General features: G+C 38.6%; 40 protein-coding genes and 1 pseudogene. 30 read left to right on the top strand and 11 right to left on the bottom strand.

The genetic code is table 11. The features are described from left to right. Window positions 1-251: 251 nt before the first annotated feature. Both ACFQZJ_RS18755 and ACFQZJ_RS18760 read right to left on the bottom strand, forming a co-directional pair. Entirely contained in the window at window positions 252-1196 is a 945-nt protein-coding gene (locus ACFQZJ_RS18755; protein ID WP_379936510.1) for a phosphoribosylaminoimidazolesuccinocarboxamide synthase, read from the bottom strand. 57 nt (window positions 1197-1253) lie between these two features. Then, window positions 1254-2210: a PhoH family protein gene (locus ACFQZJ_RS18760; protein ID WP_379936511.1), complete on the bottom strand. Its 957-nt coding sequence runs from the start codon at window positions 2208-2210 to the stop codon at window positions 1254-1256. A gap of 130 nt (window positions 2211-2340) precedes the next feature. Here ACFQZJ_RS18760 and ACFQZJ_RS18765 point away from each other — a divergent pair, with 130 nt between their 5' ends. Beyond that, window positions 2341-3174, top strand: a complete 834-nt coding sequence (locus ACFQZJ_RS18765) for an SAM hydrolase/SAM-dependent halogenase family protein (protein WP_379936512.1) — start codon at window positions 2341-2343, stop codon at window positions 3172-3174. A 313-nt stretch (window positions 3175-3487) separates the two neighbouring features. Next, window positions 3488-4606, top strand: coding sequence for a DNA polymerase III subunit beta (dnaN, locus tag ACFQZJ_RS18770; RefSeq protein WP_379936513.1), 1119 nt, complete (start codon window positions 3488-3490; stop codon window positions 4604-4606). A 72-nt stretch (window positions 4607-4678) separates the two neighbouring features. Here dnaN and ACFQZJ_RS18775 read toward each other — a convergent pair whose 3' ends face one another. Next, window positions 4679-5044 (bottom strand): DUF4870 domain-containing protein, encoded by a 366-nt coding sequence (locus ACFQZJ_RS18775; RefSeq protein WP_379936514.1) that lies wholly within the window; start codon window positions 5042-5044, stop codon window positions 4679-4681. Window positions 5045-5129: 85 nt separating this feature from the next. Then, the gene (locus ACFQZJ_RS18780) at window positions 5130-5588 is read right to left on the bottom strand and encodes a hypothetical protein (protein WP_379936515.1); all 459 of its coding nucleotides are present in this window, start codon (window positions 5586-5588) and stop codon (window positions 5130-5132) included. Window positions 5589-5703: 115 nt separating this feature from the next. Here ACFQZJ_RS18780 and mnmE point away from each other — a divergent pair, with 115 nt between their 5' ends. From mnmE to ACFQZJ_RS18795, 3 genes are all read left to right on the top strand, one after another. Then, a complete protein-coding gene (gene mnmE, locus ACFQZJ_RS18785; protein ID WP_379936516.1) occupies window positions 5704-7074 on the top strand; it encodes a tRNA uridine-5-carboxymethylaminomethyl(34) synthesis GTPase MnmE in 1371 nt (456 codons plus the stop codon). A gap of 70 nt (window positions 7075-7144) precedes the next feature. Then, window positions 7145-8101, top strand: coding sequence for an ornithine cyclodeaminase family protein (locus tag ACFQZJ_RS18790; RefSeq protein ID WP_379936517.1), 957 nt, complete (start codon window positions 7145-7147; stop codon window positions 8099-8101). Beyond that, window positions 8094-9158 carry a proline racemase family protein gene (locus ACFQZJ_RS18795; protein WP_379936518.1) on the top strand — a complete coding sequence of 355 codons (1065 nt, stop codon included), beginning with the start codon at window positions 8094-8096 and terminating at the stop codon, window positions 9156-9158. Before ACFQZJ_RS18790 ends, ACFQZJ_RS18795 begins: the two co-directional genes overlap by 8 nt. 273 nt (window positions 9159-9431) lie before the next feature. Here the strand turns inward: ACFQZJ_RS18795 and ACFQZJ_RS18800 are convergent, their stop codons facing one another. Further along, a complete protein-coding gene (locus tag ACFQZJ_RS18800; RefSeq protein WP_379936519.1) occupies window positions 9432-9671 on the bottom strand; it encodes an aldose epimerase family protein in 240 nt (79 codons plus the stop codon). A gap of 153 nt (window positions 9672-9824) precedes the next feature. On the opposite strand from ACFQZJ_RS18800, the gene ACFQZJ_RS18805 reads away from it, so the two are divergent. After that, window positions 9825-10565, top strand: coding sequence for a tyrosine-protein phosphatase (locus tag ACFQZJ_RS18805; protein ID WP_379936520.1), 741 nt, complete (start codon window positions 9825-9827; stop codon window positions 10563-10565). Here ACFQZJ_RS18805 and ACFQZJ_RS18810 read toward each other — a convergent pair. From ACFQZJ_RS18810 to ACFQZJ_RS18825, 4 genes are read right to left on the bottom strand one after another with little or no spacing between them, the layout of a single operon-like run. Then, a complete protein-coding gene (locus ACFQZJ_RS18810) occupies window positions 10562-12928 on the bottom strand; it encodes a GumC family protein (RefSeq protein WP_379936521.1) in 2367 nt (788 codons plus the stop codon). The genes ACFQZJ_RS18805 and ACFQZJ_RS18810 overlap by 4 nt on opposite strands. Window positions 12929-12969: 41 nt before the next feature. Next, window positions 12970-13755: a polysaccharide biosynthesis/export family protein gene (locus ACFQZJ_RS18815; RefSeq protein WP_379936522.1), complete on the bottom strand. Its 786-nt coding sequence runs from the start codon at window positions 13753-13755 to the stop codon at window positions 12970-12972. Window positions 13756-13797: 42 nt separating this feature from the next. Further along, window positions 13798-15729: a nucleoside-diphosphate sugar epimerase/dehydratase gene (locus ACFQZJ_RS18820; RefSeq protein WP_379936523.1), complete on the bottom strand. Its 1932-nt coding sequence runs from the start codon at window positions 15727-15729 to the stop codon at window positions 13798-13800. Next, window positions 15726-16814, bottom strand: coding sequence for a DegT/DnrJ/EryC1/StrS family aminotransferase (locus ACFQZJ_RS18825; RefSeq protein ID WP_379936548.1), 1089 nt, complete (start codon window positions 16812-16814; stop codon window positions 15726-15728). The genes ACFQZJ_RS18820 and ACFQZJ_RS18825 overlap by 4 nt, the downstream gene beginning before the upstream one ends. Window positions 16815-17737: 923 nt before the next feature. Between ACFQZJ_RS18825 and ACFQZJ_RS18830 the strand changes: the two genes are divergently transcribed. The 7 genes from ACFQZJ_RS18830 (at window position 17738) to ACFQZJ_RS18860 (ending at window position 28758) form a co-directional block, all read left to right on the top strand. After that, the gene (locus tag ACFQZJ_RS18830) at window positions 17738-19135 is read left to right on the top strand and encodes a nucleotide sugar dehydrogenase (protein WP_379936524.1); all 1398 of its coding nucleotides are present in this window, start codon (window positions 17738-17740) and stop codon (window positions 19133-19135) included. Further along, the gene (locus ACFQZJ_RS18835) at window positions 19132-20160 is read left to right on the top strand and encodes an NAD-dependent epimerase (protein WP_379936525.1); all 1029 of its coding nucleotides are present in this window, start codon (window positions 19132-19134) and stop codon (window positions 20158-20160) included. The genes ACFQZJ_RS18830 and ACFQZJ_RS18835 overlap by 4 nt, the downstream gene beginning before the upstream one ends. Before the next feature lie 500 nt (window positions 20161-20660). Beyond that, window positions 20661-22094 carry an MBOAT family O-acyltransferase gene (locus ACFQZJ_RS18840; protein ID WP_379936526.1) on the top strand — a complete coding sequence of 478 codons (1434 nt, stop codon included), beginning with the start codon at window positions 20661-20663 and terminating at the stop codon, window positions 22092-22094. A gap of 4 nt (window positions 22095-22098) precedes the next feature. Next, on the top strand, window positions 22099-23031 hold the full coding sequence (locus ACFQZJ_RS18845) for a hypothetical protein (RefSeq protein ID WP_379936527.1): 933 nt from the start codon (window positions 22099-22101) through the stop codon (window positions 23029-23031). 149 nt (window positions 23032-23180) lie between these two features. Beyond that, window positions 23181-24182 carry an SDR family oxidoreductase gene (locus ACFQZJ_RS18850; RefSeq protein WP_379936528.1) on the top strand — a complete coding sequence of 334 codons (1002 nt, stop codon included), beginning with the start codon at window positions 23181-23183 and terminating at the stop codon, window positions 24180-24182. 693 nt (window positions 24183-24875) lie between these two features. Then, window positions 24876-26156, top strand: a complete 1281-nt coding sequence (locus tag ACFQZJ_RS18855; protein ID WP_379936529.1) for a nucleotide sugar dehydrogenase — start codon at window positions 24876-24878, stop codon at window positions 26154-26156. A gap of 751 nt (window positions 26157-26907) precedes the next feature. Beyond that, complete coding sequence (locus ACFQZJ_RS18860; protein ID WP_379936530.1) at window positions 26908-28758, top strand: Ig-like domain-containing protein; 1851 nt, start codon at window positions 26908-26910, stop codon at window positions 28756-28758. 270 nt (window positions 28759-29028) lie between these two features. Here ACFQZJ_RS18860 and ACFQZJ_RS18865 read toward each other — a convergent pair. Further along, window positions 29029-29361, bottom strand: a pseudogene (locus tag ACFQZJ_RS18865) (transposase); the annotation flags it as partial. A gap of 651 nt (window positions 29362-30012) precedes the next feature. Between ACFQZJ_RS18865 and ACFQZJ_RS18870 the strand changes: the two are divergent. The 16 genes from ACFQZJ_RS18870 to ACFQZJ_RS18945 all read left to right on the top strand — a co-directional run bounded on the left by ACFQZJ_RS18870 (window position 30013) and on the right by ACFQZJ_RS18945 (window position 48370). Continuing rightward, window positions 30013-31194 carry a hypothetical protein gene (locus ACFQZJ_RS18870; protein WP_379936531.1) on the top strand — a complete coding sequence of 394 codons (1182 nt, stop codon included), beginning with the start codon at window positions 30013-30015 and terminating at the stop codon, window positions 31192-31194. Continuing rightward, window positions 31187-32401: a lipopolysaccharide biosynthesis protein gene (locus ACFQZJ_RS18875; protein WP_379936532.1), complete on the top strand. Its 1215-nt coding sequence runs from the start codon at window positions 31187-31189 to the stop codon at window positions 32399-32401. The genes ACFQZJ_RS18870 and ACFQZJ_RS18875 overlap by 8 nt, the downstream gene beginning before the upstream one ends. A gap of 3 nt (window positions 32402-32404) precedes the next feature. Then, window positions 32405-33409 (top strand): polysaccharide biosynthesis protein, encoded by a 1005-nt coding sequence (locus ACFQZJ_RS18880; RefSeq protein ID WP_379936533.1) that lies wholly within the window; start codon window positions 32405-32407, stop codon window positions 33407-33409. Further along, a complete protein-coding gene (locus tag ACFQZJ_RS18885) occupies window positions 33410-33841 on the top strand; it encodes a WxcM-like domain-containing protein (RefSeq protein WP_379936534.1) in 432 nt (143 codons plus the stop codon). Between the two features lie 28 nt (window positions 33842-33869). Continuing rightward, complete coding sequence (locus ACFQZJ_RS18890) at window positions 33870-35006, top strand: polysaccharide biosynthesis C-terminal domain-containing protein (protein ID WP_379936535.1); 1137 nt, start codon at window positions 33870-33872, stop codon at window positions 35004-35006. 128 nt (window positions 35007-35134) lie between these two features. After that, entirely contained in the window at window positions 35135-36268 is a 1134-nt protein-coding gene (wecB, locus tag ACFQZJ_RS18895) for a non-hydrolyzing UDP-N-acetylglucosamine 2-epimerase (RefSeq protein WP_379936536.1), read from the top strand. 54 nt (window positions 36269-36322) lie between these two features. Continuing rightward, complete coding sequence (locus tag ACFQZJ_RS18900; RefSeq protein WP_379936537.1) at window positions 36323-37510, top strand: glycosyltransferase; 1188 nt, start codon at window positions 36323-36325, stop codon at window positions 37508-37510. A gap of 681 nt (window positions 37511-38191) precedes the next feature. Further along, window positions 38192-40093 carry an asparagine synthase (glutamine-hydrolyzing) gene (asnB, locus tag ACFQZJ_RS18905; RefSeq protein ID WP_379936538.1) on the top strand — a complete coding sequence of 634 codons (1902 nt, stop codon included), beginning with the start codon at window positions 38192-38194 and terminating at the stop codon, window positions 40091-40093. Between the two features lie 89 nt (window positions 40094-40182). Then, on the top strand, window positions 40183-41364 hold the full coding sequence (locus ACFQZJ_RS18910) for a glycosyltransferase family 4 protein (protein ID WP_379936539.1): 1182 nt from the start codon (window positions 40183-40185) through the stop codon (window positions 41362-41364). Window positions 41365-41774: 410 nt separating this feature from the next. Beyond that, complete coding sequence (locus ACFQZJ_RS18915) at window positions 41775-42914, top strand: glycosyltransferase (RefSeq protein ID WP_379936540.1); 1140 nt, start codon at window positions 41775-41777, stop codon at window positions 42912-42914. 7 nt (window positions 42915-42921) lie between these two features. Then, a complete protein-coding gene (locus ACFQZJ_RS18920; RefSeq protein ID WP_379936541.1) occupies window positions 42922-44106 on the top strand; it encodes a glycosyltransferase family 4 protein in 1185 nt (394 codons plus the stop codon). 76 nt (window positions 44107-44182) lie between these two features. Then, the gene (gene tnpA, locus ACFQZJ_RS18925; protein ID WP_379936542.1) at window positions 44183-44620 is read left to right on the top strand and encodes an IS200/IS605 family transposase; all 438 of its coding nucleotides are present in this window, start codon (window positions 44183-44185) and stop codon (window positions 44618-44620) included. Window positions 44621-44987: 367 nt separating this feature from the next. Next, on the top strand, window positions 44988-46100 hold the full coding sequence (locus ACFQZJ_RS18930; protein ID WP_379936543.1) for a hypothetical protein: 1113 nt from the start codon (window positions 44988-44990) through the stop codon (window positions 46098-46100). A 91-nt stretch (window positions 46101-46191) separates the two neighbouring features. Then, entirely contained in the window at window positions 46192-46845 is a 654-nt protein-coding gene (locus ACFQZJ_RS18935; protein ID WP_379936549.1) for a sugar transferase, read from the top strand. Further along, window positions 46842-47975, top strand: a complete 1134-nt coding sequence (locus ACFQZJ_RS18940) for a glycosyltransferase family 4 protein (RefSeq protein ID WP_379936544.1) — start codon at window positions 46842-46844, stop codon at window positions 47973-47975. The genes ACFQZJ_RS18935 and ACFQZJ_RS18940 overlap by 4 nt, the downstream gene beginning before the upstream one ends. A 239-nt stretch (window positions 47976-48214) precedes the next feature. Continuing rightward, window positions 48215-48370: a hypothetical protein gene (locus ACFQZJ_RS18945; RefSeq protein WP_379936545.1), complete on the top strand. Its 156-nt coding sequence runs from the start codon at window positions 48215-48217 to the stop codon at window positions 48368-48370. A gap of 740 nt (window positions 48371-49110) precedes the next feature. Here ACFQZJ_RS18945 and ACFQZJ_RS18950 read toward each other — a convergent pair. Continuing rightward, window positions 49111-50211, bottom strand: coding sequence for a GNAT family N-acetyltransferase (locus ACFQZJ_RS18950; protein WP_379936546.1), 1101 nt, complete (start codon window positions 50209-50211; stop codon window positions 49111-49113). A 925-nt stretch (window positions 50212-51136) separates the two neighbouring features. Between ACFQZJ_RS18950 and ACFQZJ_RS18955 the strand changes: the two genes are divergently transcribed. Then, the coding region (locus ACFQZJ_RS18955; protein ID WP_379936547.1) for a PQQ-dependent sugar dehydrogenase at window positions 51137-54335 on the top strand (3199 nt) is incomplete at its 3' end.

Raw genomic sequence — 54335 nt, forward strand, 5'->3', positions numbered from 1 at the left:
AACGACGATAGAAATTGTTCTTTGGTATACGTTCGCTCAGTTGAAATTGTGCGAACAGCTTTTCCTGATACTCCTTTTTTTCCCCCCATACCTAAAGGTACGATCAATCGCCCCATAGGCAAAATCGAAAAGCAACTTTTTTGCCTATCTTGTGCAACAGGCACACGGGCTATAATTCATTGTGGCTAATTTCCCAAACGTAAATCCATATCTTTAGCCTAAGGTTAACAAAGGAGCCAATCTATACTTACTCAACTCAAATGCTCCAAAACATTTTTTTCTATACGGGCTTGAATATCATCGGTATCGGCTTTAACAAATGTTTCTCCGGTAATCTTTTCATAGAGTTCTATATACCTATCGGATACGGACGCGATATAGTCGTCCGTCATTTCGGGAACCGTTTGTCCTTCCAAACCTTGAAATCCGTTCGAAATTAACCATTGCCGCACAAACTCTTTGGACAACTGTTTCTGCATCTCACCCCTTTCTTGGCGTTCTTCATAACCATCGGCATAAAAGTACCGAGAAGAATCCGGGGTGTGAATTTCGTCTATCAATACAATTTTTCCATCCTTGGTTTTACCGAACTCGTATTTGGTATCTACCAATATCAAACCTCTTTTCGCCGCAATTTCGGTTCCCCTTTTAAAAAGCGCGTAGGTATATTTTTCCAATACCTCATAATCGGCTTCGGAAACAATACCGTGTTTTAAAATATCTGCTTTTGATATGTCCTCGTCATGATCGCCCATTTCCGCTTTGGTGGCAGGCGTTATGATCGGCCTGGGGAATTTATCGTTCTCTTTCATCCCGTCTGGCATGGGCACACCGCAGAGCATTCGTTTGCCCGCTTTGTACTCGCGTGCGGCATGTCCGCTCATATACCCTCTTATCACCATTTCTACTTTAAACGGTTCACATGCATGGCCAATGGCCACGTTTGGATCGGGAGCGGCAGTTAGCCAATTGGGAACGATATCTGCGGTATCGGCCATCATTTTAGTAGCTATCTGATTAAGGATCTGGCCTTTGTAAGGTATTCCTTTGGGCATTACCACATCAAAGGCAGAAAGCCTATCCGTAGCCACCATGACCATGACATTATTTTCCAGTTCATAGACTTCGCGTACTTTACCTTTATAAACGCTTAATTGTCCCGGGAAATTAAAATTGATATCTGTAATGGTATTCATAATGAACTTAAAATTAGTTTTAAACGTAGCTTTCGCCCAGCACTGTTCCGCAAGTGCCTAGTTATGGTGTTCTATGGTTTTATAGGCATCTATGACCTTTTTGACCAGCTTATGCCTTATTACGTCCTTATCGTCCAAATAGATAATCTCTATTCCTTCTACATTTTGCAGTATTAACAAGGCTTCCTTTAGACCAGAAATGGTCCTGCGCGGTAAATCTATTTGCCCGGGGTCTCCGGTAATCAAAAATTTGGCATGTTTTCCCATTCTGGTAAGAAACATCTTCATCTGCGCGTGGGTGGTGTTCTGTGCCTCATCCAAGATTACGAAAGCATTGTCCAACGTGCGTCCGCGCATGAAGGCCATGGGGGCCACTTGTATGATTCCTGTCTCAATATAATGTGTTAATTTTTCCGGACTGATCATGTCGCGCAATGCATCATAAAGCGGTTGCATGTAAGGGTCTAGCTTTTCCTTTAGATCGCCTGGCAAAAAACCTAAGTTCTCACCGGCTTCCACTGCAGGCCTCGTTAGTATAATTTTACGCACTTGTTTCTCCTTTAAGGCCTTTACGGCCAAGGCTACGCCAGTATAGGTCTTACCCGTTCCTGCAGGACCTATGGCAAATACCATATCGTTCTTTTTTGAAGCATCTACCAGTCTCCTCTGATTCGGCGTCTGGGCTTTTATGAGTCGGCCGCTTACACCATGTACCAGGGTTTCACCGCTTTTAACGGATGATGGACTTTTACCGGCTTCCTCTGTATCCATCAAAATACGCTCAATACTGTTCTCGTCCAATCTATTGTACTTCACAAAATGAGCGGTAAGCATTTCAAAACGCTTTTCAAATTCTTCTAGTAGTATATCGTCTCCGTATACTTTAATCTTATTCCCCCTAGCGACTATTTTCAATTTTGGAAAATACTTTTTTAAAAGGTCTATGTGTTCGTTTTGCTGTCCAAAAAAATCCCTTGGACTTATCTCGGTAAGTTCTAAAATCAGTTCGTTCAAATAGTTATTTTTAGTAAGGTGTAAACTAAGCACAGTTTAATTTCGCCCAGCTGTTTTTTTGTGTAATTTTGCTAATCAAATTTAGGTAAAAATAAAGTTTACCTTATGAAAAACATATCAACATTACGGTATGGCGATAATTACCTTAACGACCGATTTTGGACTTAAAGACCACTTTGTTGGGGTACTTAAGGGTTCTATTTATACAGAATTACCAGAAGCTACCATTGTTGATATTTCCCATGGCATTTCTCCCTTCAACATACAAGAGTGTGCCTATATCCTGCAAAACTCCTATCACAACTTTCCCAAAGGCAGCATACACATCGTTGGGGTAGATTCTGAAGCTACGCCGGAGAACAAGCATATAGCCGTTTTGGTAGATGGCCATTATTTTGTGAGCGCCAATACGGGTGTCATTGGTCTTATCACCTCTGAAATGAAGCCCGAAAAAGTAGTTGAGCTTAACCTTCCGGAGCGCATACAGGGTTCTTTTCCCGTAATGAGCGTCTTTATTCGAGTAGCTTGCCACATTGCACGTGGAGGGACTTTGGAGGTCGTTGGAAAATCGTTTACAGACCTTAAAACCTTGCGTGAATTTTCGCCAAGAATGGCAGAAGATGGTACAAAGATAACCGGTAGCGTTATTTATATAGACAATTACGGAAACGTGGTAACCAATATTAGGAAATCCTTTTTTGATAGCTACGGTAAGGATAGGGAGTTTGAACTGCATGCCAGAAGTAAAAAGATAAAAAAAATACATAGTAGCTATAGCGGTATCGTAGATTTTAACGGAGCAGCGGACAAACAAAAAAATGATGGTGACCTACTGGCCCTTTTCAATTCATCCGGTTATTTGGAACTGGCCATATACCGAAGTAATCTTGATACGGTGGGCGGAGCGTCTACATTACTGGGATTGGAATACCGGGACACCATTATAATCGATTTTTTCAATTGAATCCATTAGGACAAAAAGCAATACTCCGCAATTGCTTAAAAACACCAATTTTATGCGATCAATGCCCTTAATCGTATGCGGGGCAATTCTAGCAATGGTTAATAACTCCTCGGAACAAAAACCTACGGGAACAGAGTAAGTTGGTATTGCGGTGCTTGAGTGCCTAAAACAGGTTTAGATTACTGTTAATAAGTTTGTTTCCTATAAAACCTCAATTCAAATATCTTTGTTTTAAAGGATCGTTGTAACATTGGAACCCTCAACTGATTAGTAAAACAGGTATTTTAAAAGATATAATTCAAAGTAGACCATAATGAAATTTATAGTATCCAGCACATATTTGTTAAAACAGCTTCAGATTTTGGGTGGTGTCATCAATAATAGCAACACCCTACCAATTTTGGATAATTTTCTTTTCGACCTTAAAAAGGACAAACTAACGGTTTCAGCTTCGGATTTGGAAACTACGATGAGTTCGCGACTTCAAGTAGATTCCGATACCGAAGGCGTTATTGCAGTTCCGGCCCGGTTACTGTTGGAGACCTTAAAAACGTTTCCGGAGCAGCCCCTTACCTTTATGGTAACGGACAACAACACGGTTGAAATAAGCAGCAACCACGGCAAATATGCGCTAGCCTATGCAGACGGGGCGGAATTCCCAAAAGCGGTGGAATTAGAAAATCCTAGCTCCACAACCTTGTTGGGCGACATTTTGGCCACCGCTATAACCAAAACAATTTTTGCTACGGGCAACGATGACCTAAGACCTGTGATGAGTGGTGTGTTCTTTCAATTTTCACCAGAGAACCTAACGTTTGTCGCAACAGATGCCCACAAACTGGTTAAATATAGAAGGGAAGATGTTAACGCATCGGAAGTAGCGGAATTCATAATGCCCAAGAAACCACTTACCTTACTCAAAGGGATTTTGGCCGGAAGCGAAGCTGACGTGCTAATAGAATACAATGAAAGTAACGCCAAATTCACATTTGACGAAACGGAGCTTATATGCCGACTCATAGATGGAAAATATCCGAATTACGAAGCCGTAATTCCAAAAGAAAATCCAAACAAACTTACGATAGCGCGGAATCAATTCTTAAGTTCCGTAAGGAGGGTATCTATATTCTCCAACAAAACAACCCATCAGATACGCTTAAAAATCGCAGGGGCGGAACTTAATATTTCGGCAGAAGATCTAGATTATTCAAACAAAGCGGAAGAACGCTTAACATGTTCCTACCAAGGTGATGATATGCAAATAGGATTCAATTCCAGGTTTTTGACAGAAATGTTAAATAATCTTGGTTGTGATGAAGTGTCCCTTGAAATGAGCTTGCCGAATAGGGCAGGTATCTTAACCCCCATAGATGGTTTGGATGAAGGAGAAAGCGTAACCATGCTCGTTATGCCGGTAATGCTGAACGGATAACTACGAAAAAAATAGACCTAGTTGAATTATAAAAGGGAGCTCATTTGCTCCCTTTTTTATTTTCTAACTCCTTTAAGATATAAATCGGATCGTTCCAAAATAGCTTGGAGCCTCCCCGTTACTGGCGCGAACGGCATTTACTACGGGCATCACCAAAGAAAGAATACCCGTCAACACCAATAGAATAATCCCTAATCCAAACAACAAAATACCCGGTATTCCTATAATGACATACAAAATAAGACTCAGTTGAAAGTTGATTATGGACTTACCATGCTCGTCCATACCTATTACCTTTTCTTTAAGGCTAAGCCAAAGTACCAAGGGTACGATCAACCCTCCAAAACCTGTGATGTAGTCCAAATATTGACTTAAGTGAGCGATTACCAATACATTTCGATCCTCCCTAACAACGCTGTTCTGATTAATAATTTCCATTTTTTGATTGATTTTAAGATGAATAACTACTTATTTGACTCAAAAAATAGAAAAATGTTACAATGCTGGTCTTTAAAAGTGCCCGTTATTTCTTTAGTAGCTTTTCTAGCTTAACCTGGCTTTTTGCAATCTTTACATTCAGCTTTCTTATTTTTTCTTCTATCTTATCAATGGCTACAGGTGCCAAGGTACCTTTTGCCTTACCCTTTTCCAGTTTGGATTCCAGTTTGGCTATTTGTTTTTTATCCTTTGCAATGGATTTGGACACAGCATCCTTCTGCTTTTTTAATTTTTCTTTGGCCGCTTTCTCTTTTTCTGCTTTTTTCTCCTGTTTGGCCTGTTTTTTCTCCTTTTTAACCTGTTTTTTCTCCTTTTTAGCCTGCTTTTCCGCATCGTCCACTTTTTCCTTTACATCTTGTAACATCTCCTTTTCGGACGTTACCCGAACAACAGGTTCTTCTGTGGGAGCTGTGGTTTGCGCATAAGAAGAAGTCGTTATTGCAAACATAATTAGGGTAATCAATGTAAATTTAATGTATTTCATATCCTTATAATTTTTATAATTTCCGCACGAATGTACTTCATTTCATTACGCGAACAACATGGCAATGCCTACGTATCAAAAAGTTTTCTATGGTTATATTATTTACTTTTGCACTATGATTCAAAACGACACGATTATAGCCTTGGCAACGCCATCTGGAGCAGGTGCCATTGCCGTTATACGTATTTCCGGAAGCTTGGCGATCAGCTTAGTTTCCGAACATTTCAAATCCGTTACTAATAAGAAACTAAAAGAACAAAAAAGTCACACCATACATTTAGGGCATCTTATGGATGGCGAAATGGTATTGGATGAAGTCCTTGTTTCCATTTTTAAAAACCCACATTCCTATACAGGGGAAGATGTTATTGAAATATCCTGTCATGGATCTCCCTACATCCAACAGCAAATTATACAGTTGTTTTTAAGAAAAGGCTGTAGAATGGCGTCGGCAGGAGAATTTACCATGCGTGCTTTTTTAAACGGGAAGATGGATCTGAGCCAGGCCGAAGCCGTAGCGGACCTTATTGCCAGTGATAGTGCCGCGGCACACCAAATTGCCATGCAACAAATGCGCGGTGGATTTAGCACCACCATAAACGACCTTAGGCAGGAGCTACTGAATTTTGCCTCCTTGATAGAATTGGAGCTCGACTTTTCCGGTGAAGATGTGGAGTTTGCGGATCGAAGACAATTTAACCTGTTACTACAGAAAATTACCAAAGTCCTTAAAGACCTTATAGACTCCTTCGCTCTAGGAAACGTAATCAAGAACGGTATACCCATAGCCATAGTGGGCGAACCCAATGTGGGCAAGTCTACCTTACTAAATGCCATTTTAAACGAGGAGCGGGCCATAGTGAGCGATATTCCGGGCACTACAAGAGATACCGTAGAAGACCAAATAGCTATTGGCGGGGTTAACTTTAGGTTTATAGATACCGCTGGGCTCAGGGACACCAGTGATAAAGTAGAGCAAATAGGCATTGCACGGGCATTTGAAAAAATAGAGCAAGCACAGCTCGTTATCTATCTGTTCGAAGCTGCAAAGAACAAAGACGCCGAAATCAATACGTTGAGGGAAAAATACAAAGACAAAAATATTCTGCTAATTGCGAATAAGATAGATGAAGTAGACGAAGAACATATAGCAAGTTTACAGAACAAATATGCTAAAATACAATTTATCTCGGCCAAGACCGGTTTAGGTATAGAAGACTTAAAGCAAACGTTATTGTCACTATCCAATGCAGGAAGCTTAGGTAAAAATGATACTATTGTAACGAATAACAGACACTACGATGCTTTATTAAAAGCCTTGGAAGCTATACAAAAAGTGAAAGAAGGCATGGACATGGAGTTATCCAGCGACCTTATGGCCATAGATATTCGTGAAGCACTTTTTCATTTAGGCGAAATTACAGGAAGTGTTTCAACAGATGACTTGCTGGGCAATATCTTTTCTAATTTTTGTATTGGCAAATAGTTATCACAAAAAAATGCAACCATAAATCGTTTACAAACCAAGAAAAAATACAATCCCATATTTTTGAGCTATGGAAAAAGCAATATATATTTCAGATGATTTTATTAATGAAAACACCCATTTTCCAGCGCTTTTGGCGGCTTTAAAGGAAGGCTTTTCCAGCCCGGACATTCTAGTACCTCAACGCCATCATCATGATTTTCCAAATCCGGAAACGGGTTCGGACTCCACCCTGCTCTTAATGCCTGCGTGGCATCCGGCCAAAATTGCAGGAGTAAAAATAGCAACGGTAAGTCCGGAAAACGGTCGTTATGACCTACCTTCCATACAGGCCATTTATGTCTTGATCAATGCGATAACGGGCACTATGATCGCAACCATGCAAGCAAAAAGTCTTACCGCTAAACGCACGGCCGCAGCCTCTGCCCTCGCCTCTTCGTTTTTATCCAGAAAAGATGCCTCTTCTTTATTAATGATAGGCACCGGGGCGCTATCGGCCAATCTTATTCGTGCCCACGCGAGCGTACGCCCCATTAAAGAGGTCTTTGTATGGGGAAGAAATGCAGAAAAGGCGAAAGCCATCTGTAGCGAATTAAAAGAGGAAAACTTCAGTTGTACCGCCATCATGCAAATTGATGATAAAATTGGCGATATGGACATTATCTCCTGTGCTACCCTTTCCAAAACACCTTTGGTTTTAGGAAAATACCTTAAACCGGGACAACACATAGACCTGGTAGGCGCCTACAAAAAAGATATGCGGGAAGCAGATGACGCCGTAATCCAAAAAGCTAGCGTTTATGTCGATACCCCTGCCGGACTCCATGAAAGTGGTGATACTTCTATTCCTTTACATTCCGGAATCCTCACAGAAGATACCATAAAAGGAAATTTGTTCACCCTTTGCTCCGGCGAGGTCAGTGGTCGTAAAAGTGAGAAAGAAGTAACAGTTTTTAAATCCGTAGGGCATGCTTTGGAAGATCTAATGGCTGCCAATTACTATTATAACCAATTCACAAATGAATAACACCTACCGAAACATTCTTAAAAAGACTGATTTTAAGCCACCCAACGACTGGCTAAAAATAAAGACCATAGACATGCATACCGGGGGCGAACCCCTACGGGTCATTGTTTCCGGATTTCCAAATTTAGAAGGAAATTCCGTATTGGACTACCGCAGGTATTGTAAGGAACATTACGACCATTTGCGGACCGTATTGATGTTTGAGCCACGCGGGCATGCGGATATGTACGGATGTATTTTAACCCCACCAAACGACAGTGAAGGTGATTTCGGAATTATCTTTTTGCATAATGAAGGCTACAGTACCATGTGTGGCCACGCCATTATTGCTATTTCTACCCTAGCTGTTCACTTAAATTGGATCAATGTAACCGAGGGGGAGAATATGTTAAAGATTGATGCCCCCTGTGGCAGGATAACAGCCTTTGCACATGTAAGGAATGGAGAAGTAACCGGAGTTCGTTTTCATTGCGTTCCTAGCTTTGTTGTGGGCTTGGATAGTACCGTTGACCTAGAGGGCTTTGGAGAAGTAAGGTATGATTTGGCATACGGCGGTGCGTTTTATGCGTATGTAGATATGAAAAAAAATAACCTCGATTTCGATTTGAGCCCGACTTCCTATCGGAAGTTGATAGCAGCGGGAATGGCTATCAAACATGCGGTGATGGCAAGCAATAGTGGGATAAAACACCCTTTTGAGTCCGACCTAAGCTTTCTCTACGGAACCATTTTTATTGATGCATCCAATACGCCAAACATACATAGTAAAAACGTGTGTATTTTTGCAGAAGGCGAAGTAGACCGCTGCCCAACAGGCTCTGGGGTATCGGGGAGAATGGCCATCCATAAAGCCAGAAAAGAAATAGATTTTGGCGAAGCCATGCAGATTGAAAGCATCACAGGTTCTATTTTTAAAGGTTCTGTAATCCGTGAGGAAACCTATGGGCCTTTCAACGCCGTTATCCCACAAGTGGAAGGCACGGCTTATATTACAGGCCAGCATACCTTTTTCATAGATCCCTACGATCCTATGAAAAACGGATTTATCTTACGGTAGATTTTCCATGCTAAGCAAAGCGACGAAAGTGATTTATTTGTGCGGCCATCTTTTTATGGGAACAAAAAATAATGCCAAATAGATTACCCAAAATAGCTCTGTAACTCCTTTTTAGGTAAGAGTTCATAAGAAAACCATATTTAAGAGCTTTGTTATCTTTAGATTTGGTGATAGCAAATGGAGTGGGCTAGTAAAACACTCATATAACGGTAAGGCACCATTGTTCGCATCAGGATACTATTCGATCAAAAAACAATATTCCGTTGTTGTCTCCTAGATATCATTTGGGTAAAGTAGAATAGAAGGAAAATTAGAATGATTTGGAGCATCGGGAAAATGTTGTGTTTCTAAACAGAACGCTGTTCGAAAAGCATCTTTAGCCCCTGATTTCAAAAGATTTTTGCCTGCCATAAAATTTCCGCAATAGCATTGTACGCTTGGTTCCGTAGTGTACACACTCCTGATAATGCCAGAAATATCTCCTATCACTTTTGCCACATGGTTTGTGAACAATTGATAGTATCCCTTACTGTACCTACCACTTTAAAATGGTCGGATGTTAATTCCCAAATACTGGATGTACGTGCCATGTTACTTACACAATAGAAAAAGTGAAAATTCGTTGTAATACAGTAACTTTGATTGTTGTTAAAAACACTGCGATACATGTTTGATTTCTTTGTTAAAAAAAAGTTTCTTGTCGATTATCTCGATGGTTTTACGGATATCCACAATCATATTCTTCCCGGAATAGATGATGGGGCAAAGACGGTTGAAGAATCGATAGTTTTGATAAAAGGTATGGGGGAAATTGGAATAAGCAATTTTATTTGTACCCCGCATATCATGGAAAACTATTACCCTAACAACAAGGGGTCCATACAAGGAGCATTAACCTTGGTTGAAAATGCGCTTAAAACAAATGATTTATCGCACGTAAATGTAAAAGCGGCCGCAGAACACATGATAGATTCCGGTTTTGAAGCCTTGGTAGAATCAGATTCGCTTATGCAAATATCGGACAACTATATTTTGGTAGAAATGTCATACCTGCAAGCATCTCTTAACTTTGAAGAATCGATTGAAAAACTTAAGGACAAAGATTTATATCCAATTTTCGCTCACCCAGAGCGCTATGCCTATTTACATCACGAAAGAAATGACTATACGCGTATGAAAGACCTTGGTATGTTATTTCAACTGAACCTATTATCGCTAAGCGGTTATTATGGAAAAGATGTTCACAAAAAAGCTTTAAACCTGCTTGATCACAATCTGATTGATTTCGTGGCATCCGACCTTCATAACAAAAATCATTTAAAACACCTTAAAAATATTCAAATCAGCCCAAAGGTGTTGGATAAAATACTTCCCATAATTGCGCGGACGAGCTACAATTTCGGTTAAAACTTCCACCACTTTTTAGTGGTCTTGCCATAACCGTAACCATATTTTCCGCCGTAGCCAAGATTATCTAGACTTACACCGTTGACCACGAAGGATACACCGTTAAGCTTCCCTTCTGCGTTCAAATCTATTGGGAATTGAATAGCACTTTTATCCGTTACCCCTGCTCTGGTTACATATATAATGTGGTTGGAAAACTGTGTGAGTAACAGGGTATCGCTTACCACCATCAATGGCGCCGTATCCATGATAACATAATCGTAGTCGGCAGCAACTTCTTCTATTAAAGCCCCCATTCGTTTGTTCATCAAAAGCTCTCCCGGATTTGGTGGTATCTTACCGGAGTAGATTACATCAATGGTATTGTTATACACTAGCATGGGCTTAATGACATCCTTTACACTTAGCTTATCGCTTATAAGGTAATCCGTAAGTCCTGCATCTTTATTACGCTCGGGTGATTTCAACTTATCAACAGAATCACCACTAAAAAAAGTGTATAATTTAGGGTTCCTGATATCCGCCCCTACCAGCAATACCTTCTTGTTGGTACTCGCCAATATCATGGACAGGTTTGTAGAAACAAAGGTTTTTCCTTCTCCCGGCACACTAGAAGTGACCAAGACCACATTATTTTTATACTTATCCTTTTCGTTTTTGGTACTAATGAGAAAATCCAGATTAGTTCGCAAGATCCTTAGGGCTTCCGCCAATACAGATCGGTCATCGTTCACTATGATCTTACTATCTTTTTTCGATAAGAAGGGCAGCTCTCCAAGTACAGGAAGGTCTTTTGTTATTTCTTCCAAGCTGTGTTTGTTATGTATTTTTGTATCCAACAAATCCTTGGCATATAGCACGGAAAACGGAACCAAGAGCCCTAGAATCAACGAGGCTAAATAAGTAATGGCTTTTTTGGGTTTTACCGGTGTCGGGCTTGCCAAGTATGCTTTATCTATAATATTTGATCGTGGTGCCGCAGAAGCAAAGGAAATTTGAGATTCTTCCCTCTTCTGTAGAAGATATAGGTATAAAGATTCGGTAGTTTCCTGCTTTCTTGTGATGTCGCGCAACTCCTTTTGGTTTTTTGGCGCGGAATATATCGTTCCTTGTATACGCCCTAACTGACTTTGTAAGGTACTTACGTTCATTCCAACATTGGTCTCCAACGCATTTAAACTAGAGGTCATGGTACTTTTTAGTCCTTTTAATTGCTGGTCCAAGTTTACGATAATCGGGTTTTGTTCGTCTGCGCTTTGTAGCAAACGCTTACGTTCCGCCACCAATTGGTTATACTGTGCGGTAGCCTGACTTATGGCACCACTACCCACATCCAACACAGGCATTTCTTCATAGCCCACTTCTCCGTTCATATATTCCTTTAGACCTGTAACCATTTGTAATTGGTTTCTGGCATTGTCCAAATTCTGACGGCTTGCAGCACTCACCTGTACGGCGGCACCCACCTCAAGGCCAGATCCGGTCATCCCCTTTTCTGTCAGCATATCTTGGGCATCCTGATCCACATCGCTCAGGGTGCCTGAAATCATTTTAATCCGGTTATCTATAAAATCAGAAGTAGTGTTCGCAATACGGCGCTTATCGTCTACGGCATTTCTATTGTAAATTTCAATAAGCTTATCTATGATGTCCTTGGCCTTTTGCGGAATTGTACTATTCATGGATATGTCAAGGATATTCGAACCGTCTTCGCTAACGGCTACAAAAACATTTTGCTTATAGGCACCCGCAACCCTTTCGACAGGATTAATACTTACTTGATAGCGCCTGCCAGTATGAATCTTGGGGTTTTTCACATTTGGAGTGATAATGATATCACCTATACTAGAGGGAACTGCATCTCCAAAAGTGTATTCCTTGGCAGGGAGATCCTCAGCTTCTGTAAAGCTAAAACGTGTTTCGGAAGTAAACTCCACAAAAAAATTGAACGTGGTTCCGGCAATAATTGAATCAGAAGCCATAAAATTCAACTTTACTGGTGGCTCGCCATAAATCTCCGAATCTATTATACTTCCCAAGGCCATATAACTAATATTAGTCTTCAACTCTTTCACCACGTCAATAAAATTGGCCCGGGAAACCAATATCTGAATCTCATCCTCTACCTGCTTGGAAGTACCTGAAAAAACATCTAACTCCTTAAACATGCTTAATTCGTTCGTCGAATTTTTGTCTTGAACCACTTGAATTTGAGATGTAATCTCATATTCTGGTATGGTATAGCGGATATAAATAAAAGCCATCAAAAGTGCAGCTATTGCAGCGAGCACAAACCACTTCCATTGCTTAGTATAAGTGTTAATAATGTTCTTAATATCGTTTTTGCTCTCAATCAAACTCATGACAATCGACTTTTAAATACTACTATAAGATTACTTGTGCCTTAGTTTCTACTTAATAATATCACACTCGAGGTAATCAGAACGGATGCAATCGATATAGCTATTGTAGCCCGGTTATCCAAAGATGAAGCCGTAATTGCAGATCTGTTAGGCTCTACGTAAATAACATCGTTCTGGGTGAGATAATATACGGGCGAATTCAACATAGCTTTTTTTGTCAGATCAACCCTTTGGGAAACCTTGGTGCCGTTAAAATCCCGAATGACCAAAACATTTTCCCTAGTTCCTTTAATAGTCAAATCACTGGCGAGACCAAGCGCCTCTAAAATGGTTATTTGTTCACCATTTACTTCATAAGTTCCTGGTCTATTAACCTCCCCTAATATGGTGACCGTAAAATTACGCAAGCGTATGTTAATGATAGGGTCCTTAAGGTATATCTTTAATTTCTCTTTTAAAAGTTCTTTGGTTTCGTTCGGGGTTAAGCCCAATATATTTACGGGGCCCAAGACTGGGAAATCAATATTTCCTTCTTTGTTCACGATATAATCAATTTGTTGAGGTTGTCCAATACCTCCGTTTTGCCCCTGGGGCGGGGTTATAAGATTAAAAGGAATACTCGCTTCCGGGTCCAGGGTAGAGACATTGATGCTCAATAAATCATCCACCTTAAATTTATAGGAATAGGAATTATCACTTATCATGGTTTCGTAATCTTGCGTATCCTGAAAGTATACCACATCCTTTTTAGAGGCACAGGAAAATACAAATAAGCTAAGAACACTGACTACAATAAGATGCCTGAAGGCGGTACTTTTTTTAAACATGGTTGTGATAATTAGATTCAATATCAGGTATTGAAAGGTTAGTTACGGTTGTACTATCTTTAATTTTTGTTCGTTGTTGTTTGTATTTTTGGCCTTATCCAACTCGCAAAAATCAGAATTTTTGGACACATATTCCGGTACGATCTGTTTCATTAATTTTACCGTATTCCCATTAAAGAACATATTGGTAATGCACAATTCATCAATTTTAGAGCGTGTCTTGGCATAATCCAGTTCGCGGACCTTACTAATTTTTATTTTCTGATGATAGGTAGGCATTGTATTTTCGCCATTGGCCAGCAACTCTTCGTACAACTTCTCTCCCGGTCGCAGACCTGTAATCTTAATATCGATGTCTTCGGGATAACGAAGTCCGGACAAGCGAATCATATTTTTCGCCAAATCGAATATTTTGACGGATTCCCCCATATCAAAAATGAAAATCTCGCCCCCTTCGCCCATAGCTCCTGCTTCCAATACCAGTTGAGACGCCTCTGGTATCGTCATAAAATAGCGGGTGATATCCTTGTGGGTCAAGGTTAGTGGCCCACCATTTTCTATTTGTTTCCTAAACAAGGGAATAACAGACCCATTGGAACCGAGTACATTACCAAAACGGGTGGTAATAAATTTCGTTTTTTGTTCCTTCTGCATGCAACCAATGTACATTTCTGCAATTCGCTTGCTCGCACCCATTACATTGGTAGGGTTCACCGCTTTATCCGTTGAAACAAACACAAACTTTTCAACGCCGTGTACCACGGACAAATCAGCCACTGTTTTGGTACCCCCAATATTGATTTTTATAGCTTCATAGGAATTATACTCCATTAGCGGCACATGCTTGTACGCAGCGGCGTGGAATACAATATCCGGACTATACTCCTCAAAGATTCGGTTTAATCTGTTTTTATCCCGAATATCCCCTACGATAGGAATAAAATTATGAAACCCATTTTGTTTTAACTCTTGCTGCAGATCGTATAAGGCCGACTCCGCTTGGTCCACAACAATAAGGGATTTATAGGAATAGGTACAAATCTGGCGAACGATCTCGCTCCCAATGGAACCAGCGCCTCCCGTAACCAAAATACTTTTGTTCAAAAGCTCCAAGGCTATTTTACTGTTTTTAATTTGTATGGGTGCCCTATCCAACAAATCTTCGATCTGTACTTGTTTTATTTGAGCGGCATTTAGCTCCCCATTGATCCAATCCTCTATAGGAGGAACAATCTTTACGGTCACCGGGAATTCTACCAAGCCCTCTACGGTTGATCGTAATTTTTTCGCATCGATATTCTGAATGGAGAAAATAACCTCTGCAATACGGTTTTTTGATAAAAAGTCGGCATTTAAAATCTCTTTTGTAAAAACAGGTACCCCGTTTATACGTTTACCCACTTTCTTTTGATCCCTATCTATGAAGCCAATGACCTTTACGTTTCCTTTGGAATGGTTGGTCAAAGCACCATAAGTAAGTATACCGGAATCTCCAGCGCCATAGATAAGAACGTTTTTAGAAGATATTAAATCGCCGCTTATTTGATTGTATAGGGATTTGAACACATAACGGGACGATGTTAAGGAGATAAAGCCGATCAAACTGTTTACAATGATGATCGAGATAGGAATTGTAAACTGTGGTAAAAATCCAAATTGTCGGTTTCCGATGACAAAGAAAATCACAATTATGCTGGACAAGCATATCGCGTTGAAAATGTTATACACGTCGCGCACCCCGGTATGCCGCACCACTCCTTTATACGATCCAACGATCAAAAAGGAAATCAAGGCCGCTCCAACGACCAATGGCAATTGTAGCACCAATTTATCTACTTCAAAGTTTAACGTAAGGTTAAACCTTATGAGGTAGGACAAAATAAAAGAAAGCGCAACGGTTACTAAGTCTATGAACAGCACCAGCCATTTTGAGGCATAGCGTTGTGCATTGTTGGTTACAAACTTTTGTATCATGATTTGGTCGTTTTGATAATATTTACAATGCGTTCCAAGTCGGAATCCGTTAAATTGGAACCGCTCGGCAAACAAAGACCACGATGGAACAAATCTAGTGAAGTTCCGTCTAAAAAGCTCAATTCCTGCTCAAAAATAGGTTGCAGATGTAAAGGTTTCCATAAAGGTCTTGATTCAATATCTTCTGCCAATAAGGCTAATCGTATCATTTCACGATGCTCAAAAGAAGGTGTAAGCAAACAACTGAGCCATCTATTAGATCGGTAGCCCTCAGGTTCGGCAAGGAATTCAAAGGTTTCCATACCCCCAAGATGGGCAACGTAATAGTCGTAGTTTCGGCGGCGTGCCGCAACTCTATCGGCAAGCACTTCCATTTGTCCGCGACCTATCCCTGCCAGCACGTTGCTCATGCGATAGTTATAGCCAATATGGGAATGTTGGTAGTGTGGAGCTTCGTCCCTGGCCTGCGTCGCAAGAAAAATAGCTTTTTCCGTGTAGGCTTTATTTTTGGACACCAAGGCCCCACCACCCGAAGTCGTAATGATCTTGTTTCCGTTAAACGATAGCACTCCAATAGTACCAAAGGTACCACAAGCAACCCCGTGGCACGAGCTCCCAAGGGCTTCCGCACTATCTTCCAAAATTGGAATATCAAATTCGTCCGCTATTTGTTGAATAGCTTCCACATTATACGGCATACCATATAAATGTACCGCTAAAATGGCCTTCGGTTTCTTGTACTTGGCAATTCTATCTTCTATTGCTTTTCGCAAAAGTGCTGGAGACATGTTCCATGTATCGCGTTCGCTGTCTATAAAAACAGGGCGGGCACCCAAATATGTAATAGGATTTGCAGAGGCGGAAAATGTAAAGCTCTGGCACAATACCTCGTCTCCGTAAGAAACACCCAAAATTTGTAGGCCTAGGTGAATGGCCGCTGTTCCAGAACTAAGTACCGCGGCATGTACGCCGTTACCAAGTTCTTCTCTAATAGCAGCTTCGAACCCGTTTACATGGGGTCCTAGCGGCGCTATCCAATTGGTCGCAAAAGCCTCGGCGACATATTTTTCTTCATTTCCTCCCATGTGTGGGGAGGAAAGCCAAATTTTTGTAGGTGTGGTTACAGTTTTCAATCGTTCAAATATTAGTAGGTTGGGGTTAACTGAGTACGAAATTAAGTATAGTTTCAAATAAAACGGTATTTTCTTACGCAATTTCGTTTAATCCTCGATAATCATCGGTTAATGGAAAGCTTTTGTCCTACAAACTATAAAACCGTACCGTACAACTTAACACCTTACAATAAATATATTTTTTTATGGCAGTATATTATGTGATCTTTACACGCTTGGAGGGAAGTTTGGGTAGTTTAGAGTTTAATACGTTATTAAGTTAAGATACGTTATTTGGTTATTAAGTTAAAAATACCTGATACGCCTTAAAGGGCACTATTTCCAAAAAGGAACCCGATCAAGCTCCTTCCCCTAGCAGGGGAAGGTGGATTCCCGCCTTTTTCGGCGGGAAGACGGAAGGGGTACATGGCGAATAAAAAGTAGACAGTTTTTAGTTGAAGTTGGCAGTAAAAAAAGTAATTAATAAAACGAAAAGGAGTGGTAGTTTCAAGCTTAGAGTTGAATAAGTTATTGGTTATTGGGTTATTAAGTTATTGAGTTAAAAATACTGGATACGCCATAAAGGGTACTATTTCCAACAAGGAACCCGATCAAGCTCCTTCCCTAGCAGGGGTAGGTGGATTCCCGCCTTTTTCGGCGGGAAGACGGAAGGGGTACATGGCGAATAAAGAGTAGGCAGTTGGCAGTAGTAGTTTGCGGTGAAAAAGAGTGATGAGTAAAAAAAAAAAGAAGCTTCCCCGCAATGACAAGAAAAACTAGTTGTCGTTGAAAATATGAAGTTAGTACAAGCTAAAATGTCACCCTGAGCGCAGTCGAAGAGATGTATGTTGGATGGTTAAAAGGATAAAAAAATAAACCAATAGTAAAACAATAGCATGCAAAAAATCACAAAAATCTGTTGTATAGGAGCAGGTTACGTAGGCGGACCCACCATGTCCGTCATTGCAAATAAATGTCCACATATACAAGTTACGGTCGTAGACATCAATCAAGACCGTATTGATCAATGGAATACCGAAGATTTAGATCAATTACCGATCTATGAGCCAGGGCTCAAGGAAATTGTGGCAGAGAACCGAGGAAAAAACCTCTTCTTTTCTACCGAGGTAGATCGCGCCATAGACGAAGCACAAATGATTTTTATTTCGGTAAACACCCCTACAAAAACGTATGGGAAAGGAAAAGGTCAGGCGGCGGACCTCAAGTTTGTAGAGCTTTGTGCCCGAAACATTGCCAAAGTGTCCAAAACGGATAAAATAGTGGTGGAAAAATCGACCCTACCGGTGCGCACGGCACAAGCCATACAGAATATATTGGACAATACCGGCGACGGTGTGCATTTTGAAATACTTTCCAATCCGGAGTTTTTGGCCGAGGGTACTGCCATTGATGATTTGATCAATGCGGACCGTGTGCTTATAGGCGGGAACGAAACTCCTAGTGGGCAGGCCGCCAAGGATGCCTTAAGTGCCATTTACGAAAATTGGCTGCCCAAGGAACGTATCCTCCAGACCAATATATGGTCTTCGGAACTTTCTAAATTGGTCGCCAATGCCTTTTTGGCACAACGCGTATCCTCCATCAATTCCATCTCCGCCCTTTGTGAAAAGACCGATGCCAACATTCAGGAAATTTCAAGGGCCATTGGTTTCGATAGTCGTATCGGACCCAAATTCCTAAACGCTTCGGTAGGTTTTGGAGGTTCTTGTTTTCAGAAGGACATATTGAACCTCGTCTATATTGCCCGTAGTTTCGGCCTGCAAGAAGTAGCGGACTATTGGGAACAGGTCATTATCATGAACGACTATCAAAAAAGTCGCTTTGCCGAACATATTATCAGCACGCTGTACAATACCATTTCCGGCAAAAAAATCATTCTCTATGGTTGGGCCTTTAAAAAGGACACCAATGACACCCGCGAATCTGCTGCCATACATGTGGCCAATGCCCTTATGGAGGAACATGCGGAGGTAATCGTCTATGACCCTAAGGTTACCGAAAGCAGAATATACCAAGACCTGGATTATTTGGAAACCAGAAGTCCGGAAGAAAACCGACGCCTTCTTACCGTGGCAAAGAACCCTATGGAGATCACTACAGATGCCCATGCCATTGCCATTCTAACGGAGTGGGATGAGTTTAAGGACTACCATTGGGAGAAAATATATGCACAAATGCTAAAACCGGCCTTTGTGTTTGACGGAAGACGCTTATTGGAAACGGACACCATGAAAGCCATTGGTTTTAATTACTACAAAATCGGACAATCATGAAAATTTTAGTTACCGGAGCGGCAGGATTCATTGGATTTTTCATAACAAAAGACCTATTGGGCAAAGGTTATACGGTCGTGGGGCTAGACAATATCAACGACTATTATGATGTAGCATTAAAATATGCACGGCTAGCAGAATTGGGCATTGCTAGAGAAGATGCGTCGGTTATTGGCCACCATGCCCAAAGTACCGAACAGCCAAAATTCTCCTTTGTTCGCATGGGCCTGGAAGATCGCGAAAAGCTACCGGAACTGTTTAAAGCACAAAAATTTGATGTCGTCTGCAATTTAGCCGCACAGGCCGGTGTGCGCTACAGCTTGGAAAACCCCGAGGCCTACATAGACAGTAATGTAGTGGGATTTCTTAATATTCTGGAATGTTGCCGTCACCATAACATAAAACACCTAGTCTATGCCAGTAGCTCTAGCGTCTACGGCCTCAATGAAAAAATTCCCTTTGAAACTACCGACTCGGTAGACCATCCGGTAAGTCTGTATGCGGCCACTAAAAAAAGTAATGAATTAATGGCACATTCCTACAGTCACCTATACGGATTCAAGACCACCGGTCTGCGGTTTTTTACCGTTTACGGCCCTTGGGGACGACCCGATATGGCCATGTTCCTCTTTACCGATGCCATTATCAAGGGCAAGCCCATTAAAGTATTCAACCAAGGAAAACTGGAAAGGGACTTTACTTATATAGACGATATCACAGAAGGGGTGGTTCGGATTTTAGAAACGCCGTTGACCGGCACTTTTGATAAAACAGCCCTTTACAAGGTGTACAATATAGGTAATAGCAAGTCCGTAAAGTTAATGGACTTCATAGCGGCCATTGAAGACAGCTTGGAAACCACGGCAACAAAAGATATGATGGCCATGCAGCCTGGCGATGTAGAAAAGACCTGGGCCAATGTAGACGACCTTATTGCCGATTATGGATATAGGCCAAATACACCGATTTCAGTGGGGGTAGGTAAATTCGTAAATTGGTACAAGGGTTATTATTCCGTTGGCTAACTAAAAATAGATTGTTCTCAACCGGTAGCGATGGAGCAAGGGAAGTTTTTAAACGGGGCAATCCATCGTTCGGCCAAAGGCAATATAAAGATTGACAGTTAGGGCCGCTATTGCCAAGGAGACTAAAAACAGGACGGTGGTATACTCCTGGACGTTGTGTAAACGTGGTGAACAAACCAAAAGAGCAGACGCCAAGATATTAGGAACAAACACCTTCAAATTTCACTAGGCTCCAACGATAGAGGTAAGCGCAAGAAGAAAGTACAAGTCTCCAAGTTTAGGATACAAAAGTCTTCAATCCCAATAATAAGGAAGGCTATATGCTTAAGAGAATAGCAATGGATACCACTCCTAACCTAATTATTAAACACCGGCTGTATTTGCCTTATAATCTTAGTTTATGACCATTATGACTAAAATTGTAGTCGCGTTTAAAAGAAACGGGGAATATTTGCGTTAAGAAAAGGTAGTCCTTATAATTCCAAAATTCTGTAGTACCAATGCTTTTTAATTCCTTAGACTTTGCAGTTTTCTTACCTGTAGTATTTATTCTGTATTGGTTCGTTTTTCAAAAAAACCTCAAACTTCAGAATTTCCTTATTGTAGTTGCCAGTTATGTTTTCTATGGTTGGTGGGATTGGCGTTTTTTAACATTGATTCTATTTAGTACGCTCGTAGATTTCACTATTGGTTATCTCCTTAAAACCGAGGAACGTACAGCAAGAAGAAAAGTATACCTATGGATCAGTATTCTGGTAAATTTGGGTTTTCTCGGATTTTTTAAATATTATAACTTTTTTGTCGAAAGTTTTACGGAGGCATTCTCCTTTTTCGGAAAAGAAATTCAATCGAATACCCTTGACATCATTCTTCCCGTGGGTATTAGTTTCTATACCTTTCAAACGTTGAGCTACACCATAGATGTGTATAAGAGAAAGCTGGAACCAACACAAAATTTTATAGCATTTGCCGCCTTTGTAAGTTTCTTTCCGCAATTGGTTGCCGGTCCTATTGAACGTGCTACAAATCTCCTGCCCCAGTTTTATAAAAAACGTAGCTTTGACTATAGTACCGCCGTAGTTGGATTGCGCCAAATACTTTGGGGCCTCTTCAAAAAAGTGGTCATTGCGGATAATTGCGCCACCTATGCCAATATCATTTTTAACGACCACTCAAATTACGATCCCAGCACTTTGGTATTGGGAGCTTTATTTTTCACCTTTCAAATCTATGGCGATTTTAGCGGGTACTCCGATATTGCCATTGGCACCTCGAGATTATTTGGTTTTAATCTGATGCAAAACTTTGCTTTTCCTTACTTTTCAAGGGATATCGCCGAGTTTTGGAGAAGGTGGCATATTTCCTTGTCTACCTGGTTCAGGGATTATTTGTACATACCGCTAGGCGGTAGCAAAGGCGGTATGCAGATGAAGGTTCGCAATACCTTTGTAATATTTCTGGTAAGTGGTTTTTGGCACGGAGCCAACTGGACCTTTATCATCTGGGGATTGCTAAATGCACTTTATTTTTTGCCACTATTGCTACGGAACAAAAATAGAGTCAACACCAACTTGGTAGCAGAGGGAAAATGGATACCAAACCTAAGGGAACTGCTGCAAATGCTTACTACATTTGTATTGACCGTTTTTGCCTGGATATTTTTTAGGGCAGACTCCGTATCCCATGCCTTTGACTATATTTTACATCTGTTCCAAGGCAATACCAATGCAGCATCCTTAAGCATACCAATAGAGCTTCCTTACCTCCTACTCTTTTTTATACTAGTAGAATGGCTTGGAAGGTCATCTCAATTCGCAATTGAAAATCTGACCATAGTGCCAAAATATATGAGGTGGTGCCTTTATTTTGGACTTATTTTGCTATTGTTCCTGTTTGCAGGGCAAGAACAGGAATTTATTTATTTCCAATTTTGATCGCATGAAGCTACTGATAAAAAATACACTGCTGTTTTGTATTGTAGGACTACTACTGGGCGAGGCCATTTCCAGGCTATTCAGCACAACCTCGGATATCCCCAGTCGCATAATCGACCAACACAATATTCAGAAATACAAACCAAACCAAACCGGTACTTGGATCGGTGGTACGCATAGTTGGCTCATTAACGAAGAAGGTTGGCCCGGGCCACTTCCCAAATCAAAAGAAAAGCTTATCACCATCATTGGAGATTCGTATGTAGAGAATTTTATGAATCCAACTGCGTGCAGGCAGTCGGTGGTATTGAAAAAAATGATGCCCTCCTACAATTACTATGAAGCATCAAGATCTGGTATTTCCTTTATAGAGGCTATGGAAATAGCATCCCACCTAGACAGTTTACGGCCAATAAAGCAACTTATCTATGTGCACGATGCCGATTTTTTAGAGAGTGTAGTTCAAATAAAAAAAATGACGGACATTGCACAGTACGATACTGAGCAAGATAAAGTAATACCGGGCGTACTAAAATCGCCGGGATTAAAAAAGATTCTTTATAACTGGAAATTCATGTATTACCTCTACACCAATTATTCCTTTGGCCCAACGAATAAGGAGATAGTACCGGCACCAAAAAAGGTATCCAATGCTCCCACCTCGAAAGTTCTTGAACACAAAACCGAATTACAGCAACTCATAACCTTTGTTACGGCCAACTATAACACGGATAGTATTGTTTTGGTATACAGACCCAATGCAGATCCAGATCTTATTCAACTGCTCAAGGATTTCAATTTTAAGCTGCTTTTACTGGTTGATGACAAGAAAAAAAACTGGTCCTTTGAACATGATGCACACTGGACCTGCATAGGACACGAAGAAGCCGCAAAACAGGTTAAAAATAGACTAAAGAAAACAACCTACGATTTTTGAAGCAATTGAGTTTCATTAGCACAAAAGTTACCGAAAAAAGAAAACGAGTTGCAGAATGTCCCATTTGTCGAAGATTCGTTCTTATGATGTATAAAAAATAGATTTCTCAATAAGATTGTACACCTTTGTACCATAAAAGTTTAAAAACCATGAGCATAAAACCATTTCATCTAAAATCAGACCTACATATACTCGTTACCGGCGGTGCCGGTTTTATTGGCTCCAATCTCTGTGAAGCACTATTGGAGAATGGAAACAAAGTAACCTGCTTGGATAATTTCGCCACCGGAAAACGGGAAAACTTAACTGCTTTTGCCAACGATGCAAAGTTTACCTTACTAGAAGGGGACATACGAAACCTAGCCGACTGCCAGAAAGCCTGTGAAGGTGTAGACTATATTTTACACCAAGCTGCCTTGGGCTCGGTACCACGTTCCATTAACGACCCCATAACCAGTAATCACGTAAATGTATCCGGATTTCTAAATATGTTGGTGGCCGCTAGGGATGCCAAGGTAAAGCGTATGGTCTATGCCGCTAGTTCCTCCACCTACGGGGATTCTACCTCTATGCCCAAGGTAGAAGAAGTTATCGGTAAACCATTATCCCCGTATGCCATTACCAAATATGTAAACGAACTGTATGCCGATGTTTTCGCCAAAACATACGGGATCGAAACCATCGGTCTGCGCTATTTTAACGTCTTTGGCCGTAAACAAGACCCCAATGGAGCTTACGCTGCGGTTATTCCAAAATTTGTAATGCAGTTAATGGCACACGAATCCCCCGTTGTAAACGGGGACGGTAGTTTTTCTCGCGATTTTACCTATATAGACAATGTGATACAAATGAACGTTCGTGCCATGACCACGACGAATCCAGAAGCGGTCAATACGGTATACAATACGGCTTACGGGGAACGAACGGACTTAAAGGAATTAGTAGCACTGCTTAAAGAATACCTGAGTTCCTACGACTCAAAAATAGCGGGAATCGAAACGATTTACGGACCACAACGCGCAGGTGATGTGCCACACTCGCTAGCATCGATCGATAAGGCAAAAAACCTGTTGGGCTATGACCCGCAATTTGACATCAAAACCGGATTGAAAGAAGCCGTGGATTGGTATTGGGAGCATCTTGGGCAGTAGTGAGATGCTAGATGTGAGTTGTGAGATTTCTACATAGTGATTGGTGAACAAAGGGTAGTTTTACATTTAGAGTTTAATAAGTTATTGGTTATTGAGTTATTGAGTTAAAAATACTGGATACGCCAGAAAGGGCACAATGTCCATCAAGAACCCCGATCAAGTTCCTTCCCATAGCAGGGGAAGGTGGATTTCCGCCTTTTTCGGCGGGAAGACGGACGGGGTGCATAGTGAATACAGAGCAGACAGTTTTTAGTTGCAGTTGGCAGTAAAAAAGTAACTAGTGAAACGAAAGGCGTGGTAGTTTCAAGTTTAGAGTTTAATAAGTTATTGGTTATTAAGTTATTGAGTTATTGAATTATTGAGTTAAAATACTGGATGCGCCATAAAGGGTACAATGTCAGTTAAGAACCCCGATCAAGCTCCATCCCTAGCAGGGGAAGGTGGATTTCTGCCATTTTCGGCGGGAAGACGGAAGGGGTGCATGGTGAATAAAGTGTACGCAATTGACAGTAGCAGTTTGTGGAAAAAAGAGTGATGCGTAAAAAACACGTAGCTTCCCCGCAATGACAAGAAAAACTAGTTGAAGTTGAAAGTATAGTATACAGAAAAATAAAAACCAAATAACGACGTTCACAAAGTAATTGAATAAAAACAGCGCAACGTAAAAAGTAATAAGCGCATAGCATAACAACCATGAACAACACAAAAATTGCCATTATCGGATTAGGATATGTAGGACTGCCTTTGGCGCGACTCTTCGCTACCAAATATCCCGTAGTTGGATTTGACATCAATACGCCTCGGGTACAAGAATTAATGTCGGGCCACGATAGCACCTTGGAAGTGGATGATGCAACCCTACAAGGCGTATTGCAGCAAACGAACAACATGGAAACGGGCTTGTTCTGCTCGGACCAATTGTCCGATATTGCGGACTGTACCTATTATATCGTTACCGTTCCCACACCGGTAGACAGCACCAACCGTCCCATCCTTACCCCTTTGTACAAGGCCAGTGAAACCGTGGCACAGGTATTAAAGAAAGGCGATACCGTCGTTTACGAATCTACGGTATACCCTGGGGTTACCGAGGATGAATGTATTCCCGTATTGGAAAAAATAAGCGGTCTCAAGTTTAACGTTGATTTCTTCGCAGGCTACTCGCCGGAACGTATTAACCCGGGAGACAAGGAACATACCGTAGAAAAAATATTAAAAGTAACCAGTGGCTCTACTCCCGAGGTGGGCAAACAAGTGGATGCCCTATACGCCTCTGTTATCAGTGCGGGTACGCATTTGGCCCCAAGTATAAAAGTGGCCGAAGCCGCAAAAGTAATCGAAAATTCACAACGGGATATCAACATCGCCTTTGTGAACGAATTGGCAAAAATCTTTAATTTGATGGGTATTGACACCCACCAAGTATTGGAAGCGGCAGGCACCAAATGGAATTTCCTACCCTTTAAGCCAGGTTTGGTGGGCGGTCATTGTATAGGGGTAGACCCCTATTACTTGGCGCAGAAAGCACAAGAGTTTGGCTACCACCCAGAGATTATTTTGGCGGGGCGTCGCATGAACGACACTATGGGAAAATATGTAGCCTCCGAGGTGGTAAAACTCATGGTACAGAAAGATATCAAAATTAAAGGCAGTAACATTCTGGTCTTAGGAATTACCTTCAAGGAAAATTGCCCGGACGTACGAAATACCAAGGCTGTAGATGTCATCAACAATTTAGCAAGTTACGGTTCAAAGGTAACCATTTACGACCCTTGGGCCAGTCCAAAGGAAGTAATGCACGAATACAAGTTAGTGGTAACAAACACCTTGCCGGAACAAAAATTCGATGCTATTGTACTCACCGTAGCACATAAAGAATTTTTAGACTTGACCTTACAAAATATGTTAGCGGATACAGGCGTTATCTATGATGTAAAAGGGATCCTTACAGCACATGTAGATGGGAGGCTATAACATGGACCAAAAATAAAACAGAGGTGAACCTTTTTTAGTAAAACTGGTTGATGAAGCTTAGTTTTAACCAACTTGTGTGCTATACTTAGCTATTGAACAGCAAAATAGCGCATCCTCGAAAGTGTTGTGTGTATGGTTGTGAATTAAACAAGATTATACTCTATTATACATAGATAAGATTTTTACAGGTATTATAATTCAAAAAGTTCCGAGGTACATCCCACAAGCAACGCCTTGGGGAAGAGCTCAATAAAATCTAGCTATTCTATCGAACTGCCTACCCAAAAACATATATTTTTCAAATATCAAGTACTCCTGGGGGTAAAGTTTCTTCTATTAAAGAATTTGAGTGGCATACGAGCAAAAACACTCCTTGAAAAGACTGTTTTGCAAGACCAACAGTCCGTCAAATAACATTTGTTTTTTAATATTCATAAATAAGTGGTGTAGCTGTACCAGATACAATATGACTATCAACTTAATAGATAAGCCTTATCAAAAGCTGTGTTTATCAAAAGTAAGTTGGCGTAAACATACACTGTTGGTATTCTAAAAGAATTGTTAAAAAAAACAGCACTTTATCGAATATAACAAATTAAAAAAACCGAAACAGATTCTGATTACGTAATACCATGGAATACTTTATGTATTTCATCGAAAATAAAATACTTTTTAACGATTTAACTAAGTTAATCCCTATTATTGTATCCCAAATTAATGTTATTATTAATCCTTACAAGTTGACCTACTTATGACCACATCCCACAACCGTATTTTTAAGTTACTTCTGTGCACCACCTTTTTATTTTTGTCTTTTTCCTGCTCCAAGGATGCCGATCTTCTTTCCGACTACGTTATATCAGACAAGAATGATTTGGAAAGCATTGCACTTTTGACAAATGACATTTATTTCATTAATCCTTCGCAATCGAGCATACTTTTGGACGTTTTAAACAACGATTCTTTTGATGATAGTGCTCAAGTGAACATAATTGCTACGTCTGAACCCAAAAATGGCAGTGTTAAGATTAATACTGACAATACTTTAACTTATACACCTAGAATCAGCATTGCAGCAGAGCAGGCAAATACCGATACCGTTACTTCTCCGGAAGAATCGCAGATAATAGAAGAATCACAAACCATAGCGGCACCTCAAGCTCCGGAAGCCACAGAAACTCCAGAAGAAGACTCTTTCGAATATACAACCGAAGTGACCACTGAGGATGGAGAAACGTTCAGGGAACAGGCTACGGTAACTATTACACCTAACGAAATGGGAGAGCTTAAAGCTTTCCCTACGGCTTATGGTGCGGGAGCATACTCCGTTGGAGGTAGAGGACAATCTGTATATAAAGTTACAAACCTTAATGATAGAGGAGCCGGAAGCCTTCGAGATGCTCTTAGTCAAGGCAATAGAACAATAGTTTTTGAAGTTTCTGGAACAATTGAATTAGCTTCAGGTATAAATGCCAACATTAACAATGTGACGATAGCTGGACAGACAGCTCCTGCAGGTGGTATCACAATTACCGGGAATGTAATTAATTTATCTGGCGACAATATTATTATGCGCTATATAAGGGCAAGGCCAGATTTTGACAAATCCGGGACAAATGACGTAATAAATACTACACGTTTAACAAATTCAATTTTTGATCACCTTTCTGTTTCTTGGGGGGGGGACGAAATTGTTAGTATGGTAATAAATACAAATAACAATACCATACAAAATTGTTTGATGGCTGAAAGTAAGACGGGACAAATAATGGGTGATAGCCAAAACCCTTCCACTGGTGGTAGTTTTTCAGTTTTAAGAAATGCATATTACAATATTAGCCATAGATTTCCAAACCCGGTTACTGATGAGAGAGCAGATATTATTAATAATTTAATCTATAATCATTATTATAGGTTAATGACATTCTCACCATCTACTGATATAGATTTGAATTGGATTGGAAATTACATTCAGTCTCCTTGTGGTCAGAACAACAGAACAAGTTCTCACGAAATAAATTGGATTGATTATAATGGCGGTAAATCAGAAAATATTTATGCTGAAGGAAATCTACTTATGCCTGCTGAATTTACAAATCCTTCCGGGGATAATCGTTTTTTCTTTCAATACCGAAATCCTCCATCAGGCGTTAAGCAATGGTCCACCGTCAATGAGAACTATTTTGTTTCTAATCCATTTCCCTTCTTAGGCGCATCGCTACCAATTACCAACCCTCTTAACGTAAAAGAAAGTGTTCTAAACGATGTCGGTGCTAGATGGGTATTATCTGAAAATGGACAGAAAATTGAAAGTATAGATACAATAGATAGAAGGTATATCGATCACATGACAAACAATGTTTGTTTTGATTACAAGTGGCTTCAAGATTATTCACAATATGCCCATTACAAAACGTGGCATTCTAATGTAAGTAATATACCGTTAGCCTCATATCCTGCTTCCAGAGATAGTGATAACGATGGAATGCCAGATGCTTGGGAATTAAGTAGGTTTGAAAATTTATCTAGAGATGGAAAAGGAGATATAAATGGTGATGGTTACACAGATTTAGAAGAGTTTTTAAATTTGGTTGACTTCTAACTTATGAAAGCTATCTAAACTGCTATTTGTTAAGATCTGAAATTAATAAGAGTAACAACGTTTAAACTTTAAAATGCACTATCAGAAGTAGGTTGAACATTTCACATGAAATATGTTAATTTATGAATTAGACAAAACCAAACCCGAATATATGTTTTTAGCTGCAAAAACGGGTGTCTTATGTTTAGATTAACTATAATTCGCAGAATTGAAAAAGACTATCTAAAAAAAAGGCATGTAAGTTAAAATTTATAGGGGTTAGACTATAATCTACAATCTGACCCTTTTTTCATAGATCGCATAAAACTGGTTGAGTATAATCCCCAGTTCCCGATGGGCATCGACCACTTCTTGGTGGCCTCCCTTACCTTCAAATATTCAGATTTCATTACGGCATCGTCGGTCGGGAATAACAGTTTGTTCTTGGTGTGCTTCCTAATCTTGACGTTGAGGTTCTTGATAAGTTTGGTGTTATAGATGAACTTTAGTATTTCCAAAATGGAACTCCAAGAAGACGCTAAGGCACTTCCATTTCGCTCCAGTTCTTCATGGCATAAGAGTACTGCAGTTCTCTTTCTTGGCAAAGTCCTCCAGAGCGGGCTTGCCACCTTTTGGTTGAGCAACCGTTGCGAGAGTTGTCGTTTTTTCTCCCTTGATGTTTTTCATAGTCCAAATGTCTGTTTAGCTCGTCCTCAACAATTTTCTCGTTGCTAGGCTTCGGGGAACCCCTTTAGAAATCCGTTGAGTCCGTTACCGGTCTTGAATTGCTTCAGAAAATGGTCGTTGAATAATTCCTCTTTCTTCATAATTGGTGTGAAAATTTAATTACACACTTGATGAGATAGTGCTTTTATTGTAGTTTTTCGTTAACATCCCAATTAAAGAAAGAGTTCAATCTTTTTTTGGATTCCTTATTGGAGGATAATGTTAGAATAATCTTTGCAACCGTTCTCTATGCAATGCTCAACCTCGGATTATAAGTTAGGATAATGAAAAGGAGGACTTAAATTTCTAACTTGAAAGAATAGAACATCTAGAGTCTTTTTTAGCGTGTAGGGCAATCTTCAGCACCTTTTATTTACATGATTCAAAGACCAAGCTCCTAATACATAAGTCAGGTTAACAAAAAAGTAGGACTGATACAAATAAAGCTTTTAGTATCTGCAATATAGTTTGATTATTAAAGTTAACTATTATAATGTATTTTTACATTTCTTGATTGTTTATTTGTTCTCCATATAAATTTCAAAAGTATTGAAAATTGAAACGTTAGTTACTAGACTATTATTTGCTGGTCTGGCTTTAAGCCTTGTTTTTATTTATTTTTCTCAAGAACGCTTATTTTCTTTCATGACAAAAGGAGATAACGCACTTGGTTTCGAGCGATACTTTAGAATAGCTTCCACAATTTTAGTAATAGCAGCTGCTTTTATTACTCTTTTTTTTGTAAAGAAAAAATATGCCTTTTCTATATATTTTGCGTACGGAATTCTTTTGGTTTATTTGATTTTAAACTTTCTAATTAGTGGTGGAGATATTCTAAACCCCACAGACATCATGAACACTAAGGGTTTTGGAGTATGGCTGTGTTTTGGCCTTATTTTTGTGAGTTATGATGAGTACCGCTACACTCTATTTAAGCGTTTTTTATTTATGGCTATAATTGTTATTGCATTATTATCCTGTTATAACTTTTTTGAATTTGGCGCAGGATTATACAGAGGACAGGCATTAAGTAAATACAGAGTATATGCAGTGAACTATGTTTGGGTGGCACCATATGTCTTTTTAATATTAAAAGGGAATAAAAAACTAGCTTGGCTAAGGATTTTTGCATTATTTATGGGATTAATCTTAGCCTTAATAACACAAACAAGATCTTTTATTCTAATCTATTTCATGGTACTGATATTTGATTATTTTCACACAAAAAAGAAAACGCCGTATCTAGTTGCTTTTTCAGTTTTTATGGTACTTGCAGTTTATTTTATAACCAATATGGATATCATTTCTAGGTCTCTTGATTTACTGATAAATAGAGGTGTCAACGATACTAGAACAGGGCAGCTTAGTTTATTCTTTAATCAATTAAATATAATAGAAATCATTCCCGGAAAAGGTTTTTTCGCCTCCTACAAGTTTGGCAATACAGAATTGTACTTCCTAGATAATCAATGGCTTTATCTCCTATGGTGGGGAGGTCTAATACCTGTAACAGCTTACTTTTATCTAACTGCCATTATTCCCTTCAAAATGTTCATTACCAGCAATATCTCGTATGAAACCAGGGTAGAGTGTTTTATTATGCTATTATGGGTATTGGGTCTTGCAGGATTGGCAATATATACAACCATGAATTTTGATTTCTTTTTTCTAGTAATTAGTATTATTCAAGGAAGAGTCCTTTATAAATATAGCCTTCTAAAAAATGATTAAAAATTCTAGAAGTAAGATGGTTATTATGTATGGCTCCAGTATTGCTGGCATACTTTTAGGTTTTCTAATTAGTGTTTTACACACAAAATTATTGGGCGCTGAAAAATTTGGTGATTTTAAGTTTATAGAAACTGTAGTCAGATTTATTGGTAGCTTAGTATCCGTTGGATTTTTTATTTCACTAACAAGATTGCTAGCTATTAATGACGATAGAATTAAAGAGCGAAAGTATGTTGGTTTATTTACAATAGTTTTTTTAATTATTTCTTTAATAGGAATTATTTTGATTCTATTATTTTCTTTTATAGAACCTTATTTCTTTGGTCATGGTCTAAGTATAATATTTAGAAAGTATTTTTTTGTGGTCTCCGCGGTAATCGGTCAGTTGGCATTGAATGAAATTTTAAAAGGAATGCACAAAATAAATTACCTAGTTATCTTTAATGTTATACCTGGAACAGTCTACGTTATAATACTCTATTTCTTAAGTTTTTATTTGACCATAGGAGTCGAATTTATTTTGTTTCTATATTATTTATTAATCTTTTTAGCGGTAGTGGTTGCCATATTATATTTAAAGCCAAAATTTAATTTCGATAAAAAAATGTATCGAACCCTCTTAGTTGAAAATAAACATAATGGCAGACCCATATATTACGGTAGTCTTGCTGGAGTTGCGACTACTCACATTGCTGGTTTCAGTATATCTTACTATTTAACCAATACCGAGGTAGGGTTTTACATGTTGGCACTTACTGTATGTAGCCCAATTTTAATAGTACCATCTGTTTTAGGAACCATTTACTTTAAAGAGTTTGTACATCTGAAATCAATACCGCGTAAGGTCTTAGGATTTAGTTTTTTATTCACTTGTATTGCGCTAATCATTTTTTACCTATTGATAGAAACTGTTGTTGTTTATGTTTATGGAGATTCTTTTTTACCCGTATCAGTAATGTCAAAATATTTAATTTTTGGTTTTATCCTGCATGGTTTAGGAGATTTGTTCAATCGATTTCTCGGGGCAAAAGGAAAAGGAAAATTATTAAGAAATGCTGCATTCCTAGTTGGTGTAGTAAATGTTATTGGTTATACGGTGTTTATAAGCTTATTTGATATAAACGGAGCCATTCTAACGAAAATACTGGCAAGTTGTCTTTATATGTCGGTTATGATTTATTATTATTTCAATTTTGATAAAAATTAAAATATGTTCAAAAATAAAATTCTATTGATTACTGGAGGAACAGGCTCTTTTGGAAACGCTGTTCTAAGTCGTTTCCTAGAAACAGATATTAAGGAAATCCGTATATTTTCACGCGATGAGAAAAAGCAAGATGATATGCGAAACCAACTCAACAATGAGAAGGTTAAATTTTATATTGGCGATGTACGCGACTATTCGAGCATAGACCGGGCTATGCGGAATGTAGATTATGTTTTCCATGCAGCTGCTCTTAAGCAAGTTCCTTCTTGTGAATTTTTTCCGTTGGAAGCCGCAAAAACCAATGTCTTTGGCACCCAAAATACTATAGATGCTGCCGTAGCCAACAAGGTAAAACGAATTATCTGTCTAAGTACGGATAAAGCAGCTTATCCAATAAATGCAATGGGCATTAGCAAAGCTCTAATGGAAAAGGTAGCGGTAGCAGCCTCACGAAACATTTCAAATGATGAAACCATAGTATGTCTCACACGCTATGGCAATGTTATGGCCTCAAGAGGCTCTGTAATTCCCTTGTTTGCTAAGCAAATAAAAGAAAAGCAACCATTAACTGTAACCGATCCGAAAATGACACGTTTTCTCATGTCTTTAGAGGATGCGGTAGATCTTGTATTATTTGCTTTTGAAAATGGAAACCAAGGAGATCTTTTTGTGAACAAGGCACCAGCGAGCACTATTGGAGATCTAGCCGCCGCTGTTAAGGATATATTCAAAGCCGATAATGAAATTAAAGTAATTGGCACACGACACGGAGAGAAGCTCTATGAAACTCTGTGCACTAGGGAGGAAATGCAAAAAGCAGAAGATATGGGCGATTTTTATCGGATTCCTGCAGATAATAGGGACTTAAATTACAGTCGTTATTTTTCCAAAGGAGAAACCGATACTAGTGTGATTGAAGATTACCATTCACATAATACAGAACAGCTATCCAACGAAAAATTAAAGGATACACTTTTAGGATTACAATACATAAAAGAATTATTATAAATGGGTAGTCACTCTTTAATACAAGGGACCCTGCACGAAGACCATCGAGGCATAATATCTTTTTTTAATACCTTAGATTTGTCTAGAGTAAAAAGGATGTATCAAATACAACCTGCCAATGAACAAATAATTCGAGCGTGGCAAGGTCATAAAACTGAGAATAAATGGTTCCACTGCCTTCAGGGCAGTTTTATCATCAACCTTGTAAAAGTAACCGACTTTGAACATCCGGTGACCGATGCTAAAATTAGTTATAATGTAATTACCGCAAATACCCCTACGATTCTATATGTGGAAGGGGGGTACGCATCTGGTATAAAATCCACAGCCCCAAATTCTAAATTATTAGTATTTTCCGACCTCTCTACAGAAGCTTCCAAAAATGACGATTATCGTTTCGATTTAGATTTATGGATGGCGAAATGGGAATAATATAGTTAATTATCAAAAGTACAAGTATATGAAATTACGAATTGGAGTTACCGGGCAAGCAGGTTTTGTAGGTTATCATTTATATCACACCTTAGCCTTAATGGATGATATTGAGCTTGTCCCCTTTGATAGATTGTTTTTCAGCAAAGCAGTTTTATTGGAAAACTTTGTGAAAAAATGCGACGTTATAGTGCATCTGGCAGCGATGAACAGGCATGATAACGAACAGGTTATTTATGATACCAACGTAGCACTCGTATCTAAACTTATTACTGCTTGTGATAAAGAAAATGTTAGCCCGCACATCTTATTTTCATCCTCCTCACAGGAAGCAAAGGACAATTTGTACGGAAAATCAAAAAAAGAAGGTAAAAAACAGTTTATGAACTGGTCAAAACGTACACAAGGCATATTTACCTCTTTAACGATACCTAACGTTTTTGGACCCTTTGGCAAACCAAATTATAATTCAGTTGTAGCAACATTTTGCCATAAAGTGGCTCATAATGAAAAAACTACCATCATCAACGATGGAGAAATTGGGCTTATTTACATTATGGACCTTGTAGATTACTTCATTAAAGTAATTGAAAATAAAATAGAAACCAAAGAAATTGGAGCCAATAGTTTTGAACTGGTTATTGAACCTGTAATACATATAAAAGTTTCAAATATTCTTTCACTACTTCAGCGCTACAAATCCGATTATATTGGTAATGGCGTCTTTCCAAATTTGGAAAACCCCTTTGAAAAAGCCTTGTTCAATACCTTTAGATGTTACGTTCCTCAAACTCACTATCCAGTTAAACTAACAAAACATACGGATAATCGAGGAAGTTTTGTTGAAATTGCAAGAACAGAAACAAGTGGCCAATTTTCATTTTCCACCACGGTTCCTGGAATTACTCGTGGTAATCACTACCATACCAGAAAAGCGGAACGCTTTGCCGTAATAAGTGGTAAAGCCTTGATACAACTAAGAAAAATAGGAACAGAAGAAGTCTTAGATTATTATTTGGATGGGAATGAGCCCGCATACGTAGATATGCCAATTTGGTATACTCACAATATTAAAAATATTGGAGATAAGGAACTAGTTACCTTATTTTGGATTAACGAACCTTATAACCCTGATGATGCTGATACTTATTTTGAAAAAGTTTAGATTGCTAAATATAACGGCTATCAAAAAATTAAAAATAAGTAAATTAAAATATTGATTTTTAAAGCTATTATAATTCGAAATGCTAAATAGTGAACTGAATTCTAGTTTGCCAAAAATAGATTGTTTAAATGAATAAACTTAAAGTACTGACCGTTGTAGGAACGCGACCGGAAATAATCCGATTATCCTGTGTATTAAATGCCCTAGATGCTAATGAAGCTATTGATCATACCTTGGTGCACACTGGACAAAACTATGATTATGAACTGAATGAGATTTTCTTTGAGGATTTAGAGATTAGAAAACCAAATATTTTTTTAAATGCGGCCGGAAAGAATGCTACGGAAACTGTGGGCAATATCCTAATAAAAATAGATCCTATTTTAGAGGATATCGCGCCAGATGCTTTTTTGGTTTTGGGTGACACTAATTCTTGCCTTTGTGCCATTCCTGCAAAAAAGAGAAAAATACCTGTATTTCACATGGAAGCGGGAAACCGGTGTTTTGATCAACGTGTACCCGAGGAAACCAATAGAAAAATAGTTGATCATGTCTCAGATATAAATTTAACTTATAGCGATATTGCTAGGGAATATCTTCTAAGAGAGGGTCTTTCACCTGATCGAGTAATAAAGACCGGTAGCCCAATGTTTGAGGTTTTGAATAAGTTTAAGACAAAAATAGAAAATTCAAACGTGCTTGAAAAACTAGGTTTAAAAAAAGGTGAATTCTTTGTGGTATCAGCACACCGGGAAGAAAATATAAGTAACTCTAAAAATTTTGAAGGACTAATTACCTCCTTAAACTTAATTGCTGAAAAATACAATTATCCGGTAATCGTATCCACGCATCCGAGAACGCGTAATATGCTGGATTCCAAAAATATAAAAGCACATGAGAATGTGCAATTTTTAAAACCACTTGGCTTTTCGGATTATAATGCTTTGCAGTATCATTCCTTCGCAGTGTTGTCTGATAGTGGCACCATTTCTGAAGAGTCTAGCATTTTGAACTTTAGGGCATTAAATATTAGGGAGGCACACGAACGCCCAGAGGCAATGGAAGAAGCATCCGTAATGATGGTGGGACTTAATCCTGAACGGATTCTTCAAGCGCTTGTAGCCTTAGAGAAGCAAAAGCGAAATCCCGAGCGCAATTTTAGAGCGGTAGTGGATTATTCTATGCCAAATGTAAGCGAAAAAATTGTCCGTATTATCCTGTCCTATGTAGATTATGTGAATACAGTGGTTTGGAAAAAATAACTGATTTTCCGAGTCTTTAACTAGATTTAACTCTACAATAATTACCGATTATTTATGGACTTTCCCAATTATTACGTATACAGCAATTTCGACTTTTCTCAAAAAAGCGCTGGAGCAACACGAATGTTATATTATGCCAAAGCTCTGGCGAATAAAAATCAAGCAGTGTTCTTGGTTAGTTGTTGTAAAACTAATTTTAATTTAAATGATTTTGAAGAAGTTGAGCCTAATATCTTTGTACTTAAAAACAAAAAACTGACAACTAGTTTATTATTCAATATCATCTTTTTACAAAGACTTTTTAAGTTCTCCAAAAAACACAAGAGACAAAATAGATTTATATTTTACCCTTCCCCTTTAGTTTATTTGGAAGTTTTAGCACTAGTATATCTAAAAGGGATAAAACAACAACAAGTATTTTGTGAATTAAACGAAATAAGGCTATACTCGTCGAGTTTTCATGATCCAATAACTTTTGCAAGACCTTTGTATTCACTAAAAAAAATCGTCTATAAAATAGTTTTTTTTTTAATTCAATACCTACTTTATTTTTACACAGGTATCATCTGTATTTCAACCTCCATTGAACATTATGCTAGAAAATATAATTCTAAAACCATTAGGATTCCTATACTTACCGATCCTTTTCTCGAATTGAAACCTCAAAATAATTCGGCATATAGTAAGAAGGGTTATTTTAATGTTGGCTTTTCAGGAACAATCCATCCATCAAAGGAAAATTTACTTAACTTTATTAAAACAGTTGATAAATTATTTAAAAAAGGTCATAAAATAGTTTTTAATCTTTGTGGACATGTCTACGATAAAGACTTCGACTTAATATTTAATAATGAAGAATTTCAGTTAGAAATAAATTATTATGGTAACTTAAATCAAAATGAGCTGTCTACATTTCTTCTTCAACAAAATTTATTGGTCATCCCTAGAGGGTATACCCTGCAAAATAAATTTGGGTTTTCTACCAAATTATCAGATTACTTAAATCACAAAAAGGTAATATTACTTACAGATATAAGCGATAATAGCTTGTATATTAAAGATGGAATAAATGGATACATTGTCCCCCCAAACGATAATAAAGCTATGTTTGAAAAGATAGCTTACATAATTAAAAACTTTAAAGAAAATGAAAAGAGTATTATTGAAAATGCCTACACTACTTCATTGGAAAATTTTTATTTTAAAATACAAAGTGAAAGACTTCACAAATTTCTAGATTAATAAGGTCCAATATTTTGATGAGCTGGTTATCTCGTACTAGCTATACACAACAAGGATTCTGTTCCTCCAAAAGGGTTAATTCCTATGTGTTTGTTGTTATCTTTAAAGACTATCAAACATTCTTCTTGCATCTATTGGTTTTGGCACAGATTTGTCTCAACCAAAAGTAAATTGATACTAAAACAGTGATTCTGCCTACCGTAATACACAATATCATTACCTTCATTAAAATACAATTGATATTTTGAACAGTAAATTACCTATTTGGCATCCTCTCCTACTGGGTAATATACACTTAAAGAGAACATAGAGTAGTCAATGAGTTAAAAAACTATAAATATTAGAAGCCAGCACTTGATACCGACAATTTAGTGTTAGTTACCAAAGCAAAACATTATCACCAAAGAAATAATTAAGGTTGTACGATAATAATGTAACCAGTAATTACCTGCAAGTCTAAAACGGATTCCCGATAAACAGAATTAAAATGCTTAAAATTTTATTTTTGCAAAAACAATTAATTGTAAAACTAATTACCATCCATGAAGAAAAAGTATGTTTACAGACCAAACCACAAAAACTAAAATTCCATAGCAACTAGCGTTTGAAAAATATATTGGTAATAGCTCTGCAATTTATCACCCTTTAAAAACGTTTAACTATTCTCAAAACAATAACAATATGTGCGGCATAAACGGCTTTATTACATCCAACTCCATTAATGTAAACGATTTAAAAGCTGATATTCAGCACATGAACGATTTGATTATTCACCGAGGTCCTGATGATGATGGTGTATTTACTGAAGTTCAAAGGGAGTATGGCATAGCCTTAGGAATGCGAAGGCTCTCCATAATAGATTTAACTAGCGGAAAACAGCCCATACTAAGTTCGGATAAACAATTGGCCATTGTTTTTAACGGAGAAATTTACAACTACAAAATTTTACGAAATGCCTTGATAAGCAAAGGCTTGCATTTTAAAACTAATAGTGATACAGAGGTTATATTGAAGCTATACGAATTGGAAGGTGAGCAATCCTTTAAAAAACTAGACGGTATGTTCGCCTTTAGTATTTATGACAAAAGGAGAAAAAAATTGTTTATTGCACGTGATTTTTTTGGTGAAAAACCGCTTTATTACACAAAGCATAATGACAAATTTATTTGGGCATCAGAACTAAAATCACTGTTAAAAGTTATGAAAAGCAAACCAGAAATCTCCATTCCTGGGCTTAACCTTTATTTTAGATTAACCTACATACCAGCTCCACATACCATTTATAAAAATATATTTAAATTAGAGGCCAATAGTTATCTAGTCTATGACTTGGATACCCATGATTATCAAACAAATAGTATTGAAGATGCTTTTCGACGTGTTAAAAGCAATTTAAGCTTCAACAAGGCTAAAATAAAAACTAAAGAACTGGTTACAGAAAGCGTAGCAAGCAGATCTATTTCTGATGTACCCATAGGTACCTTCCTTTCTGGTGGCGTAGATTCGTCAATCGTTTCACTTTGTTTAGCCCAAATGTCCTCGAAAAAAATAAACACTTTTTCAATTGGTTTTAAGAAAAAATCATACGACGAATCGGACAGGTCGCGTATAGTTGCGAAACAAATCAATAGCCAACACCATGAATATATTATAGGCGAAGAAGATCTAAAAGACAACATTTCCGAAATCCTACTCAATTTTGATGAACCCTTTTCGGATTCTTCCGCTTTACCCACCTATTTAGTTTCCAAAAAAACAGGCGAACAGGTAAAAGTTGCACTTACCGGTGACGGTGGAGATGAAATTTTTGGCGGCTACAACAAATATTATGTTGGAAAGATAAATAATAGATATACTTCTATAGTGCCTAAAGGCTTTCACCAATTGGTCATGGGAAAAATGGGTTATATCCTGAACTACCAGGACGACAAAAGAGGGCAAAAGTATCGGATTAAAAAAATGCTAAACTCCGTTAGTTACGATGGAAGTCACTACTGGGACATGATTTCGTTGGCAAATACCGAACATCAATTAAATAAATTATTAAAATCAGATATTATTCATCAGAATATATTCTCAGAATATAAAAGGAAACTTTTAATTGAAAAGCCGAACAGTTTAACGGAATACCGTTTCATTGATAAAATAATCAGTTTAGAAGGAGATATGTTGGTAAAAGTAGATCGAACCAGTATGTTAAATTCCCTTGAATGCAGAGCTCCCTTTTTAAATAAGAAATTATGGGGGTTTACAAATAGTTTACCCGAAAAGTATCTAATGAAAGGATGGGACAAAAAGCATATCTTAAAGGAAGCGTTTAAAGAGGATTTTCCAAAAGATTTTTTAAATCTTAGTAAACGTGGTTTTGGTGCTCCGGTCGGCGACTGGTTACAAGCAGGCCTAAATAAGGAAGTAGAATCCTATATTTCAACACCATTTTTAAAAAAACAGAATTTGTTTAATGTCTCTTATATTCAAGAATTGGTTCGGAATCATCTTACAGGTATTCAAGACAGCACATTTCAGGTTTGGAACTTTTATTGTTTCCAGAAGTGGTATGTAAATATTTATGAACAATTGTAAGTATAATGCCACTATTATAAGGTACAACATATTTTTGAAATTATAAATGTAGTACCATGTACTTTTTTTAGTTTAAAACCTAACGTAAAATGTCTGAAAAAGGATATAAAAAAATAATAAGAGTAACGACCGTATCTGGATCTCTAGTGGGTACATTAAAAGGTCAGTTTGCTTTTATGAAGCAATTTTATGAAGTAATAGGAGTTTGTTCAAAGGATGAAGAGCTGCGTGTGCTATCCGAAAGAGAAGGCGTAAGGACTGTAGGGATAGATATGACACGTAAAATTACACCTTTCAAAGATTTAAAAGCTTTGTTTCAATTATATCGCTTTTTTAAAAGTGAACGTCCGGAAATTGTTCACACCCATACACCAAAAGCTGGCACTTTGGGCCTGATGGCAGCATATCTTGCAGGAGTTCCCCACAGATTACATACTATTGCAGGGTTACCCTTGATGGAAGCAACTGGTAAAAAAAGAATATTATTAAATCTAGTAGAAAAATTAACCTACGCCTGTGCAACTAACATCTATCCAAATTCACAAGGGATTTATGAGTTTGTTAAACAGGAGGGGTTTACTAATGATAAAAAATTAAAGGTAATCGGGCAGGGTAGTTCCAACGGTGTAGACATCACACATTTTAATCCAGAACTATTTTCCGTTAGAGATAAAGAAACTTTAAGAAAAGAATTAAGCATACCTTTAAACGAAAGGGTGTTAATCTTTCTAGGTCGAATCGTGGCGGACAAAGGCATTCATGAGCTGATAGATGCTTTTACCCAAATATCAGAAAAAATCGACAATATCACTTTAATTATAGGTGGAGACTATGAACGAAATTTGGATCCGATTTCACCGAGAACCGAAAATCTTTTAAATAATCATCCTAAAATTAAATTATTAGGCTGGATAAAAGATGTCAGGCCTTACCTTTCTATTTCAGAATTAATGCTTTTCCCTAGTTATCGTGAAGGTTTTCCCAATGTTGTCATGCAAGCTGGGGCAATGGGCATACCTGTAATAGCTACAGATATTAATGGCTGTAACGAGATTATAATTCCTGGCAAAAACGGTATTATCGTTCCTCCTAAAAATACAGTAAGGTTAGAAGAAGCAATTTTAAACTATTTAAATGGTGATTCCCAAACGTTTTCTGCTGAAACTTGCAGAAAACTAATAATCGAAAGATATGATCAAAAAATAATTTGGAAACTTTTACATGAAGAATATGAGCGAGTACTTTCTTCAAATACTTCCACTAGCTGTTGATGTAAATACACTAGTAGTTTGCGTTTCGTCCACAATATAGGAACTTGCTCGACTTCTAATAGACATCCCTTTAGTATTTGTCTTTCTTTGTTTATCAAATTAAGTTAAATAAATAAAGACTCAGCAAAAAACATGTAAGTTACTTGGGATACAAAAGCAACTATAGATGATCCTTTAACTTTATTTTAGGTCTTTTTCTAAGAATCACGTGGAAATGATGTAAAGAGTGTTATTCTGTTTTGCACAAGATTCAAATAATCTCCTAACAATACCACTAACTCTACTTGATGAATTCTCAAAATAAATCAGCAACCCTAGGTTCCAAAACTCTAATTATTTTATAATTGGGAACTTTTGATGTTAAACCAATAGTTGTTCACTAACGAAATTGGAATAAAATAACTTTAGAAATGAAAATAGCAATCCTAATATACTCCTTATCTGGCGGTGGTGCAGAACGTGTGGTCTCCTATCTTCTAGCCTATTTGCAAAACAAAGGGATGGATGTACATTTGGTGCTTATGAACACTACCATTAGCTATGAAATACCCAAAAATATTCCGATACACTACATTGAAACCTCCAAAGGAGGCTTCGAAAACGGTTTTCTTAAGCTGATAAAACTACCTTGGTTGGCCTATAAATATGCTAAACTGCTTAGGCAATTAAAAATAACACATTCCTTTGCGTTGTTAACGCGTCCTAGTTATATAAATATCTTATCCCGTTATTTTACCACTTGGAAATACAAAATTACGATTAGCGAACGGTCATACCCAAGCATGCAATACGGGTATAACAACCTACAATCCAAAATAAACAACATTCTTATAAAAAAGCTCTACCCTAAGGCAGACCAAATTATATGTAATTCGCATGGTAATGCAAATGACCTAATTAACAATTACAACATTGCAGCATCCAAAATAGAAGTGGTCCATAATCCTGTGGATATCGAAAAAATAGATAAAATCGAAAGAAAAGATGCTTTTTTTAACGACCACTATGTTAACCTGGTTACCGTTGGCCGTTTGGATGCGGGCAAAAACCATCAGTTACTAATTAATGCGGTAGTTCCTTTTCCCAAAATACGATTGTACATTATTGGTGCCGGAAACCTTAAAAATACATTAAATCAATTAATACAGGAACTGAAACTAGAGGAACGGGTATTCTTATTGGGGTTTGACAATAATCCTTATAAGTACTTGAAAGCGGCCGACCTATTTTTGTTCGGATCTAATCATGAAGGCTTCCCCAACGTGCTATTGGAAGCCATGGCCTGTGGTCTTCCTATTGTAAGTACGAACTGCAAATCGGGCCCGGATGAAATCATGGAACTACAGCAGACAAAAACAGACGATATTATGCTTACCGACTATGGTATTCTTAGCCCGGTAGGCGATGTAGCGCTCTTACAAAAAGCCTTGGCCCATTGTCTGGAAAATCCTGAGTTTTTAAGTAGAAGTCGCGTACGTGTCTTTGAACGTATACAGGATTTTAAACGAGAACCTATATTGGAAGCCTATACTAGCCATATCCTATCCTAATGAAATTATGAGTATTCCTACACCCACAAAAGAGAGAAAAAAAGTAATCCGTACCGCTTCACTATCAGGTTCCTTATATGTCCTATTAGAGGGCCAATTAAGATTTTTAAATCAATACTATGACATATTGGCTATTGGTTCTGATCCAGATAAGTGGTATATAGAGAAACTTGCTGAAAGAGAAGGCATTCGTAGCAATGAAATTATAATAGAACGAAAAATACATATTTTTAAAGATATCGTTTCACTTTATAAATTATATCTCCTTTTTAGATCAGAAAAACCATTTATGGTGCATAGTATTACCCCAAAAGCCGGATTACTAACCATGACGGCAGCCTACTTTGCGGGAGTACCAAAACGACTTCACACTTTTACCGGTTTAATTTTTCCAACTAAAACTGGTTTAATGAAGCATTTATTGATATTTTTTGATAAAATTATCTGCAGATTCGCCACACATATTTATCCTGAGGGAAATGGAGTTAAAAAAGATCTTTTGGCCTACAACGTAACTAAAAAACCATTAAAAGTAATCGCAAATGGTAATGTGAACGGTATAGACTTAAATGTCTATAATCCTAAAGCTTTTTCCCAAACAGAAAACATTCTTTTGCGCAAACAAATTGGAATTGAAGAGAAAGACATGTTATTCTTATTTATAGGTAGGCTTGTAAACGATAAAGGGGTTAATGAATTGGTAAATGCCTTTTGTGAAATCGTTAAAACCTATACACATGCAAAATTAGTAATGGTGGGCTCACATGAGGGGGAATTTGATCTGCTACCACCATCTACATGGGACAAAATTAATTCGCAACCAGCAATCTTCTGTGCAGGGCACCAAGATAATGTGCGTCCATTTTTGGCAGCTTCAGATATCTTCGTATTTCCAAGCTACAGGGAAGGCTTTCCAAACGTTGTTCTAGAGGCTGGAGCCATGGAGTTACCTTCAATAGTAACTGATATTAATGGGAGTAATGAAATTATAAAAGACAGAACGAATGGCCTTATTATCCCGTCAAAAGATGAATTAGCGTTGTTCAATGCAATGCAGCTTATGATTACAGACAATGCATTGAGAACGAAAATGGCAACAAATGCACGTCCTATGATTGCATCTAGATTTAAAAGAAGTGAAGTTTGGTCAGCTATATTGAAGGAATATCAAGCTATAGATAGTACTGTTTAACTGGTCTCAAAAATAGTTTAAGCTATGCATTTTAGTGCATTTGGCTTTAGCTTCTAAAAATACCTACTTTTGGTTTATGACAAATTTAAGAAGTAATGGTCATACCGTTTCTCGTCTTAGCGTTCATATAGTTTTGAGCACCAAATATAGGTTTACGGTTTTGAAAGGTGATATACAAATGCGCTGCCGCACCCTTTTAATTCAGATTTGTGATGCGGAGGACGTATCTATTTTGAAAGGTGTAGTATCGAAAGACCATGTACATATGCATATCGGGTACCGTCCCTCGCAAAGTGTCAGCGGTCTTGTGAAGAAACTGAAAGGGCGCAGTTCCCGAAAGCTTCAACAGGAGTTCCCTGAGCTTAAGAAGCGTTACTGGGGACGCCACTTTTGGGCTATCGGTTTTGGCTGCTGGAGTACTGGGAACATAACCGATGAGATGGTAAACGCATATCTAGAGCATCATAGAAAGCCCAGAGATGTCACAAACTTGGACTTTATCATTGAAAAATAACACTGGTGCGACTTTGAGTCGTGAGCCCGAAACTATGGACTTTCAGTCCATAGTGGTTCATTATCATGATAAAGTACTGTTAATGTGAAACAACAATCAAAACAAACTATTGATTCTTTGAAAACAACCAAATAAGGCATACCAACTTTGAAAAGGTTTTAAAACAAAGCCCCATTCTTTAAATTTGATTATAAAGAGTTTCTCAGGTAACTGATATTGGAGTATTTAACAATAAAATGTATTGACTTTTAAATTTAATACTTTGTATTGAATTGTATGCTTACGAAAAAACGAACCCTTTATCCGAGATTTTTGAGTTTCTTCGAATAGTAAATAGAATCCAAATAGTTTTTGATTACTTTGATCTATGCAAAAAAGTGTACTAGGTTACGGGTCAATTTTCCATAAAGAGGACATCACCCGCTTACCCGAAATATCGGACACCTCATTTTTAGGAAATCATACCCTGTTTTATGCCGGGCGCTATGCCATAAAATATATCATAGATTGTATCCTAAAAGAGCGCGATATTGCCACGCTATGGATGCCGAACTATTACTGCCCTTATGTAAAAAACTGGTTGGAGGAAAAGCGCTCTAGTATAAAATATTACGATATAGACCCTTTTGATGCGAATGCACAGATAAATTGGAAGCAGTTTGACGCTTCCGATGTTGTGTTAACAAACAACTACTGGGGTATAAAGGCAAACCCTATACCAAGCGGTACCCGCCCATTGATTATCGAAGACCACTCCCACGGATGGCTTTCCGAAGGTTGCGTGCAAAGCAAAGCGGACTTTTGCATTGCATCCCTGCGAAAAACCTTACCCATACCTTTATCCGGCATTGCCTGGAAACCGAAAAATGGAAATTGCACTATTCCCTTGCTTCCTATCAATGGTGCCGCCGTAGACCATAATACCGATCCGATGACACGGTCATGGAACTTAATGGATGACGCCATGACAAAAAAGGCAAACTGTTCCGATCCAAAAGAAAAGTCGGAATTCCTGAGCAGCTATAGCCAAGGTGAAATGCTACTAAGGAATACGCAGGAGATTTTTGAGGTACAGAACATACACAAGGAACTGATCCGTAAGGCATTGTTCAAGGATTACAATAGCTTTAAGAAACAAAATTTGGAATATATACACCAAAATCTAGCACCTTCTACCGCATATAAGCTCCTTTATCTTGAACATCCCGTTCCCTTTGGCCTATTACTCGTTTTCAAGGACAAAGAAACTATGGCCAGTTGTAAACATTACTTGATCGACAATGCTATCTACCCAGCAGAACTTTGGCCAAAGAATACTATCGCACAAAAGTATAAACACTTATTGAACCTTCATGTAGACTTCAGATACACCACAGATGATATGCGCTATTTGGTTGCGGTAATTAATAGGTGGTCTTCCGAAAATCATGATACCGATATGCAGAAAACATCGGAAATATCCGAAAAATTAGCGCCCTAAGTTCCAATTTAACGCTAAGTTAGCCCCCTGATATACTAACGGACAAACTACTTCGTTCATAATGTACAGCGACTAACAGACACCCCCAATGATTTATAAACATTATTTTAAAAGACCCATAGAGTTTGTTTTGGCACTTGTGGGCCTCATTGTGCTTTCTCCCCTACTATTGATTACCATTGTGGTATTAACCATAAGCTTTAAAGAGAGTCCCTTCTTTACACAAAAACGGCCCGGGAGACATGAAAAAATATTTTCTGTCTTAAAATTAAAGACAATGAACAGTAAAAAAGATGCGGATGGTCATCTTTTACCGGACACGGATCGTTTAACACCTATGGGAATCTTTATTCGGAAAACATCCATAGATGAGTTACCGCAATTGATAAATGTACTAAAAGGAGAAATGAGCTTAATTGGCCCTAGACCATTATTGATCCGCTATTTGCCCTATTACACAGAAGAAGAACGGAAAAGGTTCTTAATACGGCCTGGAATTACAGGTCTGGCCCAAATATCCGGTCGCAACTTCATTACCTGGGAGAATAAATTCGCCAAAGACGTGGAATATCTAGAAAATATGAGTTTTGCGCTGGACCTCAAAATAATTCTCTTGACCTTAAAGAAAATAGTGACCTCTGAAGGTATTGATGTTGACCCAGTTGGCAACACCGAAATGCTTGCGCTGGACGATGAGCGCAAAGATCAAAAGGCTTTTGCCCACGTTAAAGAACTGAGTCTATGAAAATCGTATTTGTTGTAATGCGTTTTGGGCAGGACGGCCTGTCTACCAACATTTTGGAATTATCCAGAGGTCTAGTAGATAAAGGGCATGAACTACATATTATTACCAGTGGATTTAGAACTGGAGCCACGACCGATACTACTTTTTTCAAAGAACTGAAAACGACCTTCACTACACTAGGTATTCGACTGCATTATTTTATGGAACCCTCGGGGAACCCGATAAAAAAAATTGGTTTATCCATACAGAGCTTATTGAAAATAGGAAGCGTACTTAGAAAACTAAACCCTGATGTAATCCATTGCCATTCGCCCAATCTTACTTTTATTCCTTGGCTAATGGGAAGAAAGTATGTTTCTACCGTACATGCAGATACCATTAGGCCCAATAGCCGCTACAAGCACCCCACCTTATTGATTGCGGTGAGCGAAGGTTCTAAAGAGTTTACAGAACGGGTAATGGGTTCCCCTCCCGAAAGTATTCGTATGGTGTACCATGGCATCTCCGATAGGTTTGCTACCCTAATACCTGATAATGAGATACAGGAGTTAAAAAAAATAAATGCGATTCCAACGGATAAAATAATCTTAGGTTTCGTAGGCCGGATTTCTGAACTAAAAGGTACCGATATTTTGGTAGCGGCCATAGGAAAATACCTAAGTAAGGAAACACGGGAGAAAATACATATTGTATTGGTGGGAGATTATCTGAATAAGGACAAAGAGCATTGGTTGGCAGCTATGCTGGCGGAACAGGAAATAGAACACCAAATAACCGTATTGCCCTTTCAAGATCCCAAGCCTTTCTATCAGCTATTCGATGTTTTTGTCTTACCATCCAGATCGGACACTTTTGGTCTAGTGGCCGTTGAAGCCATGATGAGCGGTTGCTGTACCATACGCGCCGATTCCAATGGTGCTTATGACCAAATAGATCATGGTATCAATGGCATGATTTTCCAAATGGAAAATGCAGCACAGCTGGGAGACCAATTGGAACAAATACTAAACGATGAGCCGTTGCGCCAACAAATGGCAAAAAAAGGGAAGAAAAAAGCCCTTGAAAACTTTACCAACCAGCAAATGATAGACAACACCATTGCCGTTTACGAGGAGCTTGTGCGAATGTAATCGAAGTTATACCATTAGCATTTTAAGGCTGCCGAGTGTTGGGCTATGTATACGTCTTCATAAAAAGATACCCTTTAGAGGATAATGGTTCCCGCATAAAAGCGCGACTATCTATTTGACAGTTATTGGGTTAATAAAAAACTCCTTACCTGGGATTAAATGATGTGGTACGGTAGTTCAATACCGGTCTTAGCCTTTGGATGCTACTACAGCGCTACACGTCTTAAACATTTAACTGTATGCAAGCAAGATTGCACGGTAATCCCTCCGTCTGCGAGCGAACACCTCCCTTTATCCCAAAATATGCATTAGAAATACTATTACAGCCCCGAGCTACTGCGAATACTACCGCTGCGCTTCTTTTTTACGAATTAACCATAGCGGTACTATACTAAAATCGATGCAAGCCCAGCATTAATTGTACCTCGAAGCGTCATAACGAAGTTCCAGTACATAATTTGGGTTTATTCAGAGGGAGGAGCCTTTTTTATGCTATTTTTTTCAAGTTATATTTAAAAGCTCTAGTTAAAAAAAGCGTTGATTTACCAAACCCATAAACGTACCGTTTAAAAGCAGTCGCTAATGTTCGAAGCCCTCTGGGCTATGGGTCGCTTGCCCATTTTTCTCGACAGGCACTCCTTTTTTTTTGAACAAACTGTTCCCATTATGGTTCCTTCCCCTAGCAGGGGAAGGAACACAGACCGAAAATGAAAGTGTATAGCGATAATTTCAAAAGGTTCTATTTCGCCTAGTACAACATAAAGAGCTGTCAACGCAAAATTAAACTACAGCCTAAGAAAATAATACCTGTTCTTTTTTGAAATTCAGCCAAAGAAATTGAATTGTGTTTTTGGCCTGCGAAAAAGAAAAACCAGGCATAGCATAGCATTAGCTATGGTTCTATTTTATGACGACAAATGAGTAAAAAAGAAACTTGTTTTATGCGACATTCAAAACTTAAATTGGTATAACACTTGTTGGTCCATATTTTAACTCCTCCTTACCACTTCCATAAAGAGAACCGATGAGACAGCTTTTTTAATGATGGAGCTACAAAACAAAAAAGTTCCCCGCTTCATCCGAAGAGAGGAACTGCATAGCAATTTCCTTTTTTCTAGTAAATAATTCTATAGTTTTATCGGCGGATAGCCCTGTATTTTGGAAAAAATCCCTCCTTTACACTACTCAGGTCGACTTCAGCGTGGACTTGTCCGGTAGCCTTTGAAAACTCCAAATATTTATTGGGTATTATAATTTTTCTTCCAGTGTAAAAATCGATGTCATCATCAAAAGGAAAATACTTCTTCTTGTACAGGTATAATTTATCTTCTTTGCCATTAGAAAGGCCACCCCCTATCATATAAAATCGAAGCCCTACTTCGTTAGCCCATTTTACAGCACTGATTTTCAAAAATTCATTGGGGCGTAGTTTAAAATACTCCGAATCCGTACCTCCTAAAAATGAATACATGGTTTTTTCAGAAATTAGAAAAAGTTCCGTAGAAATAGGGAGTCCATCTTTATACACCAATCCAATGGCACATTTACTTGGATTATTGCGCCAAAATTCCAAAAAGTAATCCAACGGGTGATAAAAGGAATCTATTGCATCCCTCCTATCCATGGTGCCTATATAGACCTTATAAAAATCCGACACTTGTTTTTCGGTAATGTCCTTATAATAAAGTTGAAATTCCAAACCGGTCTTCTCGGCTTTTCGAAATTGGTTTCTTGTGTTTGATTTAAGATTGGACCAAAAAGCCTCCCAGTCGGTAATAGCGCCCTTTACGTTAAACAAGGTATGTACCACTTCTCCAGAATACCCCTTGTAGTTTCCAAAGAAATTAAATCGTAAAAATTCTGAAACCACATTGTTTTCCTTATACCATTGGTCCACTACGTTCCAAAACTCGCGGATCAAATCTTCGGAAATACCTTCCTTAAAAAAGGGGCCATTATAACCCCATGGGCTACTAACATCGGAAAAACCTGTTTCGGAACCGTCCAAGACGATAGTTCTAAGTAGAAATGGCATTACCGCAATTACCTGGTTGTCCGAGGATGTAAAAACAAAAAAGTGTAATCTTTGTTGATCGGTCTGTCCGCTGGACAAAAGCTCATAACAATAGTAGGCACTTTCGCAACCCACCTCATGTAATGCATTTTTATATAGCTCAATGGTCTCTCCTTTGTTAAAAAGATAACTCTGTAATGTAAACGTCTCCGTAGACTGCATACTTTAATTATTTGTTTACTAGAACGCGAATAAATAAAAAGAATTGTTTTTTTCTGTAGGATAAAACATTTTTTTTTGTTCCATAGGATACTAAGCTTTTAAAATCCTTAATATACGAAGTTGTACCACGAAGGTATCCGCCACAACAAAGTGTTACAACAATGAAAATTGGATGTACCAAACCGAGGGATTTATCGTGTTAGCCTAAAAATAAGTGTACTTACAAACCGTAGTAGAACAAGCAACACAACTATAGATATGAAATCTACAGGATTCTTGTAACGTAGTACAGATGCACCTATATTGTTGGATAAATAGGTTAATCGGTTATTGGGTTGTTGGGTTATTGGTTATTGGTTATTGGTTATTGGTTATTGGGTCGGTTTACAAACTAGCTGCTATGTAAAGAACTAGTGGTAGCTGAAAACAATTGTAGGTTCTCATTGTAACACTAGAAAACGGATTAAACGGCATTTCAAAAAACCTAAGGTATAGCTTTCCGTTAGCATAATGGGTTTGCACCTCTATTGCCGCTTTCTAAACAAGATGAAAGACATAAAAATGAGGTTGATTCCTTTTCTGTTCAGGCAAATAATATGGATTATCGGGAACAACCGATTCATTACCAAAATTCAATCCGCCTATCGTTTTTATTTCTTGTTACATTTTTATCGGTTATGCAGAATTTTGAGCAGGAGATTGAGGTGTCCCTTGCTTATTTAGCGTGTAACATGATGTATTTTCAGTAAAAAATAGTTCCATATTCTTATATCAATCGTCATTTAAATAACCACATCAACACAAATTTTGGCATAAAAGTTAACTTGAAGCCAATAATCGCAATGGAATGGCATATCTGAAGTTGTTTTTAACATTATTTTAGCATAATTTTGTCCATCCCTGAATCGACTTAAAAAATACTACGATGAGAAAAAGTACCGCGGGGATTATCATCCTAATATTAACAGTAAGTGTTTACTTTGGTTTTAGACCGTTGCCCGATGATCCAGGGCTTACCATACCTGAAACGGTAGCACCATTTTTGAACGGAAACTTCCCGGACATATCACCCGTAAACCAAGAGTATACAATTGCCTTTCCTAATCTTACTTTTAATTCTCCGTTAACGTTCACCACGGTTCCCAACACTGGTAAATTAATAATTGGACAACGAAATGGGGAACTCTATTGGTTTGAAAATGACGATGCGGTTACGGCAAAGAACCTCCTGCGAGATCTATCCGATGAAGTTGGAGTGGTCTGGGACGGCGGTTTTCTGGGACTGGCGGTACATCCAGAGTTTGGAGAGCATACTAAAAATTACATTTATGTCTATTACACCACCAAAGATAGCCAAGGGCGCGACTATCCCGATGCATTCGTTAGTGGGTTTGGATGTAACAGGGAGGATTATTGGGGAAGTTTCCTAATACTGAAACGCATGACCGTAGACCCCAATACCTTGACCGTAGATCCGAGCGAGGATTTGGTTATGCTTAAAATGCGAATGTTCAGCTCCTCCCATAGAGGAGGCGGACTTGTTTTTGGAAACGATGGTTTTCTCTATCTGGCCACAGGAGATCAATCTGCCTACACTAAATCGCAAAACAATACCAATTTAGATGGCGGGGTATTGAGGATGGATGTAGATCAAGACCCGAGCAAAAGCCATGCGCCCATAAAAAAATTAAATATAAACGGTCGTTTTCCAGATGAAATTTCGGGAGAGGGCTATTGGATACCTAATGACAATCCGTTTTTGAGTGCGGATGGAAGTCGTTTTGAAGAATATTACACCATTGGCCATAGAAATCCACATAGAATGACCAAGGACATGCTCACAGGGGATTTTTATATTGGAGAAATAGGAGAAGCACGGCATGAAGAAATCAATGTACTTAAAAAGGGCGGGAATTATGGTTGGCCCGTTTATGAAGGTACCTATTATAGAGGTACGGGATGCACGGATATGCTTGACGGAATGCCACATGAAGCTCCCTTAACCTCATTTCCACGTGCAGAGGCCAACGCTATCATGGGAGGCTATGTGTACAGGGGTACTGCTATGCCCAGTTACTATGGAAAATATATATGCGCAGATTATGGGATAGGAGAAGAGATCTGGGCGGTGGATATTGCAACGGGTACTTACGAAACCATTACACAGTTCTCGCCCACGGATATTATTTCTTTTGGTGAGGATACCGAAGGTGAGCTGTATCTCTTGAGTCAAGGAGACAATGTTCCCTTATACCGATTAATGGAAAGCGGAGCATTGCAAGGAACCGTGCCGCAACGCCTTTCGGAAACCGGTGCGTTTAATGATTTACAGACCTTAGAACCCGCGCAAGGACTTATACCTTACGAACTTATAGAGTCCTTTTGGTCCGATGGCGCCGAAAAACAACGATGGCTGGCCATACCCAATGATGGCACTCATAATACCCCAGAAGAGCAGATTTCCTTTTCTGAAAATGGAGATTGGGAATTTCCGGTGGGCGCAGTTTTGGTCAAACACTTTGAGCTTCCCATTGACGAAAACAACCCTAGCCTCACAAAAAGACTGGAAACCCGATTCTCCATTAAAGCGAGCAATGGGTCGTTTTATTTTGTAACCTATAAATGGAACGCAGAACAAACAGAGGCATTTTTATTGGAAACAGGTGTCGAAGAAGCTATTGCCGTTACCAAGACCGACGGCAGTACGGAATACCAGACGTGGGCCTACCCTTCTACGGCCGATTGTATTTCTTGCCACAACCCCGAAACTGGTGGAAGCTTAGGAACCAGAACACGTTATTTGAATTCTGAACTTACCTACCCAACATCTGGTGTACGGGCAAACCAATTGGTGACTTTAAGCCATCTAGGAATCTTAAATGAACCAATAGACGAGGGCAAAACGCAGGGATATCAGACGCACAAGGCTATTACTGATGCAACTGCAAGTTTGGACGAAAAAGCAAGGTCTTACCTAGATTTAAACTGTGCCTATTGCCATAGACCCGGAGCCACGGGAGAACGGGCACAATTTGATCTGCAACTCTTCCGGAGTTTAAGCCAAACAGGTCTTTTGAATGCAGGTATAAATACACCTCTTGGAATCGATGGGGAACAAATAATTGTTCCCAATGACGCTTCAAAGTCTATCCTCTATCATAGAATGAACTCGGTTGACCAGACCATTGCCATGCCGCCTATCGCAAAAAATAAAATTGACGTGGCCGGCGTGGAACTGATACAAGCATGGATCAATCAATTGGAAGAATCCCTGCCTATTCCCGATCAAGGTGAATACCGTATCGTAAACAGTGCTAGTGGTGGAACACTTCAAATACCCAGTGCAGGAACGGCCGACCGTCTTAATGTTGCGGTAGGATCCTATGCTATCTTAGAGCAACAGCATTTTGCCTTCGAAGAAGCAGGAAACGGTTATTACCAGTTTCGCGCACTTCATAGTGACAAATATCTCGATGTAGAGCTAGGCGGTACCGTTGCAAATACAAACGTGTGGCAATATATCGGAAATAGTACCGACGCACAGTTGTGGGAATTGATCGATACGGGTGATGATTCCTTTTATATCGTTAGTAAACTATCCGGATTCTATCTTGGTGTGGAACCCGATGGTAACGTAGCTGTTTTGGACGACAACAGTGCTGCAGTCCGTTGGCAATTTCTTCCCATAGGGAATCAATCGGAACATGGTATAACCGTACTAAGCACGGCAATCACGACTTCCGAAAACGAAGATACGGCCACTTTGGAAATTTCATTAAGGTCAGCACCAACAGAAGATGTCACGCTGCTTTTGTCCGGAACCGAAAATACGGATGAATACACTTTATCCGCATCGGAACTTACCTTTACGGCCGCCAACTGGAACGTTCCGCAAAACGTAACGGTAACCGGTGTAGATGATACAGAAAACGATGGGACGCAATTCTATACCATAAGCATTGCAGTTGACGATTCCCGAAGCGATCCGTCTTATTCAGGATTTTCGTTAAGCATTACCGGTGAAAATTTAGATAATGACAGTAGCGACGGTGGCGAATGTACCGGAACCCTGGCAGATGTAACGGAGCCGGTAGGAAGCGGTACGGTCACCTCAAGGAACGACT

Origin of the sequence: Maribacter chungangensis (assembly GCF_042676845.1) — a bacterium.
GTDB lineage: Bacteria > Bacteroidota > Bacteroidia > Flavobacteriales > Flavobacteriaceae > Maribacter > Maribacter chungangensis.

Coding starts and splice junctions, on each gene's coding strand:
- ACFQZJ_RS18875 (WP_379936532.1), top strand. CDS start 31,187: ATGATTAAAAATTCTAGAAGTAAGATGGTTATTATGTATGGCTCCAGT.
- ACFQZJ_RS18855 (WP_379936529.1), top strand. CDS start 24,876: ATGAACAACACAAAAATTGCCATTATCGGATTAGGATATGTAGGACTG.
- ACFQZJ_RS18780 (WP_379936515.1), bottom strand. CDS start 5,588: ATGAAATACATTAAATTTACATTGATTACCCTAATTATGTTTGCAATA.
- ACFQZJ_RS18920 (WP_379936541.1), top strand. CDS start 42,922: ATGAGTATTCCTACACCCACAAAAGAGAGAAAAAAAGTAATCCGTACC.
- ACFQZJ_RS18880 (WP_379936533.1), top strand. CDS start 32,405: ATGTTCAAAAATAAAATTCTATTGATTACTGGAGGAACAGGCTCTTTT.
- ACFQZJ_RS18825 (WP_379936548.1), bottom strand. CDS start 16,814: ATGGGAGGAAATGAAGAAAAATATGTCGCCGAGGCTTTTGCGACCAAT.
- ACFQZJ_RS18820 (WP_379936523.1), bottom strand. CDS start 15,729: ATGATACAAAAGTTTGTAACCAACAATGCACAACGCTATGCCTCAAAA.
- ACFQZJ_RS18900 (WP_379936537.1), top strand. CDS start 36,323: ATGGACTTTCCCAATTATTACGTATACAGCAATTTCGACTTTTCTCAA.
- ACFQZJ_RS18790 (WP_379936517.1), top strand. CDS start 7,145: ATGGAAAAAGCAATATATATTTCAGATGATTTTATTAATGAAAACACC.
- ACFQZJ_RS18755 (WP_379936510.1), bottom strand. CDS start 1,196: ATGAATACCATTACAGATATCAATTTTAATTTCCCGGGACAATTAAGC.
- ACFQZJ_RS18930 (WP_379936543.1), top strand. CDS start 44,988: ATGCAAAAAAGTGTACTAGGTTACGGGTCAATTTTCCATAAAGAGGAC.
- ACFQZJ_RS18815 (WP_379936522.1), bottom strand. CDS start 13,755: ATGTTTAAAAAAAGTACCGCCTTCAGGCATCTTATTGTAGTCAGTGTT.
- ACFQZJ_RS18910 (WP_379936539.1), top strand. CDS start 40,183: ATGTCTGAAAAAGGATATAAAAAAATAATAAGAGTAACGACCGTATCT.
- wecB (WP_379936536.1), top strand. CDS start 35,135: ATGAATAAACTTAAAGTACTGACCGTTGTAGGAACGCGACCGGAAATA.
- tnpA (WP_379936542.1), top strand. CDS start 44,183: ATGACAAATTTAAGAAGTAATGGTCATACCGTTTCTCGTCTTAGCGTT.
- ACFQZJ_RS18845 (WP_379936527.1), top strand. CDS start 22,099: ATGAAGCTACTGATAAAAAATACACTGCTGTTTTGTATTGTAGGACTA.
- asnB (WP_379936538.1), top strand. CDS start 38,192: ATGTGCGGCATAAACGGCTTTATTACATCCAACTCCATTAATGTAAAC.
- ACFQZJ_RS18810 (WP_379936521.1), bottom strand. CDS start 12,928: ATGAGTTTGATTGAGAGCAAAAACGATATTAAGAACATTATTAACACT.
- ACFQZJ_RS18885 (WP_379936534.1), top strand. CDS start 33,410: ATGGGTAGTCACTCTTTAATACAAGGGACCCTGCACGAAGACCATCGA.
- ACFQZJ_RS18860 (WP_379936530.1), top strand. CDS start 26,908: ATGACCACATCCCACAACCGTATTTTTAAGTTACTTCTGTGCACCACC.
- ACFQZJ_RS18795 (WP_379936518.1), top strand. CDS start 8,094: ATGAATAACACCTACCGAAACATTCTTAAAAAGACTGATTTTAAGCCA.
- ACFQZJ_RS18775 (WP_379936514.1), bottom strand. CDS start 5,044: ATGGAAATTATTAATCAGAACAGCGTTGTTAGGGAGGATCGAAATGTA.
- ACFQZJ_RS18840 (WP_379936526.1), top strand. CDS start 20,661: ATGCTTTTTAATTCCTTAGACTTTGCAGTTTTCTTACCTGTAGTATTT.
- ACFQZJ_RS18830 (WP_379936524.1), top strand. CDS start 17,738: ATGCAAAAAATCACAAAAATCTGTTGTATAGGAGCAGGTTACGTAGGC.
- ACFQZJ_RS18850 (WP_379936528.1), top strand. CDS start 23,181: ATGAGCATAAAACCATTTCATCTAAAATCAGACCTACATATACTCGTT.
- ACFQZJ_RS18945 (WP_379936545.1), top strand. CDS start 48,215: ATGCAAGCAAGATTGCACGGTAATCCCTCCGTCTGCGAGCGAACACCT.
- mnmE (WP_379936516.1), top strand. CDS start 5,704: ATGATTCAAAACGACACGATTATAGCCTTGGCAACGCCATCTGGAGCA.
- ACFQZJ_RS18915 (WP_379936540.1), top strand. CDS start 41,775: ATGAAAATAGCAATCCTAATATACTCCTTATCTGGCGGTGGTGCAGAA.
- ACFQZJ_RS18950 (WP_379936546.1), bottom strand. CDS start 50,211: ATGCAGTCTACGGAGACGTTTACATTACAGAGTTATCTTTTTAACAAA.
- ACFQZJ_RS18805 (WP_379936520.1), top strand. CDS start 9,825: ATGTTTGATTTCTTTGTTAAAAAAAAGTTTCTTGTCGATTATCTCGAT.
- dnaN (WP_379936513.1), top strand. CDS start 3,488: ATGAAATTTATAGTATCCAGCACATATTTGTTAAAACAGCTTCAGATT.
- ACFQZJ_RS18940 (WP_379936544.1), top strand. CDS start 46,842: ATGAAAATCGTATTTGTTGTAATGCGTTTTGGGCAGGACGGCCTGTCT.
- ACFQZJ_RS18890 (WP_379936535.1), top strand. CDS start 33,870: ATGAAATTACGAATTGGAGTTACCGGGCAAGCAGGTTTTGTAGGTTAT.
- ACFQZJ_RS18835 (WP_379936525.1), top strand. CDS start 19,132: ATGAAAATTTTAGTTACCGGAGCGGCAGGATTCATTGGATTTTTCATA.
- ACFQZJ_RS18765 (WP_379936512.1), top strand. CDS start 2,341: ATGGCGATAATTACCTTAACGACCGATTTTGGACTTAAAGACCACTTT.